Below are 57,671 nucleotides of genomic sequence, written 5' to 3' on the forward strand. Positions count from 1 at the left end.
TACCAGCCTGTTGAAAAACGGGACCACTGTCACAGGTTTACGACGCATTCAATCCCTGTCTGTCAGGGATGCTCCGCCAATGGGCTGTCAGAATCAGCAGAATTAACATATCCCGTAAAACCCTCACTCGCCCTCAAATACCCTAAAGTCTGTCGCTGACCGTTGCCTCAGCTGTTCATTTGGCCTTAGGATGTCGATAAACAGCCAGTGCCCCTGAATGGGAATCCACGGGTTGTGCCCCTGATTGCTTCACTTGACGCCTGTTTCCGGACCATAAGCCCCAACATCGCGTTCTTTGATGGCAGGCCAGACAGAACCTGGACCCGGACTTTCCACAACCAGACTTCACTGGCACCAGATTTCGAATTTTCGTGCTGAATTAACCAGCTCTTCGTGATGGCTGTCTTAAACTGAGCTCTCCGATGACAAAGAACAACGTCCTGTCTCTGTTCGGTATGATCGCGTTGCTGTCCGCCGCGCTTCTGTATGTCCTCGGCATGTCAGCAGTGAACCACGGTAACGGGGTCTTTGCCGGACTGATGTGGCTCTTCTGGGGCGCAGCAGCACTCTTTGCATTGATTCTGGTATTATTGCCACTCTTCATCTGGCGGTTTTACCCAAGTGCAGGCCTGGCAGGCGCGGGGGCAGCTGCTGCGGTTGCGGCTGATCCTGGTCCCCCTCTCGATATGCCGGCATCAGCAGACGCGGACGAAGACGACGAGGAATTCAGTGATGCTCCCGAAGACGATGGAGAGCAATTATTTGGCGACGAAGACTTCGAAGACGATTTCGAAGATGATTTCGATGGTGATTTTGCAGACGACGACAAGTTCTGACCGAACGACCGGGATCGCGCTTTCCTGAAGTCTACATCAAGCAAACGCTGCTACTCTGCTGCCCCGAAACAGTCCAAATGTCCCGCTCCGAGGAATGCTACGACCATCCCCGCTACTGGGATTTTGCCTTTTCGGATGAAACGGTTTTCGAAGCGGACTTCATTGAATCTGCTGGTGCACAGTTTCTGCCCTTTCCGTTGCATCGAATTCTTGAAGCAGGTTGTGGTGGTGGGCGTCAGGTTGTTGAGCTTGCTAAACGCGGATACGAGGTTTCTGCCTTTGATCTGAACGAAAACGCGGTTCGATTCACCAAACAGCGAGTTGCACGAAGGCACCTTGTCGCCAGCATCTCAGTCGGCGACATGACAAATTTTGTGATGGAAACGCCCGTTGATCTCATTCATTGCCTGGTAAATTCATTCCGCCATCTGACAAGCGAATCTTCGGCACTGGCGTTTCTCAGGTCTTCGGCGAAGTCCCTCCGCTCCGGAGGTTTGTTGCTTCTGGGACTCCACCTGCTGCCTCCCGATGCCGAAGAATACGATTCTGAACGCTGGACCATTACCCGCGGAAACACTCGGGTAACGACGACACTGCGGGTTCTGGATTTCAACCGAAAGACGCGTCTGGAAACGGTGCGATTTTCACTGAAGGTCACAACCCCCAAACGCGTCCTGCAACTGCGGACCGACCATCAATTACGGATTTACCGAGCCGACCAGATGCGATCCCTGCTTCGAAAAGTTCCGGAACTGAATCTGCTGGCCGTCTTCGACTTCTGCTACGACATTTCCGAGCCGCTCAAGCTGAATGACGAACTGGGAGATACGGTTTTGGTTCTCGCAAAGCGATGAAATCGTTCTGGCTTATGTTCGAAGGCCGGTACAGCAGCAGGTGACAGCGAACCATCGCCGATCATTTCCCCCACAAGCCATCACGCGGCGCTGAGGAAAGTTTTTCGAGCGACTGATACAGTTCTTTCAGCTCGGGTGACAGTTCTTTGGGAACGACGATCTTGACAACCGCCAGCTGATCACCTCGCTCGCCGGTTCTGGGATCGGGCACCCCCTTGCCTCTCAGCCTCAGCCTGGCACCGCTCGATGTTCCGGGAGGAATGGTCATGATCACCGTCCCTTCCGTTAATGTGGGCACATCCACTTTCGCACCCAACGCCGCCTCAGCCGGAGTCACGGGAACATCCACCAGCAAAGTCTGACCTTCGCGGCGGAACCACGGATGGGGCGTTGATTTCACCGAAACCAGCAGGTCGCCTTGAGGGCCGCCGTGTATACCCGGATTTCCCTGGCCAGCGAGCCGGATTGACTTTCCGTCTGCAATACCAGCAGGAATCTTCACTGTGAGACGCTCTGATTTTCCCCCGATCTGAATGGACAGGTCGTACTCTCCACCTTCAACGGCCAGAGTGAAGGGGACCGTAATTTCAGTTCGAGCATCCTGACCTTTTTGTGGTTGCGGTCCTCGGCGAGCTCCACCGCCGAATGGATTGCCACCACGTCTCCCGCCGCCTCCGAACATTCCCCCCAGCAGGTCTTCAAAATCGAATGACGCGCCACCTCCGCCGCCGAAGCCCTGAAATGGATTGCCCCCCGGACCACCCCCGCTGAATCCGTGTCCGAATTGATCGTATTTGGCACGTTTCTCGGGGTCACCAAGAACTTCGTGGGCCTCGGTGATCTCTGAGAATTTCTGTTGCGCGCCGGCATCGTCACGGTTCGCATCCGGATGATGTTTTTTGGCCAGCTTCTTGTAGGCTTTGCGAATCTCATCCTGCGAAGCCGATCGGGGCACTCCCAGAACTTCGTAGTAATCGCGTTTTGACATGGGGCAGTTTCTAAAGACTCAGGAATGACCATTGACCAAACGGTAGTGTAGTACGCCGGAAACTACTTCACAGCGCAGAGCAAATTTATCATTTCGAAGTACTGAATACGCCGCAACGTCAGATCAGCCGTACCTCCGGGATCCGACAGTGCCATCTGCGAGAGCCTAATCATTGCATTTGCATCCCATTCTCCATTCCCGATGACCTGGTTCATCATGCGGATCTCATCCTTCTTCGCCTTGTGCCACGCCATCCAGTCCGGCAGTTTCTGTTTCAGCCTGTCGAACGCGGGATGCCGACCGACTCTGCGAAACCAGTACGCCGCATTGCCAGCGTCTGGTTCGCGACGATGCATGATACCGTGCCAATAGTCTGCCGTTCTCGGAGATCCCTGGCCTTCCATCGACTGAGAGACGCTATGGCTTTCATCCGTAAAATTCCAAAGAAGCAGCAGACCAGCCTCAGCACACTTACGTTGAAATGAATCGCCAGTTTCACCAAGGCAACTGGCAATCACTGCCCGCATCTGTCGCAGCGACAGTTGCGCTCGACCTGGTCCGGCTGGCGGCAGTTTCATCGCATCAACCGTCTCGCCCGGCGATCGTTCCTGAATGGTAAATTGATCAGCCTGTTCCACGACGAGTGAGAGTAACGTGGTTTGCTCGCTGACACGTTCGACGATTTCAAACTGCAGCCGCACCTGCCAAGATTCATCAGGTAATCGACTGAGCATCGCCATCCTGGGCCCAAGCGTTTGGACAAGATCGGACGGAATAGGATCTCTGTCCGCAAAGATACAGTTCCCGACGGGTTTGGTCGCCGCCAGTTCCGCTGAGTGGTCCGGGCCAGAGCCTCCGATCACCGCCACGACCGCGTCCTTCGATTTGCATCGAAGCAGGTCACCTGCAGTGATTGTTCGCCAATCCCGCAAATCGCCTGCGTCGTCGCAGAATGCGCTGGAGACCACAAAGTTCTCCGCGGAAGATCTCCGCTGGTACTGATCGCAGACTCTTGCGGACAGAAAAAACTGTGTCGACATTCAGGGCCCCTGAGTTCATTTCAGAGTGAATAAGATTCCAGCAAATCTACCGGACCGGCCTACTGCAGATACGAATCCAGCCTCGATTTTTGTTCGGGCGTGATGGGTTCGTGCCTGATCTTCACCCCCGACATTTCTTTCCGCAGGGCATCTATCTGAATGACCGGAATATCGGTCGAATAGATCGTCAGCTCCTTCAGTGTTTTGAGGGACTTTAATTGCACGAGAGCGTCAAACGTCAATCGCGCCTCTCCAATCTGAAGTTTCTCAACGGCAGGCATCTGCGTGAGTGTGCGGATTGTCGCATCGCTAAGACTTGGTGGCAGCCCCTTTCTACGAGGCAATCGCTGCCCCAGCTTCAGGTATCGCAGATGAGGCAGTCTCACAATGTGCGCATTACCCGCTTCGGTCTGGTAAGTGTGCCAGGTCGAGAGTTCCTGCAGCGAGGTGATTTCCGAGATTGCAGCAAAGCCGTCGTCTCCCATCGACATCCCGGCCACCGTGAGTCGTTCGAGCGATTTCAGTTCTTTCCAGGCGCGAAATCCTTCTCCCGTGAACCCTTCCATCCGGAAGGATAAATGAAAGAATGCCGCAGATCTTAACTTCTTCATTCCTGCCAGTTGTGCCAGTCCCGCATCGGACAATTGTGCGCCGTCTGTTGAAAGGGACTCCAGCTGCTCGAGATCCAATAGGTATCCGACAGTCTGATCGTTCAAACCGTGGGCTTTGCCGTACGTCGTCAGTTTCTTCAGGTGCGACAACTGGCCAATCTGTTTCCACTCTTCGTCGTGCAGAGCGCTGCTGTCACGAAAACTAAGTTCGGTCACCCATCCGTTCTTTTCAACGACGACACCTCCCAATTCCTTCATGCGGGCTGCGAGCGCACTCTCATCACCGACGACGTTCGGGACGATACCAATCGGAAGTGTGGTCCAAAACATGATCAGAATCATCGCCCGCATTTCAAAGTCTCCCGATTGTTGCTGGTTTCTTCGCAGACGTCGCCCCGAAATTCCAGAGCTGGATCTTTTGACAGTCTGATTGGTCTGCTGGCCAATCTCCGATGCCGAATGGTAAGATCTGCGTGTGGAAATTTCAGTGACGGATCGTGATCATTCCTAACCGCGCCAATATGAAGGGTATCCGGAGTACAGAAGTCCTTCAGGCCCAGGAATAGTGGGCCACCAGACTACGATCATGTCTGTCTCTGCCATCCATCAGTGTTACGGTACTCGAGAACTTGTTCGAGCCTTCGAAAACGTTCAACGGAAGAATCCAACTATGGGAAGTCTTCGTGGCTGCCACTGCTGCGGGCTGATTCATGAACTACCTGAATTACGGGCCAGCGAGCGAGCGTCCTGCACGCGCTGCGGAGCGAGGATCGCCATGCCCGGACTGCGTCGCGAATCTGCCAGCCGAACCGCCGCTGCGGCCCTGGGCGCTTTCATCCTGTTCTGGCCAGCCATACTCTGCCCAATCCTGGAAATCGAGAAACTGGGGATTCGTCAACAGTCGAGTATACTGGGCGGAATCGTCGATCTTCTGAAACACGGCAGCTGGCTGGTAGGAGGCGTGGTTCTGCTGTTTTCAATCATTTTCCCATTCACGAAGATTGTCCTTCTGCTCGAACTGAGTCTGCTCGAATTCCTCCATCGCAGGCACAAAGCGATAACACTCCAGGTCATGGAACACCTCGGAAAATGGAGTATGATGGACGTGATGCTGCTGGCATTTCTGGTCATGCTGGTCAAACTCGGCAACCTCGTGCACTTTCAGTTCGGGCCAGCAGTCATCGCATTTGTCGCATGTGTCGCGATGAGCATGGTCGCGTCGATTACCTTCGATCCACATGCGATCTGGGAAGACAGCGATGCGGCGGTCTAACCTAACAGCCTGTCCCGGTTCTTCAACGGACAGCTAACCCTGGTGATCTGACCGAATGCGGAACGACGAAATACCTCTGGAATGACTTGCCGGAAGTTCAATGAGAGTCATCATACAGCCCAATTGATACGGTCCACTTGCGGTTCCGGACTCCTCCCTGGTCCGCTGGATTTCCACACTCCATCAAAGCCGAGAGACTCGAAGTCAATGTATCTGGTCAAGAAAATCGTTGTCGGAATCGAGATGCCACCGTCGCATCCATGGGATGCGGCCAACCTGGAAGCACCTTCACGTCTGGCCGTGCGACAGGCTTTCCAGCTCGCTGCTTCCGCCAAGCTGCCGGTCAGCCTGGTCACTGTTCTACCGGAACCAAACGCGGGCTGGTTTGGAAGTGCGGAGCAGGCACGACGAGATCATGAAGTCGCATTGACAGAGGCCAACAGCGTTTTGCAGGATCTGGCTGCACAGTATGCGACCGAATCAAATATTGTCGTTGAATGCGTTGTGGGCGTCGGCAAGCCATGGATGGAACTGCTTCGCGTGGCGGGGAACGCAGACGACACCATGATTATTTGTGGCAGCAGGCCCGTCGGAGCGGTGAGCCGAGCGTTGTTTGGCAGCACGGGACTCAAGTTGCTGCGGTATGCGTGCGGCCCGGTTTGGCTGGTGAAAGCAGTGCCGGATGACGACGATCGACTCGATATCCTGGCGACAACGGATTTAACCGAAATTGGCGGAGACATTCTTGGTCTGTCAGTCGGATTGGCGAAGTGCATTCCGTCACGTCTAAGCGTTCTGCACGTCGCGGAAGGGACAGTGGAACGTTACATGCGACGCACCGGCGTATCAGTTGAGCAGCTGGAAGAGATGCGTGCCCGGTCAATTGAGGAAGCGACGCACCGAGTTCATGATCAGCTTGCGCAAACAGACTTCCGAACTCTTGAAAACGGTGTTCAGGTCAAGGTGGCAAGCGGTCCGGCTGACGTTGGAATTCTCAACGCAATCCAGAACCTGAACATCAATGTTGTTGTCATGGCATCCCAGGCTCGTGGAGGTGTTTCGGGGATGGTCCTTGGAAATACCGCCGAGACGCTTCTTTCTGAGGTTTCCTGCTCGTTGATTGTCATCAAGCCTGATGACTTTAAATGCCCTCTGCAGTTCTGACGAATTGCCCCGGTGAACATGACAGACTTCCAGGAACTGAATGCCGCCATTCAAACCGCGATGCATTCTGATGTATTCTCGCTCCGAAAACTGCTGCGCGCGGTGGAGGCGAATCGAAAGTCCGGGAAGCCATTTGACCGACTGCTCAGCAAACTACAGGCACAGTTGTCGAAATCCATAACGCTGCGTGAGGAACGTGCTCGGGCCTTGCCGGCAATCACGTGGGACGAACAGCTTCCCGTCGTCGAACGTCGCGAAGAAATCTCGGAAGCCATCCGGCAACATCAGGTTGTGGTGGTATGCGGCGAAACGGGGTCAGGCAAGTCCACGCAACTTCCCAAGATCGCATTGGCACTGGGACGCGGTATTGGCGGAGTGATCGGTCATACGCAGCCTCGCCGCATTGCAGCACGATCAATTGCCGCTCGGCTCTCTCAGGAATTAAACTGCACGCTGGGTCAGCAGGTGGGATACCGAATCCGATTCGGGGATCAATCCGGGCCTCGTACTCTTATCCGACTGATGACCGACGGCATCATGCTGGCCGAAACACAAACGGATCGTTTTCTCGATCAGTACGACACGATTATCGTCGACGAAGCCCACGAACGGTCATTGAATATCGATTTCCTTCTGGGTTACCTGAAACGACTGCTTCCACGGCGCCGCGACCTGCGACTGGTTATCACCTCAGCCACTATTGATGCCGAGCGCTTTGCTTCGCATTTTGAGACGGACGGCAATCCTGCCCCGGTGCTGATGGTGTCCGGGCGGACGTATCCCGTTGAGTTGCGGTACAGACCACTGGAAGTCGACGGTATGTCGCTGGCCGAAGCGTATCGCGAGGAACTCGGCGATTATGACAACGCTGATCCTGCCTCCCGCGTTCGCGTTCGGACAGGCCCTCCAAAAGCAACTCCCGCAACGGGCCGCTCAGGGCCCAATCGACGGGAGAGTGAAGACCGGGACTGGATCGATGGCGTCGTTGACGCGGTGGATGAGCTGGCCTCAATTGACAGTGGTCACATTCTGGTTTTCCTGCCAACAGAACGTGACATCCGCGAAGTTGACAAGAAGCTCAGCGGCCGCCGATACCCGGGGGATTCCGGCCATCAATTGACACAAATCGTCCCTTTGTTTGGCCGTCTTTCCAGTGCAGAACAGGATAAGGTTTTTCAGCCCTTCCAGCACCGGCGCATTGTACTGGCCACCAACGTCGCAGAATCCTCGCTGACCGTACCGGGCATTCGATACGTCATCGATACCGGAACGGCGCGTATGAGCCGCTATTCGGCACGATCGCGGATACAGCGTCTGCCGGTAGAACCTGTTTCTCAGGCTTCAGCGAATCAGCGTTCCGGGCGTTGCGGACGTATCGGGCCCGGGGTCTGTATTCGTCTTTACAGCGAACAGGATTTTGCCGCCCGTGACCCATTCACGACACCCGAGATCCAGCGAACCAACCTCGCGTCCGTCATTCTGCGGACCATTTCTCTGCGTCTCGGTGCGATCGAAGAGTTTCCGTTTCTCGATCCGCCACGCACATCGACCGTTCGCGAGGGATATAAAACACTTGAAGAACTCGGCGCAATCGATTCGTCCGGTCAACTGACCGACACCGGACGCCGCATGTCGCGTCTGCCGGTGGATCCCCGTATCAGCCGAATTATTCTTGCTTCCATCGACGAACAGGCCTTTCCCGAAGTTCTTGCCATCGCTGCCGCACTGGAAATTCAGGACCCCCGCGAACGACCAATCGACAAACAACAGCAGGCCGACGAAGCGCACTCGCAGTTCAGGCATCGAGACTCAGACTTCATGACGCTGCTGAATCTGTGGGATACCTGGCACGAAAGAAAAAAGAGCCTTTCCAACAGCCAGCTTAGAAAATGGTGTCAACAAAACTTTCTGTCGTGGCTGCGAATGCGCGAATGGGTTGATGTGCATCGTCAGCTGAAAGATCTCCTCTCCGAAAGCGATGACAAGGACATTGCCAAAGCTGCACGACTTCATCCCCTGAAGGATCGACGCAACGACATGCCCTCGATTCATCGCTCACTGATGACCGGACTGCTGGCGAATATTGCATGGCAAACAGTGGAAGGCGACTACAGCGGAGCGGGCGGCAACAAACTCGTACTCTGGCCGGGGTCCGCCCTGGCGCCAAAGGGTGCGAAATGGATCGTCGCGGCCGAACTGGTCGAAACCAGCAAACGCTTCGCTCGAACCGTTGCCAGAATCCAGCCCGAATGGATTGAACCGCTGGCGGCACACCTTGTCAGTCGCGAGTACTCTCAGCCGCACTGGGACGCAAACGCCGGCAATGTGATGATTTTTGAAAAAGTCACGCTCTGGGGCATGCCGATCGTTCCACGTCGCAAAGTACCGCTGGCCAGAATTGATGCAGCCAAAGCCAGAGAACTGTTCATCCAGCATGGACTTGTCGAATTCGGGCTCCTCTTTGGAGACACAGAAGACGAAAGAGAATCCGAATGGGCCGAAGAAGAAGAGGCCCTCACAACTGGCAGTCGATCTCGCCTGACTCCCGGCCGTTCGTCGAATCCCGGTGGGAATCAACGAAAAGGATGGGGGCACGATTTTCCATTCCTCAAACACAACAAAGACATTCTGAATCAGATTCAAGAGTTGCAGCATCGAACCCGTCGTCACGATTTGTTGCCAACGGATGAAATGCTGTTCGCCGTTTACAGCGAGCGGATACCGGAAGACGTGGCAGACCGGGACACACTGAAACGCTGGTATCGCCGCGCAGCCACTCGGGATCAGTCTCTGCTGAGATTTGACGTTCATCAGTTCATCCATGCTGACGAGCATCATGATCATGCGGAGCGTTTTCCTGAAACGGCACGATTCGGCGTGATGGAATTGCCTTTGACCTATCAGCTCGATCCCGGAAAAGATGCGGACGGTGTGACGGTCACCGTACCGGCCGAAGGGCTGGGGCAACTCATGGAATCTCGTTTGAGCTGGCTGGTACCCGGGTTGCTGGAGCAAAAAGTACTCGCATTGATTCGATCGTTACCAAAATCCCAGCGGCGTCACTTCGTTCCTGCTCCTGATACAGCAAAACTGGTCGTCGCCAATCTTGACTTTGGCAAAGGGGACTTACTGGCGGCAACCGCCGGACAGCTCAGCCAGATTTCCGGAGAACGCATCGAACCCAAATCATTCGATACGACAAATCTGCCGGATCACCTGAAGTTCCATATCCGCGTCGTTAATGACCAGGGGAAAATACTTGCCGAAGGTTGTGAGCTGTCATCACTTCGTGACACGTTTGTCGCCAAACACAAAGAAGCAGTCAGTAACTCCGGACCGTCGCCTGAAGAGAAACAATGGCACCGAACCGGATTTACCGCCTGGGAATTCGCTGACGTTCCGACAACAATCGACATTGCTCGCGCCGGCATGAAACTGCATGCTTTCCCCGCCATTCGCGACGACATCACATCCGTCGCTTTAACGCTCTGTCAGGCACCGGAAGAATCGAACATCGTCCATCGATCGGGCCTGCGAAGGCTGATTATGCTGACGGAAAGGAAACGGATTAAATCTCAGATCGATAACCTGCCAAAGATCGGCCACGTTCGTATGATGGCCGCGTCAATACGCGATTTCGACATCAATCATCAACTGATGCTGCTGCTGGTGGATCGAGCGTTCCTGTCAGACAAACAATTGCCTCGGACGCAAACGTCATTCAACCAGTGCGTTCAACTGGGCCGAAACCGCCTGGGAATCGTCGCGCAGGAATTCGCCCAGTTCTTCCCTGTTCTGTTTACACAACTGCATGAAACCAGACTGCTCCTGGACCGAACAAGTGGTCCCGGGTGGACCGATTTGCTGAATGACATGAAGTCACAACTGTCGGAACTGTTTCACCAGAACACACTCGGAGAAACCCCATGGCCGTGGCTCATCCAGTTCCCGCGATATCTGACAACGATTCGCCAGAGAATCCAGCGACTGAATTCAGGTGGCCTTCGCACCGAGCAAAGCCTTCAACGCGAATTCTCCCCCTGGTCAGAACGGTACACAAATCTGAAGGCACAGCTTCAGCAAACGAATCGAACGAGTGCAATGCTCAATCACTATCGATGGATGCTGGAAGAATATCGCGTGTCGCTGTTCGCTCAGAAACTTGGAACAGCCATCCAGGTCTCCACACGCAAACTGGACGAACAGTGGGAACGTGTGATGGATTCGATTTGACCCTTCGGAATGGGCAGCCGAGTTTGTTTTGAAACAGAAGAACGAGTGGATCCATGAGCGAGAAAATTGCGATTCTTGGCGCGGGGTCGATGGGAACCGCCTGTGCCTGCATCCTCGCACGTGGCGGAAGCCATAACGTGCAGCTTTGGGCACGTAACGCGACGTTTGCACGACATATTCAGGAAACACGAGAAAACAGTCGACTGCTTCCCGGTGTTCGTCTTCCATCGTCAGTGAATGTAACATCCAATGCCGAAGAGGCACTTCAGGCGGCCGATTACATTGTGGTTTGCATCCCTACAAAGGGTCTGCGTTCGGCGCTGCAGTCGCTGGTGTCCTGCATTCCTGAGTCCAGTCTGATCGTGAGCGCCATCAAAGGCATCGAAAATGAAACGTTGATTCGGCCCAGTCAAATCGTTCAGGAGTTGCTCGGCGAACGCCCCGTCGTTGCATTTGGTGGTCCGTGTCACGCGGAAGAAGTGGCTCGCGGTAAACCAGCCAGTGTGGTTGCAGCCTGCGATGATCTGGCATCTGCCGAAAAAGTACAGATTCTGTTTTCGGATGACGCGTTGCGAGTGTATGCCAACAACGATTTGCTGGGTGTTGAACTGGCTGGTGCCCTGAAGAACGTAATGGCCATTGCCGCTGGAATCAGCGACGGTCTTTGTTACGGAGACAATGCACGTTCCGCGCTTTTGACCAGAGGACTGGCAGAAATGGTTCGTTTTGGAATGCGAATGGGTGCGCAGGCCGAGACGTTTTTCGGGCTCGCCGGAATTGGCGACCTCACAGCCACCTGTTGTAGTCAACATAGCCGAAATCGACGGGTCGGCGAACTGCTCGGCCAAGGTCAGAGCCTGACTGAGATCGAAGCGTCTATGCATGCGGTCGCAGAAGGTGTGGCCACAACACGCAGTATCGTCGATCTGGCTGTCCAAAGGAAAATCGATATGCCAATTGCGCGAGAAGTCTATGCTGTCCTCTTTCAGGGCAAAGCCCCTTCGGAGGCGACAGAGGAACTGATGCGACGCCCCCTAAGAACCGAATGATCCATTTTGATGCTCGAATTGGCCCCGATGCATACCTTTTTCAGGACATGTGAAATGACAACTGACAGCACAACTCAAACCGTCAAATTGCTGAACCGCCGAAATATACTGGCCATGGCAGGAGTCGCAGGCGTTCTTGGATCCCGGGCGATGTCCGGTTCCGCTTCACCACACACAATGGCCAATCTCTCCAGCGCTCGTCCGATGAGCGACGAGACGAAACCACATCAACGCACTCGATTTGCCGTTTCGACGTATTCGTTCTGGCAATTCCGCAACGATGACCTTCGAGACATCGAAAAATGTATCGATCTGGCCGCGGAATGGGGCTTCGATGGCGTCGAAATTCTTCATCGCCAGATGACGAACGATAGCAACGGCTATCTGCAGCGTTTGAAGCAGCGTGCATTTGTGAATGGTTTAGATCTGTGCGGATTTTCCACCCATCAGGGTTGGTGCTCGCCGGATGCAGAAAAGCGAAAAACAAATACAGAACACACGATCAAATGTATTGAACTTTCATACGCACTTGGCATCCCAACGATGCGGGTCAATACAGGCACGTGGGGCACCAGCAAGAACTTTGATGCCTTGATGGCCAACCGCGGAATTGAACCACCGATCGAAGGTTACACCGATGAAGATGCTTTTAAATGGGTCATCGATGGATTGACCGAATGCCTGCCTGCTGCTGAGCGGTGTGGCGTGACGCTTGGACTCGAAAACCATTGGGGGCTCGGTCGAACACCAGAAGGTGTCATGCGCATTGTGAAAGCAATCAACTCACCCTGGCTGAAGACGACCCTGGATACCGGAAACTTTCTTGAAGACCCGTATGACAGACTCGAACTGATGGCGGATGAAGCCGTTCTTGTTCAGGCCAAGACTTACTTTGGCGGCGGTCTTTGGTATCAGCTGGATTTGGATTACCCACGCATCGCAGAACTGCTGAGGAGGCACCAATTCAAGGGATACGTGTCTCTGGAATTCGAAGGAAAAGAGTCACCTTTGACGGCCATCCCAAAGAGTCTTGAATTGTTGCATCAGTCCTTCAATTCCTGATGAGAATTGCTCGCACTGTTGTGCAACCTGCAGTTGGCGAGGCACACCACAATCACTTTCCCCCGGAACGGTGCCACAAAGCACCTCCGGTTTCTTTGCATTTTCCGTCCGAGCCGGCGCGCGTCCGGCTACCAATAAAGCCAGTCCGACAGGCTGATAGAGCAACAGCAGCAATCGTTATTCCGATGGCAACGTTCTGCGAGCCTGTTGTGTATCGATCAACAGTACGGGAATCACCAGAAGAATCTGCAGTACTCCCGAAACGAGCAGAATTTGATGGATGGTCATTGAGGCACTCAACTGACCAGCAAGATAACTACCAATGGTCGTTGAAAGATTCATCAAAGACATGTACGCCGTGAATTGTGTTGCAGCGACGCGAGGCCAGGAAATCGTCATGAACAATGAGAACAATGACACCGACAACATCGCCAGCAGGAATTCCTGCCCCAGGAGCAGCACGACCACAAACGAATGACGATCGATAAGTGTCTCCAGGAAGCCGAACGCGATCCAGAGAGTCCCGATCAGGACAGAGACCGTGAAGATCAGCAAACGCGCCCCAAATCGGTCCGACGCAAACCCGCCCATTGCTGCACCGCTTAACCCAAGCAACAGGGCCCACCCTCCAGTTACGCTGGTATATTGTTGCTGAGTCCACCCGCCATCTTTGATAAGAAAGTCGACCAGAACTGCGGTGAGAACACCGATGCCGATCTTCACGCCAATCGCTACCCCGGCGCCGAGAATTGTGGATCGGAGAGAAAATGCCCGAATCAGATTTCGAAGAACGGATTCAGAGGAGAGTGGCCTGAGGCCATCGTTCGTTTCCGGGGTGCCCGCGGCGGAAGCAGGAGATTGTTTCTGACTGGCAGAGCCTGATGTCGGCATGGGCTGGGTTGGCATTGGGTCGGTTTGCAGATGCAGAGTGGGCGTCTCCCCAAAGTCAATCCGATCAGGCGCACCCCGGTCCACTTCTCGTTGATCTGGTGGATCGCCTTGACCGTTGCCGGATGAATGCGTGCCCATCAAACGCCCGCCCGCCAAACGGGTGCCTGCAGACTGGGGACGTTCACGAACGCACAGTGGCAACAGCATGATCACGAACAACAACAAAGCCTGAGTCAGCAAACCAGCCTGAATGCCGTAGTTCGCAACAACATAGCCAAGCCCAGCGCCTCCGATTGCTGTTCCGGCATAGCTGCTTCCGTACATCAATCCGTTCGCAATGCCGCGTTCCTTTTCCTGCAGCAGATCAACAGCCAGTGCGTCGACAGCCACGTCCTGCATGGACATGAAGACATTGGCAAGCAGTATCACAGCGGCTAGTGGTCCCGGGATCAATTCATAGAGTGTCCTCCAGACAGGCCCAGCATTCGCAGTACCCGCCCAAACCATGCCGGCAAGGTCGTCCACCGCCAACAGACTTGCAAGCACAAGAATCGCCATCCCCTGCGCAAAGATGATCCAGGGGCGACGACGTCCCAGAGACGGAATCGTAAACCGATCCATCAACGGTCCCCACAGAAACTTGAACGACCACGGCAACGATGCCACCGCCAGAATCTTTCCAAGTTGATCCGTGCTGATGCCATGTTCGGGCGTTGCAAGCCACGCCGCGAATGTGACGGTTACAAACCCCCACGGAATCCCCTGCGCTACGTAAAGCAGGCACAGGGTGAACATCCGCAGAGTCTTGTGTTCTGAAAGGTACACTTGTGTCTTCCTGTCTGGCGTGGATCGGCCGAAAAGTCTAACCCACGCGGCTCGATACGGCTAATGGCGAGCCTGGTTGCGGATCGCGTGATTGCAGAATTCAGAAGTTTGCGGGACCGATTCAGAAACCACAGACCGAAACATCGTCCGAAAGTTGCGTGTCGGCTGATCAGTTGCAGAATCAGGCATTCATTTCCAGTGCGTTCTGACTACAATCACTGACCTGCGGGCGGCGACGCCACCCAAACCAGACGATATGTCAGGCCAATTCGAAGGAGTTCTCAAGGTGCCCGTGAACTCAATGCCACGCAATGGTCATCATTTCCAACATGCATTCAGCAGCTGGCAACCGCTGGCGACTGACGGTCTGGTCCTGAAAAGCCGACGCAATATGCTGAAGGCGGGCCTTGCTGGAGTGGCGGGCCTTTCCGTTCCGGCTTTGCTTCGTGCCAAAGAACAAGCTCTCCGGGCTGGCCGGCCAACGAATAACAAGAGCGTCATCCTTTTGTGGATGACCGGCGGACCAAGTCACATCGACACCTGGGACATGAAACCAGACCGCCCCTTCGAAAATCGCGGGCCGTTCATGCCAATCGAAACTGCGATTCCAGGGGTGTCCATCTGCGAACACCTGCCAAAACAGGCCGCTATGATGGACAAGTTTTCGCTCATACGCTCTGTTGATTGCCGTGGCAGCAACCATGAGCCCAATATGGTGATGCAAACGGGAAATCGGGACGCTTCGCCGAGATCAAATCCTAAAGGGGACCGGTATCCGGCGATCGCATCCATTATCTCGAAATTCCGGGGGGCGAACGACCCCACAATGCCTCCGTACGTTTCGTTTCACAAGAGCCGCAGCCATCTGGCATGGGCCGGATGGCTCGGCAAGTCATTCGATCCTTTTGACGGAAATCGCGCGGCGGTCCTGCCCGCACTGGATCTCGTTGGAAAGCCGCTGGGACGCGAAACGGGAGCCGACATCTTTCACATGCCAGGGGCATTGAGTCAGGATCGTCTCTCCAATCGGCGCACGCTGGTCCAGGATCTGGACCGCCTTCGACGCGGCCTTGATCAGAGCGGTGCGATGGATTCTCTGGACATCTATGGACAACAGGCATTCGAAATGGTTCTGGGTGGCAAGGCACAACAGGCATTCGATCTGTCGCGCGAGCCGGATGCGACCCGTCTCCGGTATGGTGATCATCTTTGGTGCAAACAGGCGCTCCTCGCAAGACGCCTTGTGGAAGCAGGGGTAGCATTCGTCACAATTGACCTGAGCTATCACACAGCGTCGGGCACCTGGGATACGCATGGTGACAATATTCCGCCCTACGGTGGAATCAGCAAAGGTTTAGGCCCGCTCCTTCCTCTGTTTGATCATCTGATCACAACACTCGTCGGGGACCTGGACGAACGAAATCTGCTCGACGACGTGCTGGTTCTGGCAATGGGCGAGTTCGGCAGGACGCCCGTCATGGGAACACAGGGAAGCACCGACGGTCGAAATCACTGGCCTGTTGTGATGTCAATGTGCATGGCTGGCGGCGGACTTCGGCATGGCCAGGTCATCGGCAGCAGTTCGCAGGACGGCGGTGAAGTCAAAGATCGTCCGGTAACGCCCGGGGATCTGGCCGCTACAATCTACCGTCACATGGGCGTCCCGCTCGACTTAACCTACGAAGACGAACGGAACCGACCGCGATTTATCGTGGAAGAAAATGGAACCCCAATGCCCGAACTTTTCTAACGAAATCAACCAGTCAATCAACTGCCAAACGGACAGAAACCTGCCTCCTGCGAATGACTCGGTCGCAGGCTTTTCATCTTCCGGAACAGCGACCCTTGTCTTCTTCCGGCGTGCCAACAAGAGCTTCCGTCGCTGGCGGGCGGGAACAAACTCAAATATGAATATGAACTGTGACGAAGGTCCCCCGGAGCGGCAACCTGCATCCTCTCTTCCGGATCATTCCCATTCCATACCCGTGGAAAGCCGCGACGTACCGGAATCCCCACAGACGCACCAGGATGCTCTGAATACCGCGATCCATTCGCAATCGAATGGAATCCCATCCGACGTTGTGGAGGAAATGACACCTGCCATCAATCGTATCACTGCGGAAGAGTATCGACGTTACAAACGCAAACAGTTTCGCACATCGCTGCTGCTGTTTCTGGCGACGTGCTTTTCAACGTTTCTTGTTGCCTCCGAGTTTCTTCCGTTGGTGTGGTCGCCAGGTTTCTTCTCATCCGACTTTCGTGAATACGCGAACGCAGAACTCCAAAGAAGCGCAGCACGAACCGGAACGCGTCCGATGTCTTTTCAGGAGGTCATGGGCAAAGCGATCCGGAACGGACTGGAGTATTCAGTTCCATTGATGCTGATCCTTCTCTGTCACGAATTGGGCCACTTTTTACAGGCAGTCCGATACCGGGTACCAGCCTCACTGCCGTACTTTATTCCTTTGCCGCTGCCGCCACTGGGCACCATGGGCGCCGTCATCCTGCAGGGCAGGGGAGTCGCCAACCGAAAGCAAATGTTCGACATCGCAGTTTCCGGACCACTTGCCGGCCTTCTGATCACTTTGCCCGTCTTGTTTTATGGCATACGAACCTCTGAATTCCGCCCGGCATTTGCGATTCAATCCGGCCTGGAGTTTGGAGAACCCATGCTGCTGACGTGGCTGATCGAATGGTTACACCATCCAGCTGGCGAGAACCAAGTCTTTATTCTAAATGGCTACGGTTTCGCTGGCTGGGTAGGAGTTTTCATTACATCCATGAATCTGCTTCCCATCGGGCAGTTGGATGGTGGCCATATTCTGTACACGCTGATCGGCCGAAAGGCGCACTATGTGGCCTATGGCGTCCTGTTGACCGGCGTCGCATTCATGCTCTACACGCGCACCGTCTCTTACATGTTGCTGATCATTCTGCTGATGCTCACCGGGACACGACATCCCCCCACTTCTGACGACAGCATGCCGATTGGGTGGAAACGGCATGCCATTGGCTGGATGACGATGAGCTTTCTCTTAATAGGATTTACACCAAATCCAATTATCATTGAAGACGCACCAAAGCCTTCCGCTCCTGCACAACAAACGTCTCAGGAGCAAATTGCACTTCGTTTTCCGTCATCCGACGGCTCCATGTCCTCCGACTCGAATATCTGAGTTTCCATGTCACACCCAACTCTGGCAAAACAGTTTGTAGCAAACCATGATCGGGCGAAATGGCACGACAAGGCTTTGTGGTTTGTACGTGAAAAGCGAGACCGAATGGCTGGCAGCGTTCCCGAATGGGAGATGCTGCGCGAGACTGCGTCTGCCATCAAGATGCACACCATGTCCCGGCTGCCAGACTATCTTGAGCAGTTCGAAAAGAATGCCGAAGCTCTTGGTGTCCACGTGCACTGGGCAGAGAATGGCGAACAACACAATCAGATTGTGGAGGAGATCCTGAAAAAACACGGCGCAAGAAAAGTCGTGAAGAGCAAGTCCATGCTCACTGAAGAATGCCATCTGAATCCGTATCTTGAAGAACGAGGCTATGAAGTTGTTGATACGGACCTGGGTGAGCGTATCGTCCAGCTTCGAAAAGAAACTCCCAGCCATATTGTCCTGCCTGCCATCCATATCAGAAAAGAAGAGGTCGGGGAGTGTTTTCATGAACATCTGGGCACAGAGAAGGGTGCATCGGATCCAGCCTATCTGACAGAAGCGGCACGCCAGCACCTGCGAGAACGCTTTTGCAATGCTGACGCGGGCATCACGGGGGTCAACTTTGCGATTGCAGAAACTGGCGGATTTGTGGTCTGTACAAATGAAGGGAATGCAGATCTGGGAGTATCTCTTCCTAAGCTGCACATCGCCTGCATGGGAATTGAAAAGTTGATTCCCCGTCTCAGCGACCTGGCGGTCTTTCTCCGGTTACTCGCGCGTTCTGCCACAGGTCAGCCGATCACCACGTATTCGTCTCATTTTCACGGCCCCCAGGAAGGAAGCGAAATGCACATTGTCCTCGTCGACAATGGCCGCAGCGAAATCCTGAAGTCGGGTGAATTCCGGAAAAGCCTGAACTGCATTCGTTGTGGCGCGTGCATGAATACCTGCCCCGTATACCGACGCAGTGGAGGTCACAGTTACGAAGCAACAGTCCCCGGGCCGATTGGATCGATCCTTTCGCCACTGAAGGATGCAGCCAGCCATAGCTCCCTGCCTTTCGCCTGCAGTCTGTGCGGTTCGTGCACAGATGTTTGCCCAGTAAAGATCGACCTTCACCATCAACTGTTCGCATTAAGAAGCGAGCTGGATCGCAAGCACCTGGTGCCGATATCCAAGAAACTGCCGATGAAAATCGCCTCAGTTGTTCTGTCGCGTGCCTGGCTTTTCAATATCACCGGAAGGATGGCCAGAACTGCGCTAAGGCTGAGTCCGCGATTTGCTGTTTACAATGGACTGAACGGCTGGGGAAAACAACGAGAGTTGCCAGAGGCACCGGCAAAGTCATTCCGCCAACTCTACGCAAACCGCAAACGAACGACGCCACAATCCAACCGCAACTCCACTCAGGGAAGTGAATCATGAGCACCGCCCGTGAAGCCATTTTCAAACGTCTTCGAACGGCGCTGCCCCAGTCTTCACCCCTGCCAGAACTTCCAGCGGAGGGTCCCTGGCAAACGTTCGATGATCGTTACTCCCGCTTCAGTGAAGTCCTCGAGTTCGTTGGTGGCACGGCCGTTCGGGTTGCTACGGTAGCCGAAGCCAATACCCATCTGCAGGCTCACCCCAAATGGAACGAGTCCACCGTTCGTTGTTCGGTGGTAGAAGGCCTCGGCGATTCAACATTCGACCTGAACGCAGTTGAAGACCCACACTTGCTCGAAAATGTGGGATTTGCCGTGCTCAAAGGACACTTCGGAGTTGCAGAAAACGGTGCAGTCTGGGTGACAGACAACACCGTCAAGCATCGCGTCCTCTATTTCATCCCTCAATACATCGCAATTGCAATTCCATCAGTCAGCCTCGTGAACAACATGCACGAAGCCTACACGAAGATTTCAGCAAAGGATCATGCTTTCGCCGGATTCATTTCCGGACCGTCCAAAACGGCCGACATCGAGCAATCACTCGTCATCGGCGCTCATGGTGCACGAGCACTGACAGTGTACCTGATTGATGAATGGCCGGCAGAAAAGTAAGTTCGACGCGATAAGCCAATCACCTCAGGGCCACCGCAGTGACGGCGATTTAGCTGGAGAGGTTTTCCATCAGCTGGATACTTGCAGGCCCGACAAGGACCACAAAGATCCCCGGAAAGATGAAAAGGACCAGAGGGAAAATCATTTTCACCGCTGTCTGTTGCGCTTTTTCTTCGGCCATTTGACGGCGTTTCACACGCATCGTGTCGGACTGAACGCGAAGTGCCTGCGAAATTGACGAACCAAAACGGTCAGCCTGAATGAGAATCGCAGCAAGCGCACGGACGTCGTCGACTCCCGTTCGCACGCCAAGATCGTGCAGCACTTCTCGACGCGGTTTTCCCATCTGCATCTGCATGTTGCAGGTCGAAAGTTCCCCGCAGACCTCGGGAGCACCATCCTCCAGTTCTTCTGCGACCTTTCGCATGCCGGCATCAAGTCCAAGACCCGCTTCCACACAAACCACCAGAAGGTCCAGTGCATCGGGAAGCTGAAGAAAGATCTTGGCCTGACGAGAAGACTTCAGAAGCGTCAGACACAGTTCCGGAACATAGAATCCCAATCCGCCGCCAATCACCAGTGACATCCAGGAATTCGAACCCGGGGTGGCAGTCAGGAATCCGTAGCCGCCACCGAACAGTACGCCGGTCACCAGACCAAGAAACTTAATGGCCAGAAAGTTGCGAGGGGCATTGGGGCTGCTGAAACCAGCATTTCCAAGTCGCACCTTCAGAGCACTTTGTTCTGTTTCTGTCTTTGGCTGCAGCGCCTTCGATAGTGCCGGAGCGGCACGTTCAATCATGCTGCTCATCGCGCCTGGCTGTTGTTGCTGCTGCGTACCTTCGCGTCTGGCCCGTGAGAACGGATCACGGATATCTTCCAGCCGTTCTGAGGCACGGGATTTTTGCCTGGAAAACATCGAAGCAACGCCCCAGACACCAAGGAAAATGGCAACGAAGGCAGCAATCGGAATCAGACTTGCAAAATCCATGGCACTGACTTTTCAAAAAACGGCGGACTCTGAGTTCTCAATCAATCAACATAAATTTTGACGTCAAATCAGACTTTGATATCGACGATCTTCTTAATTGCGATGGCACCAAGCACTTGCATGAAGATCGCCGCATACATCATTTTCTGCCCAGTCGGATGCTCGAACAGCACCATCACGTAGTCAGGATTGATGTAATACACTGCGAAGAACAGAGCGACTGGCAGACCCATCAGTACCACACCGCTGATTCGACCTTCGCCGGTCAGTGCTTTCACCTGCCCAAGCAACTTGAAGCGTTCGCGAACCAGGAAACTGATCTTGTTCAGAATCTCGGCGAGGTCGCCCCCAGCCGTACGCTGAATGGCAACCGCAGTTACGAAGAATTTGAGGTCCAGGTTTGGCACCCGCAGAAGCATGTTTCGAAGTGCCTGTTCCAGCGGAATCCCAAGATTCTGCTCGTCATACACAGTGCGAAATTCCGTCGAAATCGGTGCTGGCATTTCAGAGGCAACAACATTCAGGCCCGAAGCAAGACTGTGTCCGGAACGCAGAGCGCGTCCCATGAGCTCGAGGGCATCCGGGAGCTGTTTTTCAAAACGCCGGAATCGACTGCGACGACGCAGCAGCAGCCAGAGCCAGGGGGTGCAGAACCCACCGACAGCACCCAGAGGAATCATCGGAGCAGGGGCTCTTGCGATCATCGTGAACATGGCCCCCAGCGCTGCGGCTCCTGCACACGCGCCAAGGAAGTGTTCAAACTTCAGTGGACAATCTGCCTGGCGAAAGAACATCGGCAGAGACGCAAATCTTTTCACAATCGCGTTGACAAGACCGTTAGCCCCGTCCAGGCCATCGCGAATCAATGAGTCTGCAATCTCTTTGCGACTCGGTTCGGCCGCACCGGTAAACGCAGCCAAACGCGCCTCGAGGTTCGAATCCCCTCCGGCAGTAAGGATCTGGCCGAGACCGAAAACGAGCGCAAGCACGCCGATAAAGGCAGCTCCCATGTAGATCAGTGTTGGATCCATAGTGGTCCCCAGTTTTTTCGATTCCGTCGAAGAGCCAGTTGCAACGTAAAACAATTCATCAACAGAGAGAGATCATTAGCCGAACGATTCCTGACTAAGGCGTTCGCATTGTCCGTTGGGCAAACAACCCTGATGGCAGACGAACACCGGCTGATTCGAGCTGTTCGATGCACTTCGGACGAACACCCGTCGATTCGAAATGCCCGAACGCTTTGCCGTTTTCGCCAATACCGTCCTGTATAAACTTAAAGATGTCCTGCATAACAATCGTTTCACCTTCCATGCCCACAACCTCTGTAATATAGGTCACTTTACGCGGCCCGCCCTGAAGGCGATTCGCCTGAATGATCAGGTGAACGGCAGAGGAAATTTGTTTTCGAATGGCCGAAAGCGGTAATTCAATACCGCTCATGTTAATCAGCGTTTCAATACGAGAGATTGCATCACGTGGATTGTTGGCGTGCACTGTTGTCAAAGAACCATCGTGACCAGTATTCATCGCCTGAAGCATGTCCAGCGTTTCACCACCTCGACACTCGCCGATGATGATCCGGTCCGGTCGCATACGAAGGGCGTTCTTGACAAGGTCGGTGGCGGTCACTCGCCCTTTGCCTTCAATATTTGGAGGACGAGTCTCCAGTCGCAGCACGTGTTCCTGCTGCAATTGAAGCTCCGCCGCGTCTTCGATGGTGATGATTCGATTCTCGTTCGATATGAAGCTTGAAAGCGTATTCAGCAGTGTGGTTTTACCAGAACCAGTACCTCCGCTGATGATCATATTCAGACGAGCCTTCATCCCGCCTTCAAGGAACATGACCATCTCGGGCGTGAACGCACCAAACTTCAGCAGGTCTTCCAGTGTCAGCGGATTTGACCCGAAGCGACGAATCGTCAGCGAAGGACCGTCAAGTGCCAGAGGCGGGATGATTGCATTCAAACGCGAACCGTCCGGCAATCGCGCGTCCACCATCGGAGAGGTTTCGTCGACGCGGCGACCGACCTTGGAGACGATGCGGTCAAGGATCTGCAACAGGTGATCGTTGTCGCGGAACGTAACATCAGACTTCTGAATTCGTCCTCCTTTTTCGATGAAGACGTGCTTTGGGCCGTTGATCATGATGTCCGCAACGCCCTCTTCCTTCAGGAGCAGTTCCAGCGGACCGAAGCCAAACGCCTCATCAAGAACCTCTTCCACCAATCGTTCACGCTCGGAACGATTCAGCATCGGATTCTCGGTATCGCAAAGGTGCTCGACTACGACGCGGATCTCACGTCGCAGGCTATCGCCTTCCAGTTCCGAAAGACGGGTCAGATCCAGCTTTTCAACCAGCTTGCCGTGAATGTGCGACTTAAGTGTTTCGAAATCGTTCGTGCTTGATCGAGACGTCTTAACAGGGGCAATCATTTCGATGGAACTCCGTGTGCGGTAACCAGTTTCTACTTTCCCCGGCAGTCTCCGCGTTCTTCCTGAACGTTCGGACAGACCACGCCAATAATGGCGATACTGGAGAATAGGTCACGGATTCCGGCATGACGGCATGAACGTTCCGATTTGTTGCCGTAGCTCCACAGTTGAACCCTGAATTATGCACCAATTGGATTCGGTTGGATGGAATGTATTGATTCTTATTGACTGCGCACGAAAAAACCCGTCCCCGGAATTGCCCGGGGACGGGTCTCAAGTCATATGAACAGAAACAGGCAGAATTGCCAGCCTCCCGCCTGGCAGCCTGTTGAAAAACGGGACCAGCTCGAGCAGAAGACCTTAAAACACTGCGGTTTACGGCCGTGCAGCGTGCCTGCCCCGATTCTTCAAGGGACAGCTAGCGAGCTTCCTCTTCCTGTCCGAGACGGATAATCATTCCGCCACCACTGCCACCACCACGCGAAGGGTTGAGAATGTAATCGGCATCCAGAGCCTTCTCAATCCTTGACTTCGCCTGAGACAGGTGAGCCGTTGTGTATGGATCGTGACGATCAGCCGCAGCGGCCTGGGCCGATTCAATCTTTTTGAGAATCTGTCGCAACTGTTCTGACGCGAGCATGGAAATCGCGCGCTCGGCAGAATCGGCAGCGTTGGCGGGCATATTCAGATCGATCAGTCGCTGCATGTGCTCGCGTTGAAGATTCAATCGCAGGCTTGAAATGAAAGGCTTGCGGGCGGTGTATTCTCCCTCAGCCTTGGCATCCAGCTCGCTCCAGATTTCATTGGTCAGTGTCTGAAGCAGTTCCGGCAGCGTCAGGCTGTCCTGATCAGCCGGAATACGAAACTCGTTGTCGTAAACACGCTCCAGCGTCGTAGGATTCATGATTCCAGTCAGCATGGAAGCCTGAATCCCCATGATCCGATCGTGAATTGGCCACGTAGAATCATTGAAGGCAGAACGTGGGTTATCCAGCCACTTATCAAGTCCCATGGCTGTCACGAGTTCAGACGACAAACCAAACGCTTCATCCTTGAATGCATTGTTGATCACGAAGCGAAGGGCGGTCCGCTGCTGCTCAGCCGGTACTACGTTAATTGGCATTCGGCCGTTGGGATCGCCTTTCTTATCGCGGTTGACGAAGGCACCACCCAGCCAGTTGGACATCATCGAAAGTGATTTTGTCTGCAGGCTCAGTGTCAGTTCGTAGCCGTATCGAACACGGTCCCAGCTATCCCCGTCTTTGATGAACGAGCTAAGCAGTTTTTCGCGGTGATGCTTTGCAAGCCTCATTTGATTTTCGGCGTAGTCCACAGGATCCTTGCTGAAGTCATAACGGCGAGCCAGTGGGTCCGGTCCTGAAGTATCTTCATCTGTGGCGTAAACCAGCTCGGGCTCCGCGACGCGAGCAAGTACCGGCTTCGTGTCACCGAATGTGTAACCGTACTCGATGGCCCACATGTCATAGGGACCAATGCCCGTCATACAGTAGTCGCCCTGGATCTCGCCGGCCCCCAGATTGATGTTCGTGCCGATGTAGTCCATCACCGAACCTGCCAGCGGCTTCTTCCCTTTCACTTTTTCACTGTTGATTTCGGCGAGTGTGTAGACGCTGGAGGCTTTGAAGTTGTGTCGAAGACCGAGAGTGTGACCAACTTCATGTGCGACGAGATGCGCAATCAGAGGACCAACGAAAGATTCAGGCATGCCGTCGAGCATCTGCTCTTTCGGCTCATCTTTTTTCTTGTCCTCTTCCTTCTTCTCTTCTTTCTCTTCGTCAGCCTTCTCCCCCTTGTCGTCAGCATCCATCAAGGCCAGAGTCATCTGCATCAGGGCCAGGTCGAAACCCATTCCATCGGCCGCCATACACATGCCATTGACCTGAGATTGACGTCCCATCAATCCATCAAATTCATTGCGACCAATCATGCGAGGATCACCGGACGCCAGTGGATGCCCAACAAACGGCATCGCGGACTGACGAGCAATTTCCTGCTGAATAGACTGCCGTTCAGAAGGGGGCGCCAGTCGAATACGAGGATCCCAGGTGGGATGTTCCGCAAGCCAGGCCAGCGTGTCCGGGCCAAACCCTTCCATGGCAACTTTAGGCAGCGATTCCGTGAATTCCTTTTGATAGTGACGAATCCAGCCATCCGTCAGAATGATATCCGCATCCAGAATCTGTCCGGTCAGAGGATGGACTCGGCTTGGGCCGATGGCTGTTCCAATGTCATTGTTTAACCAGCGGACAAAGTTGAAGTTCACGTCCTCAGGATCTTTGTCCATGTGAGCTTTGGACGTGGCATCCTGGTAGTACACTTCGATCGCGTCAGAAATCCCGACGTTTTCAAAGGCCTTGTTCCACGAAATAATGCCTTCCCGAACCCAGCGACGATAACGTACCGGAGTCGTGTGCTCGATGAAGAAAACGATGGGTTCCTTCGGCGGACTGATCTTCAACTTGGGATCAGCCTTCTCAAGGTGCCAGCGATTGATGTAACGGATCGAAGTTTCGCGGTCGTTGTATTTGGCGAGGTCTGTGTAATTCGTCGTGAAGTACCCCACACGGGTGTCAGCTTCGCGAGGCTTGTAGCCCGTGCTGTCAGGAATGTCACTAATTGAGTAGTGCGCGGTCTTCAGCAACCCACCATTTGTCGGAATCTCGAACGCGATTTCAACATTGTTCTCAAACGCCTTGGCCGTCGCAATTTTGAACATGTTGTTCCGAACCATCGTGGGATTCGGACTGACATCAAATCCGAAAAACTGATTGGCCCGACCAACAAGCATCGCATCCATATCAATGACAGGTCCGCCACCCGGCCCAATGGTCACGATAGGGACCTCGAGCAGTACTCGATCCGTGAACAGACGCTTCACTGAGGACTCAGCCTCTTTGTCTCCATTTGCCCGGATGCTGATATTGGGTTCAATCAGCGCAAGATGCTTGTCATATCGACGCCAGTAGACGTAGTACTCTCCGGCCTGCAGGCCGGCATAGGTTTCGCCACTGGCAACCGTTAATGCAATGAAATACTTCTTGGACGCAAATGTCCGCGGCAATTCCGCGAGCATCTGATTGTCTTTGGCCCGAGTCCAAAGCGTATACATCGGGGTGATGTTCGCCTTGGTGACCACCTTCTCATACCCCTCCAGGACCTTTGCGTGTGGCGGGAACTCCGGAGGCGAACCTCCTTCCTGAGCAATAGTGCTGACGGACATCGCACACAGCGCTGCCGACAGAAATGTGGCCGGTTTCAGCCAGCAAAACAGCTTGCAAACCATTTTTGCCCTCTTCTCGAAGTGCGTAGAAACGAATAGTTCAGGGGCCATCGTTCCGCGTTTGCCAATGTCAGATGTCGATCTCACTGCAAAACGACGACGATCGCACAGGACGCAGGCTGCCCCGGGCTCTCAGAGCCTCCAGTCCAGCAATTCTACCTGTTTTCTAATGACGCGGAAGCTTCGCTCACCTGGTTTCGGCTCGATTCGCCAGGCTGCGGACATCCGCAATGCATGACAACCACAGCAGTAAAACCTACCGATCCTTTCCAAATTCCTGTAACCGCAGTTTGCGATACGACCGGAAACGGTATTTGGCAAAAAAACCGCAAGAGCAAGTTCAACACCGGCCTGTATTCAAAATGCACAGGACAACAGCAGCACGAAGATGTTGGCTGGAAGACTCTATTCCCCAGACTTTACCACAACCGCCGAAACTGCATTCACACCGCACAATACCCGAACTCCGGTACCAGCGCAAGAGTCCCTGGTGCGCAGCATGGCCAAAGCTTCCACCGTTGTTGGAGAGCTTTGTTGCCACGAACTAATCTTCCCAAGTGCCTCACCGTCAACCGACTGGACAGAGGCACCCGTCCAGTCGAATTGGCTGATGTCACCCGAATCCAGAGTGAGCCGACGAATGCATTTGTTGACGTGGCCCATTGCATCAATTCGCGCAATCGGCTCCTGACCGAGATAGCAACCTTTTGAGTAGCTGATCGACCTCTTGTTGCGATCGGCTTCCGGAGCCATCGTATCGCTCAACAAATCGATACCGAATACTGGCAGTCGATCCCTGATTCGCAGCAGGTCGAACCGGGGGTACCCCGCGAGCATTATTCCTGATGCCATCCAATCCTGGAGAACGGAGACCACATCCTCCTCAGGCAAACTGAAAATCACGGCTTCCCCTTCACTCAGGGAGGGTTTCAGCCAGCGAATTGAACCATGAAGGCCATTGATTACAGATTGACCACAGGAGTTTGCCAAAGCGTTTGCCGCCTCCGTGTTTTGTGACGCCACCAGCGCATCCTGAATGCGGGTTCCACAGATCGCAAAGCCAGCCACCGGCGTGGAAAGAGTTTCTACGGCTACATCATCCATAATGATGTATTTGTTCAGATGTTCGCACAAGGCCCCTGCATCCGGATTGAGCATCCAGATTTCGTGTTCCGCCTCGCCAGCAAGTATCCAGCCGTGGGCCAGCACTCGCGCTTTCGCATCCGTAAAAAAAGCCTCGCACGATTGTCCAGGGGAAAGTGCCTTCACATTGTTGGTACAGAAATTATGCAGGAATCGCGCACAGTCGCTCCCGGTTGCACGGAGCCGAGTAAACAGCGGCAACGGAACCACAACGGCGTCTGACCCTGCCTGGTTTTGCGAACCGGCCATATCCTCGGCCTTTTCACCAGCGTTGCCACCAAAGTGATGGAATGCCGTTTCTCCGAGGACAAGTGGCCCCTCAACACCACCTTGTTCAACCAACCACTTTTTTACGGTTTCGGACGTTTTCATTCGTTTTCTTTTTTCGCAGGCGCAAGGTATTCAAGGCGGCGTTTGACGGCATCAAACCGGGCATATCCATCGGGAATGATAGATGGCTCTACCGTCACTGGCCACTGGCTCATCGCTGCGAAGGGATGATTCGGGAAGCCCCAGGTACCAACATCGTGCAACAACGCGGCACTATTCAGAATCAATCCGGCCTCAATATCGGACGTGGACCCGGAAATGGCTGCACTCAGAAATTCCCTGGGATCCGCCAGACCACTCAGACCAAGAAATTCGGCGGCCCGACAGCGGACAAGGACAGACGCGTCGTTTCGGGCAATCGTCAGCATATCGTCTTTCAGGCTGCGGACATGATTCCAGCCAAACTGCGAACCAATGGCGGTTGTACTGATGACGCCCCAGTAACGTTCCAGCCAATCTTCCGATGCGCGCGCGGCGGCGAGTCGATGCAGTACTGAAGACACCTCAACGGCCTGTCCGGATTTGATGGCGTCCCCAACATGAAGCGGCGCATCAGCGATATCGGCAAGTCGGGAGATCTTCGCCTGATTCGCCTGTCCAAATTCCACAGGATGTTGGAACGCTTCTCTGGCGAGTTCACTTTCAGGTACAAAACTGAGATCAGGTAACGTGCGAACAATTTCACCCAATCGTGTTCGCAGCATCAATAACTGCGATTTGAAGTTCGGGTCATTTGCCAGATCACTCGTCTCGTGGGGATCCGCGTTCAGATCAAATAACTGTTCTGCCGGGCGCGGAGAGAAAAACTGCTGCTGAACAGCATTCAGTTTTCCGTCCTTTGACAATTGACGCCATTCACGAAATGCAGCATTCAGATAACGATAGTTGTTGTGCAGGCTGTCGATATTGAACGGCTGATAGTTTCGGATGTATTTGAATCTACCTTTCCGCAGAGTCCTCACGAAATCATATTTCTCATCGAAGCGATCCGCATATCCGAACGCTTCATCGCGTTCATCAACATCTTCGGATCTGACGTTCCTGCCCAGAAATGGCCGACCGTCGATTCCCTCTGGCAATTCAATATCAGCGAGACTTAACACAGTGGCGCCGAAATCGATGAAGCTCACAAAGCCATCGACGCGTGATGGCAGGTCGCGATCAACTAAATGCTTCCATCGTTCAGGCACACGAATCACAAGTGGCACATGCAGCCCACTCTCATAGGCATATCCTTTCCCTCGTGGAAGCACGCCCCCATGATCTCCGAAGTAGAAGATGAAGGTATCTTCGAGCAAACCATCGCTTTTCAGGCGATCCACCACGTTTCCAATTTGCTGGTCGACCTGCTGGATCCGGTCCAGATACCGAGCATACGTGTATCGAAACAACGGGGTGTCAGGGTGATACGGAGCGAGCGTGACACTGGCGGCAGAATGAACCGTGGGCCTGTCATCCACATCGGCATCCGGGAAATGCAAACTACTTTCGTGCGTGGTCGCGAAACTCTGCATGTAGAAAAAAGGTTGTCCTGCGGATCGCCCACCCCACGTTGCCTTCCTGGACGAATCGTCCCAGACTCCGGATCCTTCAGTGGCATTGTAATCCTTCTTGTTGTTGTTCGCCGTGTAATATCCTGCCTGACGCAAGAGTGCAGGAAACATTTGCACACCATCCGGCATTGGCACCGATACTGCTTTTCGGTGAAACTGGGTCCCAATTCGTGGACCAAGGCAGGACGTGATCAGAGTCGTCCGAGCAACGCTGCATACGGGTGCGTTTGAGAATGCGTGATTGAATGTCAATCCGTGATTGGCCAGCTCTGAAATCCTGGGCGTCGCTGCACCTGAGGGATCATAGATCTTCAACCAGTGTTTCGAGTTATCTTCGGAAATCAGCCACACAATGTTCGGTTTGTCTGCGGCTGTCGGTTCTGGATTTTGTCCGCAGCCGGGCGCTGCAAGGGTTGTTGTCGTCGCAAAAATCATGCATGCAACCAATGCGGTCCCGGACACAACTCCGCGAATTCCTCGTAACGCCATGCCGTACCTTTGCCAAAACTGACCCATCGTCTTAACTTTCCACTCGCATGCTTCAGAGAGCATCTCACGTCGATCAATCATTCATTACGCCTGCACATTAGTAGCCGAAGTATGAGATCTCATCCCCATCGTGGCAAATCGTCGAAACAATCACTCAGGCTGGAAGGACAACCTTCACATCAATGGTACGGTCGGGACGAATCAGACCGAAAGGGTCCCTGGGAGTTTACTCTTTGCGGTGAGCTCAGCGATAAACAGGGCGAACTCATCAATAGCCTGACAGATGTCCCGCGGGGAAGTCGCGGGATCCTGTACTTCGATTCCTGTGGAGGCAGCGTTTACGCGGGGCTCGCCGTTGCAACGCTCATTCGTCTTCGGCGCCTTCAGGTGACCGGTGTCGTCATCGGAGAATGCTCATCGGCAGCCCTTCTCAGTTTTTCGGCCTGCAAACGCCGCTTTGTAACGCACCAAAGTACTTTGCTTTTTCATCCAATGCGCTGGCAGTCAGAAGAAGACGTCAAGCTGGAAGAGGCGACAGAGTGGGCACGGCACTTCAAATTGCTGGAAAACAGCCTGGACGACGTTCTGGTCCGTATGTTTGGCATCTTAAGAGAAAAGTTGCACCTCTGGACTCGTCCCGGGCGTTTTGTCACCGGTCCCGAGCTGGCGGAAGCTGGCCTGGCAACGCTGATCGACGCATTCGAGGACGAAGACTGCTGGAAACAACTCACGGGCGGCTGAATCTCCGATATTGCACGCCCAGCCCCGTCTCATTCACGGAATTCTGGCCGATTCAACGCGGCTTATGCTTCCCGAGACCAGGATATCGTGAGAAATTGTCCGGCATTCAATTGCCGACGGATTCTTTTTGAAGACGCATCCCTCTTCCACAACTGTTGTGGGGCGGAAATCAACTGATACAGCGTCATGACTTTGCGATGGGCTCAGCCCTGCCAGGAAACACTTTGGACGTTCTTGCGGAAACAACTTTCGATGCGTTGGAGCTGTGTGATTCAACGCTGAAGCAGCTGAAGAAAATCGGATACAAACAGCCAAGCCCCATTCAGGCTGCGTTCATCCCTGTTGCACTCACCGGGAAAGACGTCATCGGACAGGCCCGGACAGGAACGGGCAAGACGGCAGCCTTCATGCTGCCAACGCTCGAAGTAGTGGACGTTGGCCGGAAAAGAGTTCAGGTGCTGGTGCTCGCACCGACGCGCGAACTGAGCGAACAGGTGCACGCAGAGTCTGTCAAGTTTTCCGGTGATGACGCATTGAAATTCGCGCTTGCCGTTGGCGGACGCCCAATTCACCGCCAGGTCGACGCAATCCGTGCGGGGGCTCAGATCGTCATTGGGACACCGGGGCGAGTCATTGACCTGATGCGTCGAGGTGCACTTAACCTGAGTGCCGTCGAAACGGTCATCCTGGACGAAGCGGACCGCATGCTGGACATCGGCTTTCGTCCGGACATCGAAAAAATTCTGCGTGGATGCCCGGCGGAACGACAGACGCTGCTCTTATCCGCGACGATGGCAGAACCGGTCGAACGACTTGCCAGAAAATATATGGTCGATCCTGAAATGGTCGACCTGTCCGAAGATCGCGTCGTCGTCGATACCATCGAGCAGTACTATGTGACCGTCGACGAGGACCGAAAGCGACAACTGCTGCTTCGCGTACTTGCACAGGAACTGCCTCGCCAGGCAATCGTGTTCACCCGCACAAAACGAGGGGCCGACGCACTTTACGACATGTTTTCCCGTCGACTTAAATCGAATCGCGTTGCCGTTATTCATGGCGATTTGCCGCAGCGACGACGTGATCGAGTCATCAAAGAGTTGCGATCGGGACAATTACGACTCCTGATCGCCACGGACGTGGTCGGACGCGGAATTGATGTCAGCGGCATCTCCCACATTATCAACTACGACATTCCGGAATACTGCGACGACTATGTCCATCGTGTTGGCCGCACCGGTCGTATGTCCTCCCACGAATCCGGGCGAGCGATTACCTTTGTTCGACTTGATCAGGGTGGCGAACTGACCAATATCGAGAAGCGAATCAATACCGTCCTGCCGGAATACATCGTCGAAGGCTTCGACGCATTCCGACGCAAAGAGCGAAAGAGCCGTTCGATCCGAAAATTCGGCAGCTAGTTCCAGGCTCCCGTTCAGTAACGGCGATCCGCTGGCAGTGACTCGAATCCGCATCTTTTTTTGTCCGTTGAAAAACCGGGACAGGCACGCAGGACGACTCGAAACCGTCGTGTTTTAAGGTTTCCTGCTTGAGCCAGTCCCGTTTTTCAACAGGCTGGTAAGATAGCGCAAACGTCCGCTTCCGCATCTGTATAGCACAAACGTTCCAAGATTCTTCAGCATGCCTGTCGGCCAGACTGGTGATGATGCAGTGAGCTAACCGCCTTCCGACTCCTGGCAGAGAAAGTGACGAAGGCCCTCAAGGACCCCGCTCGTCGCAACCTGCCGGGAGCAGTAGAGGGCGTCGTGCGTGCCCTGATGTTTATGGTACGCAATAATCTCCTCTGCCATTGTTCGGGGAGCATTCGCCACGACGATTGCCTTGTGACTGGACGCTAATGCAGCTCGATCGTTACCCGAATCTCCCGCAAAGATCAGTTGATCGTGCCGTAGGCCTGTCTGCTCGCACCACCAGTGCAGACCGAAGGCTTTGGAGACTCCTTTCGGAAGAATATCCAGCAGTCCAACTCCATTGAATGGGTCCACGCTGGCCACCAAATCGAATGGCAGTCTTCCCTGCTGAATCTTTGCCTTCAATCGATTCACGGAAACGTCCAGCGTTGAGGAATCCAGGTAAAAACTGAGTTTGAACATTCCCTGTTTCTCGCGTTCCTGCAATTTCAGTGATCCGATGGCAGCCGCAGCAGCAGCAACCTGCTGCTGATCCATATCACTCGCAATCTGCCGCAATCGCTCTGTGTAAACCGAATCAATCTCGTACCCCGAAGGACTCCGTCTCCAAAAGGTCGTGCCAACATCGCAGAGCATGCATTCAGGTCGAGGCAACTGATGCTGATCGATTGCCGCCATGACCGATTCAAAATGTCGGCCGGTTACAAATATCAGATCCATTTGATGCCGATGAAGCAGCGCACACAGCTTTTTCAGATCATCGATGTTCTCTTTCCGGTCCGCCAATGGAATGAGCGTTCCATCAAGGTCCGTTGCTAGGGCTTTTATCCGTGGCACAGAATCCTCACTTCAAACGTAACAGGCCGATCTAACCGTAGCGTACGGGTTCAGCGTCGGGGTCAACTACACGCGTTCCAGCCACAGGATCTGATAGGCATCAAGATTCAGGGGTTCCGAGGTCGGATACTCAACTTCGCTGATCGCATCGCGGAAGAATCTTCCCATCCCTGCAGTGCGAAGATAATTGCCCGGAAGCTGACACTGTTCTTCACTGAAATTTGCCAGAACAACCAGACGATTGCCTTCGTGGGCGCGGACGAATGCAAGAACCCGAACTTCATGGGAATCAAACAATTCCATCTGCGCGCCGTGCAGGGCAGGTAGATTCTGTCGCAGAAAAATCATGCGTTGCAATGAACGAAAAATCCTGTTCCGAATGACACCTTCAGTCGACTGAACGTCTTCTCCCAGATCCTCAAGAAACTGCCACTGCATTTTCGGTCGGTGGACCCAACGGGTATCACCGGCCTTCGCCGGGTCCTTCACGAAGTCGTAATCGTTCAGCATTCCCCATTCTTCTCCCAGATAGATCAGGGGGATACCTCCGATACTCAATGTGATACCGTGTAACAACAGGATTCGCCGGACGGCCAGTTCTTTCAGCTCGGGGTCATCCAGTTCAATCGCCTGCTCCAGTCCGGCAAGTGACGCCAGTGTGCCTGAAATCCGCATGTCCCCTGTCTTGGGGTCGTGCTGAAACGGAACTCCGCGAGCAAACGATCCTTTGAACTGCCCGGTGTAGAACTCATTCAGGAATCGGCGATGATCGTAACCATTGATCCCTATTTCCGCGGCATCCTGATCATCGAACGTCCACCCAATATCATCGTGGCACCGCAGATAGTTGACCCAGGCAGTCCCCTCAGGCAGTCGATATCGATGACTTAACGTCTTGACCAGCAGAGACGTCTTTCGAGTAGCAAGTGATTCCCACAACAACGCCATGAGTGTTGGGTTGTAAGAAATCTGGCATTCCCGCACAGAGATATACTTCACCACTTCATCCGGATGAACAATCGCCTCCGACTTGAAGACCAGAGAGGGCGCTGCGATCCGTGCCATCAGATTAAATGCCTGGATCAGGAGATGAGCTTCCGGCAGGTTTTCACAACTGGTCCCCATTTGCTTCCAGATAAAAGCGACAGCATCCAGACGCAGCACGTCGACTCCGGTGTTGGCAATGAACAGCATTTCTTCTGCCATGGCTCGGAATACAGCCGGATTGTGATAATTCAGGTCCCATTGAAAACTATTGAATGTGGTCCAGACCCACGCAGACATTTCGTCGTGTCGCGTAAAACTTCCCCGACGCACCGTCGGGAAAATATCCCGAAGAGTGGCTTCGTACTGATCAGGCAAACGGCGATCAGGAAATATGTGATAGAACTCCTGATACTCCCGAACACCTGCCTGCGCCTGCATCGCCCATTCATGGTCTTCTGATGTATGGTTAAAGACAAAATCGAGCACGAGCGAGATGCCCGCCGCTCTCAGGTCGTCAGCAAGTAACCGCAGATCTTCGATGGTGCCAAGTCGAGGGTCGACAGATCGGTAGTTGCTGATCGCGTAGCCACCATCATTGTCACCGGGGCGAACGGCGAATAAAGGCATGAGATGTAAATAGGTCAGCCCCAGTTTCTGAAAATAACCAATATGCTCCCGCAGCCGCCCGAGATTCTCACTGAACAAATCCACGTACAGGGCACCACCGACAACGCACTGAGACTGAAACCATTCCGGATCATTTATCCGCTGGCGATCGAGCTCTCTCAACGAATCCGATCGGTGGCAAAACGCCTGCGCAGCCGTCACCAGCACCTGCTCGACGTGAAAGAAGAAATCGTAGCGGTGCCCATAGAGATGAAGCAGAATTCTGAACAAGTCCTTCCAATGCTGGCGCAAACGCACATCGAATTCACGCTGCAGGGCAATGTCGTCCAGTTCCTGCCAAACAATTTGCAGGCGGGGATTCAATCGCTGAAGTGTCAAATTCGACTTGAAAGCAAGATCATCCGAAGACTCTGCCGATTCTGTTCCGGGGTCAGTCGATCCAGTCATTGGGGATCACAATATCATTCATAAACTGGTAGTACTCGATACCTTCGAGCACACCAGAGGCATGGGGGGTTGAAGCAAAATAGATTCGGGGGCGTTTCCGAAGATGTTCCAGCTCGCTGCTGTAGTTCGAAACGACGACTCCCAGAGTCTTTCCAAGCAGCATGCCGGCATCATTACCGGAATCGCCAGCCACAAGGACCCGTTCCGGCAGAAAGCCCCATTTCCAGAGCAGGTGCCGAATCGACAAATCCGCTCCACCACGAACGGGGATTACATCCAGGTACATACCAAGTGACAACACCACCTTAGCCCGCAACCCGGCCTCGCGCAGTAATTTTCGAATCGCTGCAGGTTTCGGCGCGAGCGAAGTGTCCACTTCATAACAGACTTTATAGGGCCCCTGATGCTCTTCCGGTTGTGGAAATACGCCGGGCAATCGATCCAGCACCTTCCGCACCTCATCGGGTTCCCATGCATCACCGATCTGCTTTTGCCAGGTCAGATCGGGCGTTAAACTCTTCCCATAGTGCAGACCAGTCCCGGAGTCTGTTGAGAGCACGTCCGGAACCGGAATTCCAAGTTCCTCAATCAGATTCATTGCGCTTTCAAGTGTTCTTCCGGTGGCGATTCCAAATCCAACGTTCTCGACGTCCTGAACGACGGACATGAGCCGGTGTAGTGCCTCATCGTCTCCTGTCAGGGTATTGTCCAAATCCGTGATAATCAGCCGATCAAAGGCCGGCAATTGTCGATGCTTAGCGCGTTCTGAAGCCGCAACCGGGGTCTCCGAATGCTGCACAATGTCTCGAACATCCCTCAGATAACGATCGACGTGCTTGCTCCAGCTGTAATGCTCCCGCGTTCCGGTGATCCCGTTTGCGGACCATTCGTCCCATCGCTTCGGTTCACACAGAACTCTCAGCAGCGCCTTCTCGATGTCTTTTTCTGACAGCGGGTCTACCAACAATCCATTTCGACAGTTCGCAATGATGTCCGTGGGACCGCCATCGTTCGTGGCCACAATGGGAACTCCACTGGCCGCTGCTTCAAGCAGAGTGAGCCCGAACGGTTCCGTTAGCGCTGGATTGATAAAGACGCCCCGTCCCTGTGCAGCCAGTCGATAAAGATCCGGCACATCGGACGGTGAATGCGATTTGGGGTACGCGACCAACCCATACAGATCGAAACGATCGATCAGGTAAAGTACATTGTTCAGGACGGACTGCTGTGACTTGGGAAGTTCCCGCAGGTCTTCGCGAGTCCCCATCACCAGAACCAGGTTCGCGGCCTCCTGAAGACGTTCACTTCCACCATACACACGCACCAGCATTTCAAGGTTCTTGCGTTCATCCGGCCTTGCCATTGCAAGGATCATCGGTTTGCCCGGATTTCGCAGAAAGCAGCTCAATTCTTCCGCAATCCGAGGTGGCTGCCAATTGCTGTCTGCAGGACGGAATGCCGACAAGTCAACACCCGGCGGTATCACTTCCATGCGATCCGGCTGGTAGTGATCGTACAGTTCGTACTGTTGCTCAACTTCCTGATTTGTACTCGTCACCACCATCGAAGCGGTTTCAAGAGACGTTTCCTCTGCCTCGACACGCGTTAGAAATCTGTACCTGCGTTCCAGTACCTGTGGATCACTGTTGTCGAGCGCCAGGCGTTGCCGTTTCACACGCCCGAGAGAATGCCCTGTGAAGACAAAAGGGATATGCAGGAGTCGCGACAACTGAGCTCCGGCGAAGCCTGCATCTGCATAGTGCCCGTGAATCAGGTCCGGCAGCCCATGCTTTCGGAAATGGACAAGCGCCTGATCAATGAACAGCTCCAGGTACGGCCACAACGACTCCTTACGCAGATAGCGTTTCGGCCCGAACGGAATTCGCACAAGCCTCGCCTTCTCCCCAATTCGCTCTTCGAGCTGTGCGTACTGTGCGTCGACTCGACGATCGATCACCTGTCGCGTAATTAACTCGACTTCGCGAACTTCATCGCGTCTCCCAAGTTCCTCCGCCAGTTCGAGAACATAGCGGGTTTGACCGCCAGTGTCAGAGTCGCGGCCCAGTTCAGGTTCATGCACACGGATCAAACCGTGAAGACTTAAGAGCGTGATCTTCAAACCATTACCCGTCGACACGGTTGGTGGTTCCTTTCGATCTGTTTTCATCCGACAGCTCAGAATTCTGGCCACGGCCAGTTCTGCATCGAACGTCTGACTCGAAGCTCAACCCATTATTAACTTGAGTCGCTCACTGTCAGAAGTAGGTAAGAGCGGGATTTTGATGTGCGCGATGGACCCGACTGATCAGCTGGCACTGTCGCGCACTTTCAAAAGCCGTTTTAGACACGCGAGTCCATTTGACCAGCATCTGGACCTGTCGATCTGAAAAGAAAACCAGTTAATTCGACAAATCACAGATCCGGGGTGAACATCTATCCCCAAAAACACACGCCGCGGATTCCGGCCCGGTTGACAGAGAATGCCCCTGCTGCCGAGGCCAGGGCATTTCATCAGCGATCTTCTACTTCACCCAAATCGACTTGATATTGGTGAATTCTCGGATCCCAAACGCACTCAACTCCCGACCGTAACCAGAATCCTTGACACCACCAAAAGGCATCCTCGGATCAGACTTAGTGACTTCATTCACGAAGACTGACCCTGATTCCAACTGCGGCAGAAGGTCAGAGACACGATCGACGTCTGCCGTCCAGATGCTGGCCCCCAATCCGAATCTTGACTGATTTGCGAGATGAATGGCCCGTTCGGCTGTGTCGAAAGGAGTCACAGCCGCAACGGGTCCGAACAGTTCTTCATCGAATGCAACCATGCCCGGAGTCACATTTGAAAGCACCGAGCAGGGATAAAAAGCCCCGGCGCCGTCCGGAATCCTGCCCCCCAGACGTAATTCTGATCCCTGCCGGATTGACTGCTGTACCTGCTTATGAAGTTCATCCCGCAAGTCACGTCGTGCCTGCGGTCCGAGCTGCGTTGATTCGAGCAGTGGATCGCCAGGCGTCAGCTTTTCCATCCCTTCAATCATGGCCTCCACGAATTCATTGTAGATCCGCTCATGAACCAGAAAACGCTTGGCCGCGATGCAACTCTGGCCGCTGTTCATGGTTCTCGCCGCAACCGCAGCCTCTGCTGTGGACAGGATGTCAGCATCCTCAAGAACAATAAATGGGTCTGAGCCCCCAAGTTCCAGTACGCATTTTTTGAGATGCTGTCCTGCATTTGCAGCAACGCTGCGTCCAGCACTTTCGCTGCCGGTCAACGTGACCGCTCTTACTTCCCGGCGAGCAAGCACGTCGGGCACTTGTTTTGAACCGATCAGCAAAGATTGAAAAGCATCCTCCATCACTCCTGCATCGGTAAAGATTCTCTGTATGGCCAACGAACAACCGGTCACGTTCGAAGCATGCTTCAGCAGTGCCGTATTGCCGGCCATCAATGCGGGAGCAGCGAAACGAAACACCTGCCAGAATGGAAAATTCCAGGGCATGACGGCCAGGACAGGACCAAGAGGCTCATACGAAACGCAACTGTGTCTGGCCTCAGTCTCCACAGATTCTGGTTGCAGAAAGCGTGCCGCGTGGTTCGCATAGAATTCACACGTCATCGCGCATTTCTCAATCTCCGCCCGAGACTGAAGAATTGGCTTGCCCATTTCCATCGTCATCAATTCTGCAAACTCGCGGGAGCCAGCTCGAAGGCGACCCGCCACTTGCCTAAGGCACTGAGCACGATGGTCCATCCCGGTCGTTCGCCACTCTTTGAAAGCCATCCACGAACGGCTCACACAATCCATCGTGCGAGAGATCGAGAACTCTTCATAGCGTTCAATCAGTTGTCCATCGAATGGATTCGTCGAACTCAGACTCATTTTCATTCGTCCCCTGCTATCCGGGTTGATCCACGCAAATTCGAATCGCCCTGCCGCTAAACATTAAAGCCAATTGTCGCCGGCAGCCAAAAGTCGAAATTCAAACCCCGCTAAAACCTTCGTGTCAGCATCATATCAGGATGCGACAATGCCGCACGAAATTCAGTCATGGCATGTTTGGCGGCGGTGTGTTGTTCTTGACACGGATGGCGGGGCAACCATTCGTGAAACGTCTTCATGCTGGTATCTATGGCGATGGCTGACGACTTTCCCGAGCGTGCGTGAGCGGCGCAACCGAGGCTCTCCGAGAAGTGCAGGGGAGAAACGCCGAGGGCGGTAGTAAAACACAGAATCGGGCAAAGCCGATGCAGGGGCCGGGCCACCACCTTTTGCACCAACCTTTTCGCCTTCGATTGATGGATTGATATTTTCTTGACAGCCTTCGCCCTGACGATGGCGACCGCATCAAAAAATCAATCATCCGCACCATCACGCCTTCCAGCACGAGCGCCCGCTCTGGCTCCAGCGATTGCCGACAGCTTCCGCCGATTGCCTCGCTGGCAAACGAGCAAAATCACTCTGGTGGATTCGCCTCAACGATTTGGCTTGATACTTCCGGATGCAATTCAAAGTCCTGAGCCGATCCGGAGCGACACAACTTTCATCGAAGGGCCGTCACCGCCAACACGGTTCAACTCTTCGTCGGTTCAATTGAAACATTTCGTTCCAGCTGTCCATTGAAAAACCGGGACAGGCACGCAGGACAACCGGAATCCATCGTGTTTTGAGGTGTCCTGCTCAAGCCAGTCCCGTTTTCAAAACGCTGCCAGGCTAGGATTCGCCACCACCGAACAATTTCTTGAAAATCCAGCCTACGCCAGCAACGCCCAAAAGCACCAGTGAGATGAGCCCGCGAACAGAGCGGCTCCGCACTCGCGTGCTGGGACTATAACCATCGTCTTCCCCGGCCTGGGCAAGCATGGGAATTGTCCCCGCATCAGCATATGCATTGACAGAAAGAGGTACGTCAGCGGCGGCGATCGTTTCTCGCTGGCTAACGAGAGTGACCAGACAAATGATTGCTGCAACAACAAGAAGATTCAGCTTCATCAATTCCCCTCTTTCATTCGTTCACTGTATTTCGTTCGTTCACTGAAACGACGGCCCGAAACGATTCCCGGCCGATGTGGCAAAGGCGGAAGCATAAGCCCCCCTGGTGGGCAGCACAAGCATCAGGCCATACGAAGTCGTCGTGCACCACTACGCACAACAATATCATTCGGGGCGGAATCAGGGATTAACTTAACTTAACAGCCTGTTGAAGAACGGGACTGGCTCGAGCAGCAGACCTGAAAGACGACGGTTGACAGACGTCCCGCGTGCCTGTCCCAATTTTTCAACGGACAGTCAGGTCAGGCAATCAACTCGTCTACGACTCGACCGTGGACGTCCGTTAATCGGAAATCACGACCTGCATAATGATAGGTGAACTTCTCGTGGTCGAATCCCATCAGTTTCATAATGGTCGCATGAAGATCGTGCACGTGCACCTTGTTTTCGACAGCGCGGAATCCGAACTCATCTGTCGCTCCATGGACATATCCACCGCGTACGCCACCACCGGCCATCCACATGGTGAATCCCCAGTGATTGTGGTCACGGCCATTGATCTTGCCGGCGTTGGATCCCTTTTTCGGTAGTTCGACGACGGGCGTCCTTCCGAACTCTCCTCCCCAGATGACAAGCGTTTCCTCAAGCATCCCACGCTCTTTCAAGTCGGTTAACAGAGCGCCGATCGCACTGTCACATTGCTGAGCCAGACGACGGTGATTGACTTCAATGTCATCGTGGTTATCCCATGGCTGCCCCGCTCCATGCCACACCTGCACAAAACGGACCCCACGTTCGACAAGACGCCTGGCGATCAAAATCTGGCGGGCCTGTTCGCCACTTCCGTATCGTTCCAGAACATGCTTTGGTTCGCGGGTCACATCGAATGCCTCAGCCGCCTCAGTCTGCATTCGGAACGCAAGCTCGAAGGATTGCAGTCGTGCTTCCAGTTGAGCATCGCCCGTACGTTCAAGTCGGTGACGTTCGTTGAGTGCTCTTAGAAGTTGCAGTTGCCTGCGTTGCTGAGCCGGGGAGATCCGATCGTTTCGGATGTTCTCGATGAGTTTGTCAATTTCTGTGTTCCGGGTATCGATGTAGGTCCCCTGAAACACACCGGGAAGAAACGCATTCTGCCAGTTTTGCGATTCCTGAATCGGGTAGCCGCCGGGACACATCGCGACGAACGCCGGGAGATTCTGGTTCTCTGTGCCAAGACCATACGTTAGCCACGAACCCATACTCGGGCGAACAAGCCGCGCTTCACCGCAGTTCATCAGCAGCAGCGATGGCTCATGATTGGGTACATCTGCGTGCATGGATCGAATAATGCACATGTCGTCCACGTGCTGCGCTACGCTGGGGAACAACTCGCTGACTTCGATACCACTTTCACCATACGGCCGGAACCGATACGGGGAAGGAAACAACGCGCCTGTGGGACGTTCGGTCCGAAGGTTTCCGCTACTGATGGTTTCTCCGCCACGTTTTTGAAGCTCTGGCTTTGGATCGAAGGTATCAACCTGGGACGGACCGCCATTCATGAACAGATGAATGACGTGCTTCACTCGGGATGGAAACTGCGGAAATCCTGGCCTCAGAGGATTCAGCGGGGCGGCCAAATCGTCGGCTCCCTCGCTGCGTTTCAGCATTCCAGCCAGAGCCAATGCCCCCATTCCCATCCCACAGCGCGTCAACATCCCGCGACGCCCTACAGCAATGGGCCCAGACGCAGATGAAGAATCCGGGGCTGAATTATCCGGGAGTTCGAACGCAAATTGCTTGCTCATAGCACAGTATCCGGTAGGCAGGACCACGCAACGGAGGAGACAAAAAAGCAATCAGTCAATGCCTGACTTGCTTTCTCCTGAAGGGTGGCATCGTGGGGCAGGGGACTCTGAAATCAGAGAATATGGTCAGGTATACAGTGAAAACGAAGGGGCCTCAAATCAATCATTGCAGGCGCAAGCCGATTCAGCCGATTTGGGATGAACCTGGGATCGATTTCTGCCATTTCACCACTTTGTCGACGTTTGTGTCCCAAAAGTGGCTGACACAGAGGATTGGGTGATATGGCTGTTTGACGCTCCACAAGGTGCTGGGTATTGTACCCGGCTTCAAATCCGTGGCCAGTAGTTGGCGACGGCGGGATTTGGCCACCTCCCGAACGACGGTGGCGTGTTGCGTGTCGGAATTCGATTCTCGTCCTTCGACATTCACACAATTGTTCTGTGCTGGTGTTTCTTACCCGCCAAAGGGTCGAAATCACTGGCTGCGACCATTTCGGTCGTATCTTACAGGAGATCGGCAATGGCTGAGATTGTGGTGAAAGAGATTCTGGATGCAGGTGTACACTACGGACACCGTTCCAGTCGCTGGAACCCTAAAATGCGACCATACATTTATGGTCGTCGGAACCAGATCCACATTATTGACATTAAGGAAACCATCCGCGGACTGATCCGGGCTAAAAAGTACCTTCTGCGCGTTGCCGCTCAGGGAAGCCTGGTTTTGTTCGTCGGCACCAAGCGACAAGCCGCAGCATCCGTGGAAGAACTTGCCGCAGAAGCAAAGATGCCTTACGTCACTGAAAGATGGCTGGGGGGCACCCTGACCAACTTTCGAACTGTTCGAAGTCGCTTGAAGCGACTTGAAGAACTCGAACAGCTGCGAGAAACCGGAGAGATCCGCAACTACTCCAAGAAGATGCAGTCGCAACTGACACGCGAATACGAAAAAATCTACCGAAACCTGAACGGTATTCGTGAGATGAATCGTCTTCCCGAGTGTCTGGTGGTTATCGATCCGTCGAAGGAAAAGAACGCCATTCACGAAGCAAAGCTGCTTGGCATCAAGGTTGTGGCGTTGATTGATACGGACTCGGATCCGGATACAGTCGACCTCGTGATTCCGGGCAATGACGACAGCCTTCGATCAATTCGACTGATCGTTCAGCACCTGACCGACGCGATCAAACAGGGACGCAGCCTGCGTCCTGAAGAACCACGAAAGTCAGATCCGTCGAGCGAACCAAAAGCCGTACCAAACGTTCGCTGATCCAGCTATCTTCACTGAAAACTTAACTGACACGATCAGAATAAATGCCACATGCGTCATTCGGGTGCATGTGGCATTGTCAGTACATCTACGGGAGAATGAATATCATGGCGGAAATTACAGCCGCAGCAGTGAAAGCCCTGCGTGAAAAAACTGACCTTCCAATGATGGAATGCAAGAAAGCTCTGACCGAAGCCGGCGGAGATGAAGCAAAGGCCATCGAAATCCTGAAGGAACAGTTCAAGAAGATTCAGGTGAAACGGGCAGATAACGCAACGGAAGAAGGCCGCATTTTTGTTGCATCGCGCGACAACGGCGCTGAAGTCGCTATGGTTGAAATCCAATGCGAATCCGCTCCCGTTGCCACTGGTGAGGTTCTTGGAAATCTGGGACAGTCGATGGCAGACCACCTGCTGAACGGCCCCGGAGCTTCCACGCCCGAAGAACTAATGAGCCAGACTGCGGATGGTGCTTCTGAATCTTTCCAGACGCAGTACGAAGAAATTGTCAACAAGATTCGAGAAAAAATCGTTGTCAATCGAATCGTAAGGATGGAAGGCCCCGTTGGCGCATACGTGCACCACGACTTCAAGACGGGCGTCCTCTTCAAAGCCTCCGGTGAACCAACCAATCCGGAAATTCTTCGGGACGTTGCAATGCACGTGGCGGCCCTGCGTCCAAGTGTTACCACAACGGACGAACTTGATAAGGCTGCGGTTCAGGCAGAACGAGATCGACTGAGTGCAGAGGCAAAAGCCAGCGGTAAACCCGATAACATCATCGAGAAGATGGTGGATGGCCGCATGAAAGTATTCTACGCCGAACAAGGCGTGCTGCTTTTCCAGCCATTCGCAAAAGACGACAGCAAGACCGTAGCTCAGGCATTGTCCGAAGCTGGTGTCGAAGCTGTCAGCTTCCTCCGCTGGCAGGTTGGCAACTAACCGCCAGGTGAATTCGAAGCCTGGTCACCCGCGTGGGGCCAGGCTTTTTGTTTTCCGGGGTCTCACTTCCCATTCATTTCAGATTCACTGGGTGCAGCTATGGCTGAAAATGATGTTCCGGTTCAACCAGTCTACAAACGTGTCCTGCTGAAAATCAGCGGGGAAAGCTTCTGTCGCGAAGGCGAATCTGGCATTAGTATGTCAGAAGTCGCGTCAATTACTCAGCAGATCAAGACGGTCGTTGCTTCCGGCGTTCAGCTGGCCATCGTTTGTGGCGGCGGTAATATTCTTCGCGGCAAACAGTTCGCGGAAATCAGTGAGACCATCGTTCCTTCGACAGCCCACTACATGGGAATGCTGGCCACCGTCATCAACGGTCTGGCCTTACAGGATGCCCTTGAGAGCATTGGGGTCGCAACGCGACTGCAAAGTGCAATTCGCATGGAGGGCGTTGCCGAACCATTTATTCGTCGACGTTGCCTTCGACACCTGGAAAAAGGGCGAGTCGTCATCCTGGCCGCTGGCACGGGAAGTCCGTTCGTCACGACGGACACAGCAGCCGCCCTGCGTGCGCGTGAAATCGACGCCGATGTGGTCCTGAAGGCCACCAAAGTCGACGGTGTCTATTCGGAAGATCCGATCAGGAATCCGCACGCCATTCGCTATACCGACATTTCCTTTCGCGATGTCCTCGAGCAGAACCTTCAGGTGATGGATGCACAGGCCATGCATCACTGTATGGAACACAAGATTCCAATCGTCGTCTTTAACTATCGAAAGACCGGTAACATTGCCCGCGTAATTTCCGGAGAGCGCATCGGCACTCGAGTCACAACTGACGGTCGGCCCACAACGTAATCGCCATTGCCGAAGCTGCCTTACGGTGCCCCACTGGCTTCCCTGATGGCTTTGACCAAAATCTCCGGTGAATGCCCATCCCGATAGACGCGATGTCTGCATTGGAATTGCGAGATTTCTATGCAATTCATGCGCAGGTAGCGGTTTTCAAATAAACTCTTCACAATCCTTGCGTACAAGGACGCTGACAATCATCTGCAGAGCATCTGCCAGCGTCTCGTCTTCCAACCCGCCTCCCACCGTAAGGAATCTCACATGCCGAAACGGTTTCACCCCATGTCTACCCGGTTCACATCCGCTGTCGCTTCAGTGGCTGTTGCAGTCCTGTTATCTCCAGTTGATACCATCGCCGCAGAGACGGCACGAGGCGTTGTGTTCGAAGATGCGAACGGCAACGGCGAGCGAGATCAGGGGGAACGCGGGATCGCTGGCGTTTCCGTATCGAATGGCGAGGATGTCGTTCAAACTGCCTCCGACGGCACATACGAACTCCCTGTGACCGATGACACAATCCTCTTCGTTGTCAAACCATCGCACTATCAGACGCCAACAGACGAAAATCACATACCAAGGTTTTACTACGTCCATAAACCCAACGGATCTCCCCGAAATCTAAAATTTCCGGGAGTTGATCCTACTGGTCCTCTTCCATCGACAGTGAATTTCCCACTGACGAAATCTGCTGAATCCCCGGCATTTGACGTTGTGTTCTTTGGTGACCCGCAGCCACGCGACCAAAAAGAAATCGACTACATCGCTCACGACGTCATTGAAGGACTCGTGGGGGAGGATGCTGCTTTTGGAGTAACACTTGGCGACATTCTGTTCGACGATCTCAGCCTGTTTGACAGCCTGAATCGCACCGTCGGCAAGATCGGAATACCGTGGTACAACGTCATCGGAAACCATGATATCAATTACGCCTCTGAAACTGATGAGCTCAGCGATGAGACGTTCGAGCGTGTCTACGGCCCTGCCTACTACTCGTTCAATTATGGCAACATTCATTTCATTTCTGTTGATGACGTACACTGGATGCGGGACGGCGATCGCAAGTTCTACCGGTCCGGACTGAGCGAAAGGCAACTGACATTCATCGAGAACGATCTGGCGAACGTTCCGCAGGATCAACTCGTTGTGGCCATGATGCATATTCCCCTGGTACGCTCCACACCATGGCTTGAACCTCGTCGGGAAAAACTGCTGCGGTTGCTGGAATCCCGCGAACACTGTATCTCTCTGGCCGGACACACGCATCACCATGAACACGTCTTTATGAATGAACAGGATGGCTGGAAGGGCTCACGGCCGCATCACCACATCATCAACGTAACCGTTTGCGGTTCATGGTGGTCAGGAAAACCATCAGAAGAGGGAATTCCACACACGATGTGTGCTGATGGCACCCCCAATGGACACACGGTGATGCATTTCGATGGAACGAAGTACCAACTGGAATACCGCGCTGCTCGCCGAGAACCCGAATACCAGATTCGCATCACAGCACCTGAGGTAGTCGCCGCGGCGGATGCAGAAAAACAGATCTTCCACGCGAATGCGTTCAACGCGATGCCGAATGCCGTTGTCGAGTGGAAGCTGGACTCGTCGTCAGAATGGATCCCGATGATTAGAGAGCTGTCTCCCGACCCTTTGTTTCAAACCCTGGTTCAGGAAGAAACCCGGATCGGTGAGGCGTTGCTCTGGCGGAAGCTGCCCAAGCCTATGGTCTGTCCACACCTCTGGAAGGCTAACCTGGGAGTTGTGGAGCCAGGTACCCACTTGATCCATGTGCGGGCAACCAATTCCGACGGAATCGTCATGACTGGAACTCGCATCATCCGCATCAATTGAGCAATCGGCAAATTCAGAACCCTAACAGCGTCTGGTGGATTTGATCCATCAGGCGTTTTTTTTTCCACAGCAGGAACGGAGATAAGGTTTCCCGGAGAACGATGAGATGAAAAAGTTCGACCGGCAATACTTGCTGACCTCGTGTTGAATACAGGCAGAGAATCGAGATGAAAACAATTCCCCCGGAGGCGCAGAGTGGTACCCGAGCAATCAATTGCCCCCAGTGCGGTGGTCTTGTGCAACCTGTTGCTGGTCACGAATATTTTACATGCCGATTCTGCACCTCCCTTGTATTTTCCACGGACCATCCTCTGGCAAAAGACCGCATCACCCCGACAGGTCAGATGCTGGAATCGCGTTGTCCGTGCTGCAGCGTTCCACTTGCGACCGGTGCGCTGGATGACCAGCCAGCAGCCTTCTGCGAAGAATGCTGCGGTGTCCTGATGAGTCGACCGCAATTCGCCACGGCACTGCGGCAGCGCCGAGCGCGGCGGACAAATCTGGATTCCGAACTTGCCCCGCCAATCGATACACGTCAATACGAACGCCGGATTCACTGTCCCAACTGCCGCAGGAAAATGGATGTCCATCCGTATTACGGCCCGGGCAATGTGGTGATCGACTCCTGCTGCGACTGTAACCTCGTGTGGCTTGATCACGGAGAAATGTCCAGAATCGAACGCGCGGCTGGTGGCACCGAATCTGGCTGGAGACAACCGGATGCCGCTCTATGCAACCCGCAAAACGTTTCGTCGCTCGGCTCTCACCCCGTTGAATCCACCCACCCTCTACAGCAAATTGCGGACTGGCTGTTCGGTTGATAGCCTGCGTACGGAGGCCTTTCGAACGTCCTGAGGCCGCAGGAACTACCCGAGAGCAGGGCTGTTGGAATGAACGCCAGGTTTGTCATTCTGATCCACGATCACCCAACACTGCACTGGGACTTCCTTCTCGAGAATTCCAACACCGACCTGGCTGCCACCTGGCGTCTTCTTCAAGAGCCAAAGTGCAACGTCTGGATTAGCGCTCAACGAATTCACGACCACCGCCGAATGTACCTGAATTACGAAGGCCCCGTAACCATGGGAAGAGGTACAGTGAAGAAACTGGCCAGTGGTTTATTCTCCCTGCCTTGTGAGTGCCTGATCTTCGAGCCAGATGGATCCACAATGCTAACGGAACATGCTGTTGATCTTACAGAGTTCCGATTTCATCACATCGCCGATGAAGACTCGCAAGCCGCGACCAAATGGCAAGTTGCGACGTTCCGCCGGAACGAACATGGCGAGGAATTCTGGCGTTTCATGTAGCGATAATACGGCTACTTCGAACGGAACACGGCGCTCCGGACCACCGCTTTCAGGATCGATTTCACGCCAAAGTTATCGATTCTGGTGGACTCAACGATGGAATCCAGATCCTGTCTGTCGGCAAACTGGACGGTGGCTCCGGTACCCTTGGTCAATAGTTTGGCTGCGAAGTTTCTCGCCAGAGACTCAGGGCGACTTTGTACTATCGTCCGAAATTCATCGGTATCATGGAAATGTTGACCGTCAGCCATATCGTAAGACGCATCAATCCGAACAGCACGATTCGAATTTGCTCGCCCTCCTGTCGCGTAGGTTTCACGATACCGACCAGAAGGGTCATAGTTTTCCAGTGCAAACCCAGGTGGATCTATTTTCACATGGCAAGATGCACAGGAATCGTTGTTTCGATGTTTGGCAAGTAACTCACGAATACTGGTAGCGCCACGAATATCAGGTTCGATGGCTGGCACACCCTGAGGCGGTGGCGGGATCTCTTCGCCAAGCAATCGTTCGCCAATCCAAACGCCGCGTGTGACGGGTGAAGTCGTTGTACCATTTGCGGTTACCTTCAGGACCGCACCCTGCGTTAGAATTCCACCTCGATGGTGCTCAGGTTTCAGATCGATTCGCTGCAGTCCATCACCGTAGACATTCTCGATGCCATAGAAACGAGCCAGGCGACTATCCAGGTAGGTATGGTCTGAATCAATCAGCAATTGAATGCTTTCATTTCGATCAAACATTTCCTGAAGATAGGCATGTGTCTCATTCAGCATTGCCTGTTGCACGATCACATCAAACGCTGGATACAGACGAGGATCCGGCTCGGTGAAGTCGATCAACCTCAGATCCAGCCATTCAGATGCAAAATCTGTTACGAAATGGGCCCCTCGCGGATGAGACAGCATTCGATCAATCTGACCATCAAGGACTCCAGGATCCTGTAGTTCTCCGCGGTCAGCAAGTAGCAACAACTCCCGATCCGGGGGGCCGTTCCAGAGAAAATAGCTCAGGCGACTCGCCAAAGAATAATCGTCCAACAGTCCCGGCCGCTCATTGAGGTAGAGAAACCTGGGTGAACACAGCACGCTTCGATAACCCATGCGGACAGCTTCTGCGAACGGCTGACCACCACGCAGGACGTTCAGTGCACTTTCGATGAACGGTCCGGCATCTTCATCACTCACAGGTCTGCGGAACGCATCCCCAATGAATGACCGCATCAAATCCCTCAGATCAGACTCACGGTTGTTCGTCTGAACCTGAATCAGCTGCCTGTCAGAACCAATCTGTCGTCGATTTCGTTCTGGCTTATCAGGAGTTGCCTGCACATGAAGATCGCCAAACAGTCGTTTCCTGATTTCAGCATCCGTCGCTCCATGGTGTACCCTCGCCATCGTCAATGAATGGAGGTTCACGCCGGCTACATCCTGAGGATCCCCTTCTCCGGCACCGACCTGCCCACCACTGAACCTTGCCATTTTCAGTGTCGAATCACCCGGCCGAACTTCAAGCATGTGTCCCGCAGGCAGCCATGCGTCGAACGTAAGTGTGCGAGGTTCATCTGACGCTTCAAATGCAGTGACCCAATTCAGCAAGGGAGCGCTGGACACACAAGGCCCGCTGCGAACGGTACACCACACGCCGTGGTTTTTCGGCTTCCTGCGAGCCGAAATCGTCAAATGAAACCGATACCAGCCATCCTGCGGCGCCGTGGTCGCTGGCAATCGCCCGTAGAAAATCAACCGGGACGACCAGACGACTGCCAGATCGCCAATCATTTCAGGTTCGCGACATCTTCGTTGGGGATTCTGTCGGGCAACCTGTTCCGCAGAAAAGTCCCGCGTCCATTCATCCGACACAGTCGCCGATCGACGAAATGATTCTGCCAGTGCTGCGTCCACAACCTTTAGATGCTGATCCAGTTGAAAATGCGACATCGATTGGCCGCTTGCGACAGTTGCGAAACCGTCGGTCCGTGGTTCCTCAGACATCAATGTTACCAGGGGAATGTCTATTCCGAGCAAATCATGCAGTGTTCGTTCCAACTGGAGATTCGTGAGTCTCCGTCCACGGACTCGCCCCTCACTGGCAAACAATTGTTTTTGGAATCGAACAAGCCTGCTCGTTGTATTCGTTACAAAATCAGATCGCAGTGTATCGTCCGGTTGATCTGCTTCGGCAGGAGGCATCTCACCCGATCTCACGCGATCGATAATCCTCACAAGGTTCCCGAGCCGGTCGCCTTCTGCATGGCCATTGACTAAATCCGAAAGATCCAGACCTCCATCCGGCTGTGCTCCCTGATGGCACTCGAGGCAGTTGTCGGTAAGAAACGTGCGTGAGTCCTTCTGGAGGATCTCATCCCATGAAATTCCATCGTTTGCGTCAACTGTCTCTGACGCATTGCCGAAAACGATCGCGCAAAGCGAGACGAAAACGAACACCCTACCTGTTTCCACAGACACTATCCTCAAGACCGACATTCAGGCTTTACAGTTTGCAGTTGAACATTGAGAGCAGTCAGCCTTCAGCCGAAACATGAACAGTTCAAATCGGTTCCTGAAATTCATCCCCGGCGTTGGAAGAACTATTCGCTGCCTGAATCCCGATTCCTGAGTGCCTGATAGACCTGCAGCACATATTCGCTTGGAACAGCGTAACTGACCACTCGATCTGCACGGGCGATATTCAGCCCGATAATTCGGCCATCAAGGCCGACAATGGGGCCACCACATTGTTCCGGATAGACATCCGAATCATGCTGCCAAACGTGAGGAAATCCACCACTGTGGATGCTCGCAAACTGTCCCAGCAGTTCAGGCTCGTCGCCATCATTACGGTACTGCTCAAGCAATGCGTCCGTTGTTGTAAATCGCGGTGTCAGAATAATCTTCATCGTCTTGATTTGGTCACCGCGAAGGTATCGCACAGAAATTTCTTCACCCGGTTTGTAGTGCGAGACTTTGTCAATCATCTGATTCACTGTTCGCATATCAATGCCATCGATAGACAGAACGATGTCTTCTGCCTTCAGACCGGATCGTGCTGCAGCACCGCCGGAAATTACGGATTGAATGAGAATTCCGGACTGACTGCCGTTCATTTCAGCGAGTTTCACTCCCAGAAAGCCTCGCGAGCTATTGGCCTGGGTACGCGTTTCGACGCTGACAACAGTGGGGATTAAAGGATTGCCGCGGGCGTCGGGAACAATGGCCAGCGTTCCCAGATCCAGCCGATTATTCGTGTCCCAAACGGCAACCGGCAGTCGACTGGCATCAACCTTGATCAACATGAGATCGTAGGCGTCATCGGAAGCGACGATTCGGAAGCGATAACGCTGACCGTTGGAAAACACACACTCCGGTATGATTGTTTTTCGGACTTCGGAAGCCTTTGTGATGATATATCCATCAGAGCTCATCACGACCCCAAGCGCCACAGTAGGGCCTCCATCCTTGATCGCAACGACACTGTCTTTGACCAGCTGCATGGAAGGTCGGAATAACTTCAGCTGGTCTGGTGCTCGTTTCTCATACGGACCGATAGGTCGATGCGGACTCAGCTGTACAGCAAATTCATCTTCGCGCATCGCAGTCACGTCATCGGGGTCAGCATTCCCTTCCCGTCGACGACGGCGACGTTCTCGCTGTTCTTCAAGTGCTTCTTCCTGATGTCCGGTTGTCAAACGAAGAGTCGAGGGCTCGTTCTCCCGTTCAACAACGACGTCGATCTCTTCTTCATCGTCGATTTCTGATAGAAGTGTCCCCAGATCCAGACGATCTGCAAAACGTTGATTGTTGATCGAACGAATCACATCGCCGGGCCTTAAACCGGCTTTGTCCGCAGGACTGTCCTGGACCACTTGCAGGACAGCCGCCCTGAAGTCGGTCCACTTTAATCGTACGCCGAAAAAGCTCGACTCAATCAAGCGATTATCGAACGCCTGGAGTCGCCCCCAGCGACTTCGATCCTGAAAACGATCCCAGTCACGATGAAAGCAGTCGATTGCAACATGACGATTTTCAATGATGATGCTGGTGATCATGCTGTGAATTCCAATCACCCGCCCCTGCATATCAAACAATGGCCCACCAGAATCACCGAGCACGATTGAGCAATCGCTGACGATCGTGCGATGGCCGACTGAAAGAATGCGCCCGATCCGCACGGGGGCAGGTCGATCATGCTGGAGACCGCCGGGATTGCCCATCGCAAAACACTCCTGCCCCTGATACAGCTCCGCCGAACGACCCATTTCTGCGAATGGAAATGGTTTGCCATCGGGAGGTTGCCGAGTGATTCGCAACATGGCGGCATCGGCGTTTCGATTCTTGCCAAGCACTTCTGCGGGATACTCGGATCCGTCGGGAAACGTGATCGTCACCCGGCGATCCACCTCGGGTGGCTGGATGCGCCGTCGCACCGGACTGTCGACGACGTGCGAAGCTGTCAGGACGATTCCATCGGGACTGACAACAACACCGCTTCCAACCCCAAGTCCATCGGAAACGCCAACAACCGCATTGCGGACTTTTGCGATGGCCTGTTTCAGTTCCTGCTGCCGCTTCTGCAAAATCGGGTCAGCGACGATTCGGGCGGTATCGGTTTCCGCACCGGCTCTCGGCATCGCAAAAGCAGATGGCAAAAGCACGGCCGTCAGCAGAATGATCGTGCGCATTAACACCATTCGGCACCTCGATTCTCAACTACGGTTTTTCGTCACCGGATTCAGCGTTCCAGACGCAGCCCGGCTGCGGATCCAAACACCGACCTCGTCATTTTATGTCGCGTAGTGTTTGACTTTCCACGAGCAAATGCAAATCCGGGACATTCCATTCACCAAACCTTCGGGCCTGGCAGGAAAATCCGCTCTGCGTGGCGAGCTCAATCGGTCCCCATGGTGGCAATTGCACAAGAGAGTTCGCTCAGGCTAAATGTGTCACCGGAATCCGAGCCATTCGCCAGGAGTTCGATCTGTGAAGCCCGGAATGAGACGATGGCAGCGTTTTTCTGCAGGAGAATTAACCTGCAGATTCGTGGAATTCGTTCCAACGCTTCCAGGCGTAGGACCACTCCATCCACATGCGTACGGCGGACCATAGGATGCGCATCCGCTCCAGTTGCTCTGCCTGCATGCGAGTCTGGCTGGCGGCCGCCTCACGAGCCGCCAGATCCAGGCCCCAGCGTTGAGCCAGCATTCGGCACAGATTGTCCGAATTTAAATCGCTTTCATTCTCACTGGTTTCAACGGATTGCCCAACGGGTACCGATTGCTCATCTGGAATCAGTCCGGCACCGTCGGCCGTCACGAAAAATTCGAACAGCCGCGAACGGTAGGGATCAACTTCGAGAGGACGCGTCGCCCCTTCAGCTTCCAGAATTAGTTTCTCTATCCCTCGCACGATATCACGGGCGACGGTGCGCTGGATGTCGTCGATGCTGCGGCGTTCGGTGTCTGGCATGATTGGTCCTCAAAATTCAGATATTCGTGGCTGGGCATTATATCTGCCGAACGTTCCACGTCCGAACCGAACGTGACATCCAGTTCTGCTTTCTCTGGATTCGTGTCAGCGAGTAAAGAGGCGCCAAACACATCGTCACCATCTGTTGGCATTGCCGACGCAGTGGCCATCAAACCGAATCCGCCCCCCAGCAACATGATGCCAATCAACACGGCAACTCCAACAATGGGCAATGCCATCTCTGTGCCCACACGCCGAACGTGAATGAGGCTGACACCCACCAGCAGAATGGACATCACACCCAGAGCCGTCAACATCAACCCCGCCAGAAAACGACGCAGGTGAAACGTCGTGCCATTCACGGAAGCCGGCGTCGTACGATGCTGTTTTGATGCCTGATTGTTTGGTGTCGTTGTATTCATGACAATTCTCCATTCTCGACTAACCACGCTCTGGGAATGCCACGACCGGGCTGATCCTTTTCCATTCCCCCATCAATCAATGCAACAAACATTGAAAGCGTCCACACGATGAGCGTGTTTGGGAGCACCATGCGCCGAAAGCACGCAGCATGTCAGTCGCCTGCCTTAACGACGGTGGCGAGACGAGGCTCAAAGAAAGTGAAAAAAACTTCTGGCTGTGCCAAATATTTATGGACCAGCAGCGAATGCAATCTGCTCAAGCGTCCAGTATGGCCGATGAGAGTCGGAGGCAAATCCGCTCCTATGCATTCCGACAGTGAGTCAGTCGCCAGCTCGAACGATTCGAAAGAAGTGACGACTATCCGCCTGCCAGGGTCTCACGAATCGGTGTCTGCACAGCGGCCCTGACCGGAAAGATGACTGCAAACGTTCCGACAACCAGCACGGCCAGCAAAGTCAGGCCAAGGGGTATCCAGGGTGCGTCAGCCCCGGTCGTTCTCAGATGAGGCAGCATGGCGAGCAGTGCTGAGGTTGTGCCGGTGATGATTCCCCAAACCAGTAGCACTGAATTTTCAACCAGAATAAGGAGTGTGACGCGAATGTTTGTGAAACCCAGTGCCTTCAGGAGCGCGATCTCGCTTCGTCGCTCAATGACATTTCTCATCATGACAGCGGTGAGCCCAAAAGTTCCGACAAGCAACCCCAACCCGCCTAACATCTGAAATGTCGAAAGGTAGGTATTCTGGACTGCCAGAAATCCTGCCAGCCGCTGGCTCACTGGTTCTGTATCCACACCGAAAGCATTCAATCCTGTTTCCAGTACAGCTGCCACACTGCTGATCGCGGCCACATCCGGATACGTTTCAATCAGAAAATATCGAGATCCGGAGATGTCCGGAACAATTCTCTTGAGATTCGCATCGCTCATCACAACGACACCCTGAAAGACACTGCTGTCAAGCATACCGACAATTCTCAGGGCAAACTGTGGAGCAATCGCGTTTGGAAAAAGGATGGAATCTCCAATCCCCTTCTTCAGGCTGAATTGCAGCGTGTTCATGTCTCCAATCACAGGTATGGTTGGAATATTCAACTCGGAATCCTGCCCCGATGATTGTTCTGCCGGTATCAGGGTATCATCAAACGATTCATTCAGTTGAAGCCACGGATTCTCTCCGGGCGTATCTGCAAATCGAAAACCACCACGCTGCAGAAATCGCTCCGATGCGCCCAGCATTGTCGGAACAGACGTTTGATAAAGATTCAGGCAACTCGCGTCCTGACCGGCCTGCATGCTGAATCCAAAAATGTTGACCGAATCAGGCAGGCTTGCTTCCGGAGAATCGTCTAACATCAGGCTGCGTCGTCCATCCGGACTGTTCAGATCAAAAAGGATAGGCTGCGAAGCTTCGGCCACTAAAGTAAACCCGCCGTTTCCGGAGGCTCGATCGGGCGTTTCCACCGTGGGATTACGACGCCCCGCTCCAACAGCCACAATAACAAACGTTGCAAACGCAATCAGGGCTGTCGTCAGCAAACTCCGTTGCGGACTTCTTGCAGCGTTCGCAATCGCCAGTCGCAGAATCCCGCCTGCAGTACGACCTCGTACACGTTCTCCCGTTCTTCGACGTAAGCGGCCGCTCAGTATCATCAGGCCGGTCGCCAGGCAGGCAAAACCTGCGATGAAGAAGCAGACCACGCGCCAAGACATGCCACCGAATGCCTCAGTCGAAGGAATAAGCCCGGCCAGAAGCAGCGAGGGCAGACCCACTGCGGTCAGAATCGTGCCGGTTCGAAGCACCAGATTCAGAACAGACCTGAAGGCCGATGGGATCACAACTACGTTCTCGCCAGTCTCTCCCATCAGCAGCTCTCGCGGTGGCCGTCGCGTGCAAACAACGAGCGATCGCCAAATCACAATCACCGCTAGTAAGAGTGAAATAGCTGCTGCGATCACCAGACTCTTTTCCTGCACGTCCAGCCTGAGAAACTGCGTACCGATCGCTCCAATCCACCAATGAGTCAATCCGTAAACCATAAGCTTCCCAAATGCGACGGCAATGAGGGATCCCAGAATCGATCCAGCAAGACTGACCACCAATCCTTCACCAAGAAACACCTTGCGCGCACGCCCGGGCGTGAAACCAATGGCTTCCAGCAATCCAATCTGGGCAACTCGCTGCTGGATTCCCAGCCGAAACATCAGTCCCGCAAGCAAAACAGCGGACAGAATCAGGAAGAAACTAAATCCCAGAAACAATTGTGTGAAATCATTGGCACCGACAGATGCCTGAAGCCCCGTGACGCGAATCGGCTGAACAATGAAGCCAAGTCTTTCGGGTTGCAGTCGTTCCAGAGTAGCAGCCTTCAACTGTGACTGCAGTGACCGCAGGGCTTCTTCCGGCATCGGACCGTTCTTTCCGGCGACACGAATCGACGTATAACTCCCGAATCGACTCTTCCAGAACTTCTCTGCAGACGCCAGGGAAAGGAATGCTTTGGGCGTCGCCCTGCGTTCTGCCCAATAGTCATCATCGCGAGACGTAATTCGGTCCATCTCCATGTCAAAAGGTTGATCCCAGTCGGAGAAGGAATCCACGTTGGTAACGCCTTCGACGAACGGAGTCAGGTGCTGGTCGATTGAAACCGGATCCTCTGCGTCAAGAATTCCAACCACTTCAAACTGATGGTGCGTCTCCGGCAAATCACCGTGGCTGCCGACCTCATGCCATCGTGCCTGCACGGAATCGCCAACTTGAATTTCCAAATCCCGGGCCAGCCACTGCGACAGAATTATTTGGTCATCCGTCAGTGCGGGCAGCGGCTGACCGCCAGTTAACTGAAATGGTCCCAAAGGCGACGGTTGATCAAAGTTCAGCCCCGCGATGATGGAATACATCGAATAACCCGGCATCTGACCGGAAGTTGAAGCCTGGTTCTCCGACTCCGTTCCCACCGCGCGACGAATCTCGTTTGCCAGATACACCAGCGTCGGTTGAGCGTTCGTTCCCAGACTCTTCGCAGCGTCGAGAACGGGACCAGCAATTCCGTCTTCCAGAATCATGCTGTCGCTTTCAACCGACAGATACCCTTTTTCGGGGACGTTCCGAAACACAACGCCGATGTCCGCCAGACTTAGTTCCGAATGAAACACGTCCTGAATTACGTCACGATGACGAAGGTCTGCGTTCAGAATGGCAGGATCAGCGA

General features: G+C 53.9%; 40 protein-coding genes (1 of these 40 cut by a window edge). 19 read left to right on the top strand and 21 right to left on the bottom strand.

The annotated features are described in order from the left end of the window. Positions 1–422 precede the first annotated feature (422 nt). Complete coding sequence (locus R3C20_19360; GenBank protein ID MEZ6042661.1) at positions 423–836, top strand: hypothetical protein; 414 nt, start codon at positions 423–425, stop codon at positions 834–836. A gap of 77 nt (positions 837–913) precedes the next feature. Next, on the top strand, positions 914–1,690 hold the full coding sequence (locus tag R3C20_19365) for a class I SAM-dependent methyltransferase (protein ID MEZ6042662.1): 777 nt from the start codon (positions 914–916) through the stop codon (positions 1,688–1,690). A 61-nt stretch (positions 1,691–1,751) separates the two neighbouring features. On the opposite strand, the gene R3C20_19370 is transcribed toward R3C20_19365, so the two are convergent. The 3 genes from R3C20_19370 to R3C20_19380 all read right to left on the bottom strand — a co-directional run bounded on the left by R3C20_19370 (position 1,752) and on the right by R3C20_19380 (position 4,680). Then, the gene (locus R3C20_19370) at positions 1,752–2,678 is read right to left on the bottom strand and encodes a DnaJ C-terminal domain-containing protein (GenBank protein ID MEZ6042663.1); all 927 of its coding nucleotides are present in this window, start codon (positions 2,676–2,678) and stop codon (positions 1,752–1,754) included. 62 nt (positions 2,679–2,740) lie between these two features. After that, the gene (locus R3C20_19375; protein MEZ6042664.1) at positions 2,741–3,718 is read right to left on the bottom strand and encodes a hypothetical protein; all 978 of its coding nucleotides are present in this window, start codon (positions 3,716–3,718) and stop codon (positions 2,741–2,743) included. Positions 3,719–3,777: 59 nt separating this feature from the next. Continuing rightward, on the bottom strand, positions 3,778–4,680 hold the full coding sequence (locus R3C20_19380) for a hypothetical protein (GenBank protein ID MEZ6042665.1): 903 nt from the start codon (positions 4,678–4,680) through the stop codon (positions 3,778–3,780). A 235-nt stretch (positions 4,681–4,915) separates the two neighbouring features. Between R3C20_19380 and R3C20_19385 the strand changes: the two genes are divergently transcribed. The 5 genes from R3C20_19385 to R3C20_19405 all read left to right on the top strand — a co-directional run bounded on the left by R3C20_19385 (position 4,916) and on the right by R3C20_19405 (position 13,110). Then, the gene (locus tag R3C20_19385; GenBank protein MEZ6042666.1) at positions 4,916–5,602 is read left to right on the top strand and encodes a paraquat-inducible protein A; all 687 of its coding nucleotides are present in this window, start codon (positions 4,916–4,918) and stop codon (positions 5,600–5,602) included. Between the two features lie 207 nt (positions 5,603–5,809). Beyond that, a complete protein-coding gene (locus tag R3C20_19390) occupies positions 5,810–6,766 on the top strand; it encodes a universal stress protein (GenBank protein MEZ6042667.1) in 957 nt (318 codons plus the stop codon). 18 nt (positions 6,767–6,784) lie between these two features. Beyond that, a complete protein-coding gene (locus R3C20_19395) occupies positions 6,785–10,999 on the top strand; it encodes a DUF3418 domain-containing protein (protein ID MEZ6042668.1) in 4,215 nt (1,404 codons plus the stop codon). A gap of 53 nt (positions 11,000–11,052) precedes the next feature. Then, the gene (locus tag R3C20_19400) at positions 11,053–12,048 is read left to right on the top strand and encodes an NAD(P)H-dependent glycerol-3-phosphate dehydrogenase (GenBank protein ID MEZ6042669.1); all 996 of its coding nucleotides are present in this window, start codon (positions 11,053–11,055) and stop codon (positions 12,046–12,048) included. Positions 12,049–12,102: 54 nt separating this feature from the next. Next, positions 12,103–13,110, top strand: coding sequence for a sugar phosphate isomerase/epimerase family protein (locus R3C20_19405; GenBank protein MEZ6042670.1), 1,008 nt, complete (start codon positions 12,103–12,105; stop codon positions 13,108–13,110). Positions 13,111–13,287: 177 nt separating this feature from the next. Here the strand turns inward: R3C20_19405 and R3C20_19410 are convergent, their stop codons facing one another. Further along, entirely contained in the window at positions 13,288–14,826 is a 1,539-nt protein-coding gene (locus R3C20_19410) for an MFS transporter (protein ID MEZ6042671.1), read from the bottom strand. Positions 14,827–15,112: 286 nt separating this feature from the next. Between R3C20_19410 and R3C20_19415 the strand changes: the two genes are divergently transcribed. The 4 genes from R3C20_19415 to R3C20_19430 all read left to right on the top strand — a co-directional run bounded on the left by R3C20_19415 (position 15,113) and on the right by R3C20_19430 (position 20,029). Further along, entirely contained in the window at positions 15,113–16,576 is a 1,464-nt protein-coding gene (locus R3C20_19415; protein MEZ6042672.1) for a DUF1501 domain-containing protein, read from the top strand. A gap of 157 nt (positions 16,577–16,733) precedes the next feature. Beyond that, on the top strand, positions 16,734–18,002 hold the full coding sequence (locus R3C20_19420) for a site-2 protease family protein (protein ID MEZ6042673.1): 1,269 nt from the start codon (positions 16,734–16,736) through the stop codon (positions 18,000–18,002). 6 nt (positions 18,003–18,008) lie between these two features. Continuing rightward, positions 18,009–19,415, top strand: a complete 1,407-nt coding sequence (locus tag R3C20_19425; GenBank protein MEZ6042674.1) for a LutB/LldF family L-lactate oxidation iron-sulfur protein — start codon at positions 18,009–18,011, stop codon at positions 19,413–19,415. Next, positions 19,412–20,029, top strand: a complete 618-nt coding sequence (locus tag R3C20_19430; GenBank protein ID MEZ6042675.1) for an LUD domain-containing protein — start codon at positions 19,412–19,414, stop codon at positions 20,027–20,029. The genes R3C20_19425 and R3C20_19430 overlap by 4 nt, the downstream gene beginning before the upstream one ends. A gap of 49 nt (positions 20,030–20,078) precedes the next feature. Here the strand turns inward: R3C20_19430 and R3C20_19435 are convergent, their stop codons facing one another. The 6 genes from R3C20_19435 to R3C20_19460 all read right to left on the bottom strand — a co-directional run bounded on the left by R3C20_19435 (position 20,079) and on the right by R3C20_19460 (position 30,299). Continuing rightward, on the bottom strand, positions 20,079–21,020 hold the full coding sequence (locus R3C20_19435; protein MEZ6042676.1) for a type II secretion system F family protein: 942 nt from the start codon (positions 21,018–21,020) through the stop codon (positions 20,079–20,081). Between the two features lie 68 nt (positions 21,021–21,088). Continuing rightward, on the bottom strand, positions 21,089–22,051 hold the full coding sequence (locus R3C20_19440; GenBank protein MEZ6042677.1) for a type II secretion system F family protein: 963 nt from the start codon (positions 22,049–22,051) through the stop codon (positions 21,089–21,091). A gap of 94 nt (positions 22,052–22,145) precedes the next feature. Beyond that, complete coding sequence (locus R3C20_19445) at positions 22,146–23,456, bottom strand: CpaF family protein (protein MEZ6042678.1); 1,311 nt, start codon at positions 23,454–23,456, stop codon at positions 22,146–22,148. Positions 23,457–23,874: 418 nt separating this feature from the next. Next, on the bottom strand, positions 23,875–26,760 hold the full coding sequence (locus tag R3C20_19450) for a zinc-dependent metalloprotease (protein MEZ6042679.1): 2,886 nt from the start codon (positions 26,758–26,760) through the stop codon (positions 23,875–23,877). A gap of 402 nt (positions 26,761–27,162) precedes the next feature. Further along, positions 27,163–28,272 carry a hypothetical protein gene (locus tag R3C20_19455; GenBank protein MEZ6042680.1) on the bottom strand — a complete coding sequence of 370 codons (1,110 nt, stop codon included), beginning with the start codon at positions 28,270–28,272 and terminating at the stop codon, positions 27,163–27,165. After that, complete coding sequence (locus R3C20_19460; protein ID MEZ6042681.1) at positions 28,269–30,299, bottom strand: sulfatase; 2,031 nt, start codon at positions 30,297–30,299, stop codon at positions 28,269–28,271. The genes R3C20_19455 and R3C20_19460 overlap by 4 nt, the downstream gene beginning before the upstream one ends. 84 nt (positions 30,300–30,383) lie before the next feature. On the opposite strand from R3C20_19460, the gene R3C20_19465 reads away from it, so the two are divergent. Together R3C20_19465 and R3C20_19470 are read left to right on the top strand one after the other, a co-directional pair. Continuing rightward, on the top strand, positions 30,384–31,013 hold the full coding sequence (locus tag R3C20_19465; GenBank protein MEZ6042682.1) for an ATP-dependent Clp protease proteolytic subunit: 630 nt from the start codon (positions 30,384–30,386) through the stop codon (positions 31,011–31,013). A gap of 197 nt (positions 31,014–31,210) precedes the next feature. Then, positions 31,211–32,434 carry a DEAD/DEAH box helicase gene (locus tag R3C20_19470; protein MEZ6042683.1) on the top strand — a complete coding sequence of 408 codons (1,224 nt, stop codon included), beginning with the start codon at positions 31,211–31,213 and terminating at the stop codon, positions 32,432–32,434. 255 nt (positions 32,435–32,689) lie between these two features. Here the strand turns inward: R3C20_19470 and R3C20_19475 are convergent, their stop codons facing one another. From R3C20_19475 to R3C20_19500, 6 genes are all read right to left on the bottom strand, one after another. Further along, a complete protein-coding gene (locus R3C20_19475; protein ID MEZ6042684.1) occupies positions 32,690–33,502 on the bottom strand; it encodes an HAD-IIB family hydrolase in 813 nt (270 codons plus the stop codon). A gap of 66 nt (positions 33,503–33,568) precedes the next feature. Further along, entirely contained in the window at positions 33,569–35,563 is a 1,995-nt protein-coding gene (locus R3C20_19480; GenBank protein ID MEZ6042685.1) for an alpha-amylase family glycosyl hydrolase, read from the bottom strand. After that, complete coding sequence (locus R3C20_19485) at positions 35,547–37,730, bottom strand: HAD-IIB family hydrolase (GenBank protein ID MEZ6042686.1); 2,184 nt, start codon at positions 37,728–37,730, stop codon at positions 35,547–35,549. The genes R3C20_19480 and R3C20_19485 overlap by 17 nt, the downstream gene beginning before the upstream one ends. Positions 37,731–38,085: 355 nt before the next feature. Beyond that, the gene (locus R3C20_19490) at positions 38,086–39,450 is read right to left on the bottom strand and encodes an NAD-dependent succinate-semialdehyde dehydrogenase (GenBank protein MEZ6042687.1); all 1,365 of its coding nucleotides are present in this window, start codon (positions 39,448–39,450) and stop codon (positions 38,086–38,088) included. An 831-nt stretch (positions 39,451–40,281) separates the two neighbouring features. Further along, positions 40,282–40,560 carry a hypothetical protein gene (locus R3C20_19495; protein MEZ6042688.1) on the bottom strand — a complete coding sequence of 93 codons (279 nt, stop codon included), beginning with the start codon at positions 40,558–40,560 and terminating at the stop codon, positions 40,282–40,284. Between the two features lie 302 nt (positions 40,561–40,862). Beyond that, entirely contained in the window at positions 40,863–42,257 is a 1,395-nt protein-coding gene (locus tag R3C20_19500; GenBank protein ID MEZ6042689.1) for a DUF1501 domain-containing protein, read from the bottom strand. A 610-nt stretch (positions 42,258–42,867) separates the two neighbouring features. Between R3C20_19500 and rpsB the strand changes: the two genes are divergently transcribed. The 6 genes from rpsB to R3C20_19530 all read left to right on the top strand — a co-directional run bounded on the left by rpsB (position 42,868) and on the right by R3C20_19530 (position 48,574). Continuing rightward, positions 42,868–43,614, top strand: coding sequence for a 30S ribosomal protein S2 (rpsB, locus tag R3C20_19505; GenBank protein ID MEZ6042690.1), 747 nt, complete (start codon positions 42,868–42,870; stop codon positions 43,612–43,614). 107 nt (positions 43,615–43,721) lie between these two features. Next, positions 43,722–44,555 (top strand): translation elongation factor Ts, encoded by an 834-nt coding sequence (gene tsf / locus R3C20_19510; protein ID MEZ6042691.1) that lies wholly within the window; start codon positions 43,722–43,724, stop codon positions 44,553–44,555. A 99-nt stretch (positions 44,556–44,654) separates the two neighbouring features. Beyond that, on the top strand, positions 44,655–45,413 hold the full coding sequence (gene pyrH, locus R3C20_19515; protein MEZ6042692.1) for a UMP kinase: 759 nt from the start codon (positions 44,655–44,657) through the stop codon (positions 45,411–45,413). A gap of 276 nt (positions 45,414–45,689) precedes the next feature. Further along, on the top strand, positions 45,690–47,264 hold the full coding sequence (locus R3C20_19520; GenBank protein ID MEZ6042693.1) for a calcineurin-like phosphoesterase family protein: 1,575 nt from the start codon (positions 45,690–45,692) through the stop codon (positions 47,262–47,264). A gap of 167 nt (positions 47,265–47,431) precedes the next feature. Then, positions 47,432–48,085 carry a zf-TFIIB domain-containing protein gene (locus R3C20_19525; GenBank protein ID MEZ6042694.1) on the top strand — a complete coding sequence of 218 codons (654 nt, stop codon included), beginning with the start codon at positions 47,432–47,434 and terminating at the stop codon, positions 48,083–48,085. A gap of 69 nt (positions 48,086–48,154) precedes the next feature. After that, positions 48,155–48,574: a DNA polymerase ligase N-terminal domain-containing protein gene (locus tag R3C20_19530; protein MEZ6042695.1), complete on the top strand. Its 420-nt coding sequence runs from the start codon at positions 48,155–48,157 to the stop codon at positions 48,572–48,574. Positions 48,575–48,585: 11 nt separating this feature from the next. Here R3C20_19530 and R3C20_19535 read toward each other — a convergent pair whose 3' ends face one another. The 5 genes from R3C20_19535 to R3C20_19555 all read right to left on the bottom strand — a co-directional run. Beyond that, positions 48,586–51,021 carry a DUF1592 domain-containing protein gene (locus R3C20_19535; protein ID MEZ6042696.1) on the bottom strand — a complete coding sequence of 812 codons (2,436 nt, stop codon included), beginning with the start codon at positions 51,019–51,021 and terminating at the stop codon, positions 48,586–48,588. 143 nt (positions 51,022–51,164) lie between these two features. Further along, positions 51,165–53,264, bottom strand: coding sequence for a trypsin-like peptidase domain-containing protein (locus tag R3C20_19540; GenBank protein ID MEZ6042697.1), 2,100 nt, complete (start codon positions 53,262–53,264; stop codon positions 51,165–51,167). 334 nt (positions 53,265–53,598) lie between these two features. Then, complete coding sequence (locus tag R3C20_19545; GenBank protein ID MEZ6042698.1) at positions 53,599–54,039, bottom strand: hypothetical protein; 441 nt, start codon at positions 54,037–54,039, stop codon at positions 53,599–53,601. Further along, complete coding sequence (locus R3C20_19550) at positions 53,967–54,461, bottom strand: hypothetical protein (GenBank protein MEZ6042699.1); 495 nt, start codon at positions 54,459–54,461, stop codon at positions 53,967–53,969. The genes R3C20_19545 and R3C20_19550 overlap by 73 nt, the downstream gene beginning before the upstream one ends. 358 nt (positions 54,462–54,819) lie before the next feature. Beyond that, positions 54,820–57,671 carry the 3' portion of an FtsX-like permease family protein gene (locus R3C20_19555; protein ID MEZ6042700.1) on the bottom strand. 814 nt of this gene lie beyond the right edge of the window, so 2,852 of the gene's 3,666 nt are visible here — the last part of the coding sequence; its start codon lies off the right edge, out of view — the gene reads right to left on this strand; the stop codon is at positions 54,820–54,822.

Source organism: Planctomycetaceae bacterium, from assembly GCA_041398825.1.
Taxonomy (GTDB): domain Bacteria; phylum Planctomycetota; class Planctomycetia; order Planctomycetales; family Planctomycetaceae; genus F1-80-MAGs062.

What these genes read in the sequence shown, in the direction of transcription:
- R3C20_19360 (MEZ6042661.1), top strand. Translation starts at nt 423, where the DNA reads ATGACAAAGAACAACGTCCTGTCTCTGTTCGGTATGATCGCGTTGCTG.
- R3C20_19365 (MEZ6042662.1), top strand. Translation starts at nt 914, where the DNA reads ATGTCCCGCTCCGAGGAATGCTACGACCATCCCCGCTACTGGGATTTT.
- R3C20_19370 (MEZ6042663.1), bottom strand. Translation starts at nt 2,678, where the DNA reads ATGTCAAAACGCGATTACTACGAAGTTCTGGGAGTGCCCCGATCGGCT.
- R3C20_19375 (MEZ6042664.1), bottom strand. Translation starts at nt 3,718, where the DNA reads ATGTCGACACAGTTTTTTCTGTCCGCAAGAGTCTGCGATCAGTACCAG.
- R3C20_19380 (MEZ6042665.1), bottom strand. Translation starts at nt 4,680, where the DNA reads ATGCGGGCGATGATTCTGATCATGTTTTGGACCACACTTCCGATTGGT.
- R3C20_19385 (MEZ6042666.1), top strand. Translation starts at nt 4,916, where the DNA reads ATGTCTGTCTCTGCCATCCATCAGTGTTACGGTACTCGAGAACTTGTT.
- R3C20_19390 (MEZ6042667.1), top strand. Translation starts at nt 5,810, where the DNA reads ATGTATCTGGTCAAGAAAATCGTTGTCGGAATCGAGATGCCACCGTCG.
- R3C20_19395 (MEZ6042668.1), top strand. Translation starts at nt 6,785, where the DNA reads ATGACAGACTTCCAGGAACTGAATGCCGCCATTCAAACCGCGATGCAT.
- R3C20_19400 (MEZ6042669.1), top strand. Translation starts at nt 11,053, where the DNA reads ATGAGCGAGAAAATTGCGATTCTTGGCGCGGGGTCGATGGGAACCGCC.
- R3C20_19405 (MEZ6042670.1), top strand. Translation starts at nt 12,103, where the DNA reads ATGACAACTGACAGCACAACTCAAACCGTCAAATTGCTGAACCGCCGA.
- R3C20_19420 (MEZ6042673.1), top strand. Translation starts at nt 16,734, where the DNA reads ATGAATATGAACTGTGACGAAGGTCCCCCGGAGCGGCAACCTGCATCC.
- R3C20_19425 (MEZ6042674.1), top strand. Translation starts at nt 18,009, where the DNA reads ATGTCACACCCAACTCTGGCAAAACAGTTTGTAGCAAACCATGATCGG.
- R3C20_19430 (MEZ6042675.1), top strand. Translation starts at nt 19,412, where the DNA reads ATGAGCACCGCCCGTGAAGCCATTTTCAAACGTCTTCGAACGGCGCTG.
- R3C20_19435 (MEZ6042676.1), bottom strand. Translation starts at nt 21,020, where the DNA reads ATGGATTTTGCAAGTCTGATTCCGATTGCTGCCTTCGTTGCCATTTTC.
- R3C20_19440 (MEZ6042677.1), bottom strand. Translation starts at nt 22,051, where the DNA reads ATGGATCCAACACTGATCTACATGGGAGCTGCCTTTATCGGCGTGCTT.
- R3C20_19445 (MEZ6042678.1), bottom strand. Translation starts at nt 23,456, where the DNA reads ATGATTGCCCCTGTTAAGACGTCTCGATCAAGCACGAACGATTTCGAA.
- R3C20_19450 (MEZ6042679.1), bottom strand. Translation starts at nt 26,760, where the DNA reads ATGGTTTGCAAGCTGTTTTGCTGGCTGAAACCGGCCACATTTCTGTCG.
- R3C20_19455 (MEZ6042680.1), bottom strand. Translation starts at nt 28,272, where the DNA reads ATGAAAACGTCCGAAACCGTAAAAAAGTGGTTGGTTGAACAAGGTGGT.
- R3C20_19460 (MEZ6042681.1), bottom strand. Translation starts at nt 30,299, where the DNA reads ATGGGTCAGTTTTGGCAAAGGTACGGCATGGCGTTACGAGGAATTCGC.
- R3C20_19465 (MEZ6042682.1), top strand. Translation starts at nt 30,384, where the DNA reads ATGAGATCTCATCCCCATCGTGGCAAATCGTCGAAACAATCACTCAGG.
- R3C20_19470 (MEZ6042683.1), top strand. Translation starts at nt 31,211, where the DNA reads ATGGGCTCAGCCCTGCCAGGAAACACTTTGGACGTTCTTGCGGAAACA.
- R3C20_19480 (MEZ6042685.1), bottom strand. Translation starts at nt 35,563, where the DNA reads ATGACTGGATCGACTGACCCCGGAACAGAATCGGCAGAGTCTTCGGAT.
- R3C20_19485 (MEZ6042686.1), bottom strand. Translation starts at nt 37,730, where the DNA reads ATGAAAACAGATCGAAAGGAACCACCAACCGTGTCGACGGGTAATGGT.
- R3C20_19490 (MEZ6042687.1), bottom strand. Translation starts at nt 39,450, where the DNA reads ATGAGTCTGAGTTCGACGAATCCATTCGATGGACAACTGATTGAACGC.
- R3C20_19495 (MEZ6042688.1), bottom strand. Translation starts at nt 40,560, where the DNA reads ATGAAGCTGAATCTTCTTGTTGTTGCAGCAATCATTTGTCTGGTCACT.
- R3C20_19500 (MEZ6042689.1), bottom strand. Translation starts at nt 42,257, where the DNA reads ATGTTGACGCGCTGTGGGATGGGAATGGGGGCATTGGCTCTGGCTGGA.
- rpsB (MEZ6042690.1), top strand. Translation starts at nt 42,868, where the DNA reads ATGGCTGAGATTGTGGTGAAAGAGATTCTGGATGCAGGTGTACACTAC.
- tsf (MEZ6042691.1), top strand. Translation starts at nt 43,722, where the DNA reads ATGGCGGAAATTACAGCCGCAGCAGTGAAAGCCCTGCGTGAAAAAACT.
- pyrH (MEZ6042692.1), top strand. Translation starts at nt 44,655, where the DNA reads ATGGCTGAAAATGATGTTCCGGTTCAACCAGTCTACAAACGTGTCCTG.
- R3C20_19520 (MEZ6042693.1), top strand. Translation starts at nt 45,690, where the DNA reads ATGTCTACCCGGTTCACATCCGCTGTCGCTTCAGTGGCTGTTGCAGTC.
- R3C20_19525 (MEZ6042694.1), top strand. Translation starts at nt 47,432, where the DNA reads ATGAAAACAATTCCCCCGGAGGCGCAGAGTGGTACCCGAGCAATCAAT.
- R3C20_19530 (MEZ6042695.1), top strand. Translation starts at nt 48,155, where the DNA reads ATGAACGCCAGGTTTGTCATTCTGATCCACGATCACCCAACACTGCAC.
- R3C20_19540 (MEZ6042697.1), bottom strand. Translation starts at nt 53,264, where the DNA reads ATGGTGTTAATGCGCACGATCATTCTGCTGACGGCCGTGCTTTTGCCA.
- R3C20_19545 (MEZ6042698.1), bottom strand. Translation starts at nt 54,039, where the DNA reads ATGCCAGACACCGAACGCCGCAGCATCGACGACATCCAGCGCACCGTC.
- R3C20_19550 (MEZ6042699.1), bottom strand. Translation starts at nt 54,461, where the DNA reads ATGAATACAACGACACCAAACAATCAGGCATCAAAACAGCATCGTACG.